Origin of the sequence: Dyella sp. S184, assembly GCF_009766065.1 — a bacterium.
Taxonomy (GTDB): Bacteria; Pseudomonadota; Gammaproteobacteria; order Xanthomonadales; family Rhodanobacteraceae; genus Rhodanobacter.
Genome location: NZ_LMUE01000002.1, coordinates 1275740 through 1333410, shown reverse-complemented (window position 1 = coordinate 1333410; position 57671 = coordinate 1275740). Strand labels below are relative to the sequence as shown.

Annotated in this window: 40 protein-coding genes, 3 tRNA genes and 1 pseudogene (1 of these 44 cut by a window edge); 24 read left to right on the top strand and 20 right to left on the bottom strand. The window is 61.9% G+C overall.

Annotation, left to right across the window (positions count from 1 at the left end; translation table 11 throughout):
• From pstC to rnt, 3 genes are all read right to left on the bottom strand, one after another.
• Positions 1 to 41: the 5' end (the start) of a phosphate ABC transporter permease subunit PstC gene (pstC, locus tag GSQ75_RS05835; protein WP_158753527.1), read on the bottom strand. The gene continues 979 nt to the left of window position 1, outside the view; 41 of the gene's 1020 nt are visible here — the first part of the coding sequence; it begins with the start codon at positions 39 to 41; its stop codon lies beyond the left edge, outside the window.
• Between the two features lie 146 nt (positions 42 to 187).
• Positions 188 to 1219 carry a phosphate ABC transporter substrate-binding protein PstS gene (pstS, locus tag GSQ75_RS05830; protein WP_174236700.1) on the bottom strand — a complete coding sequence of 344 codons (1032 nt, stop codon included), beginning with the start codon at positions 1217 to 1219 and terminating at the stop codon, positions 188 to 190.
• A gap of 167 nt (positions 1220 to 1386) precedes the next feature.
• Entirely contained in the window at positions 1387 to 2049 is a 663-nt protein-coding gene (gene rnt / locus GSQ75_RS05825; RefSeq protein ID WP_158753525.1) for a ribonuclease T, read from the bottom strand.
• Positions 2050 to 2403: 354 nt separating this feature from the next.
• Here rnt and GSQ75_RS05820 point away from each other — a divergent pair, with 354 nt between their 5' ends.
• Positions 2404 to 3750 carry a hypothetical protein gene (locus GSQ75_RS05820; protein ID WP_158753524.1) on the top strand — a complete coding sequence of 449 codons (1347 nt, stop codon included), beginning with the start codon at positions 2404 to 2406 and terminating at the stop codon, positions 3748 to 3750.
• Between the two features lie 211 nt (positions 3751 to 3961).
• Here GSQ75_RS05820 and GSQ75_RS05815 read toward each other — a convergent pair whose 3' ends face one another.
• The 8 genes from GSQ75_RS05815 to GSQ75_RS05780 form a co-directional block, all read right to left on the bottom strand.
• The gene (locus GSQ75_RS05815) at positions 3962 to 5461 is read right to left on the bottom strand and encodes an efflux transporter outer membrane subunit (protein WP_158753523.1); all 1500 of its coding nucleotides are present in this window, start codon (positions 5459 to 5461) and stop codon (positions 3962 to 3964) included.
• Between the two features lie 4 nt (positions 5462 to 5465).
• Positions 5466 to 6671 (bottom strand): efflux RND transporter periplasmic adaptor subunit, encoded by a 1206-nt coding sequence (locus GSQ75_RS05810; RefSeq protein WP_158753522.1) that lies wholly within the window; start codon positions 6669 to 6671, stop codon positions 5466 to 5468.
• On the bottom strand, positions 6661 to 9900 hold the full coding sequence (locus GSQ75_RS05805; RefSeq protein ID WP_158753521.1) for an efflux RND transporter permease subunit: 3240 nt from the start codon (positions 9898 to 9900) through the stop codon (positions 6661 to 6663). The genes GSQ75_RS05810 and GSQ75_RS05805 overlap by 11 nt, the downstream gene beginning before the upstream one ends.
• Positions 9901 to 10187: 287 nt before the next feature.
• Positions 10188 to 11579 carry an ATP-binding protein gene (locus tag GSQ75_RS05800; RefSeq protein WP_158753520.1) on the bottom strand — a complete coding sequence of 464 codons (1392 nt, stop codon included), beginning with the start codon at positions 11577 to 11579 and terminating at the stop codon, positions 10188 to 10190.
• 10 nt (positions 11580 to 11589) lie between these two features.
• Positions 11590 to 12255, bottom strand: coding sequence for a response regulator transcription factor (locus GSQ75_RS05795; RefSeq protein WP_158753519.1), 666 nt, complete (start codon positions 12253 to 12255; stop codon positions 11590 to 11592).
• A gap of 115 nt (positions 12256 to 12370) precedes the next feature.
• Positions 12371 to 12994 carry a high frequency lysogenization protein HflD gene (hflD, locus tag GSQ75_RS05790; protein ID WP_158753518.1) on the bottom strand — a complete coding sequence of 208 codons (624 nt, stop codon included), beginning with the start codon at positions 12992 to 12994 and terminating at the stop codon, positions 12371 to 12373.
• 10 nt (positions 12995 to 13004) lie between these two features.
• Positions 13005 to 14153, bottom strand: coding sequence for a tRNA 2-thiouridine(34) synthase MnmA (mnmA, locus tag GSQ75_RS05785; protein ID WP_158753517.1), 1149 nt, complete (start codon positions 14151 to 14153; stop codon positions 13005 to 13007).
• Entirely contained in the window at positions 14150 to 14635 is a 486-nt protein-coding gene (locus GSQ75_RS05780; protein ID WP_158753516.1) for an NUDIX hydrolase, read from the bottom strand. Before GSQ75_RS05780 ends, mnmA begins: the two co-directional genes overlap by 4 nt.
• A gap of 123 nt (positions 14636 to 14758) precedes the next feature.
• On the opposite strand from GSQ75_RS05780, the gene clpS reads away from it, so the two are divergent.
• On the top strand, positions 14759 to 15085 hold the full coding sequence (gene clpS / locus GSQ75_RS05775) for an ATP-dependent Clp protease adapter ClpS (RefSeq protein ID WP_158753515.1): 327 nt from the start codon (positions 14759 to 14761) through the stop codon (positions 15083 to 15085).
• Between the two features lie 66 nt (positions 15086 to 15151).
• On the top strand, positions 15152 to 17431 hold the full coding sequence (clpA, locus tag GSQ75_RS05770; RefSeq protein ID WP_158753514.1) for an ATP-dependent Clp protease ATP-binding subunit ClpA: 2280 nt from the start codon (positions 15152 to 15154) through the stop codon (positions 17429 to 17431).
• A 131-nt stretch (positions 17432 to 17562) separates the two neighbouring features.
• Here the strand turns inward: clpA and infA are convergent, their stop codons facing one another.
• The gene (gene infA / locus GSQ75_RS05765; RefSeq protein ID WP_007508585.1) at positions 17563 to 17781 is read right to left on the bottom strand and encodes a translation initiation factor IF-1; all 219 of its coding nucleotides are present in this window, start codon (positions 17779 to 17781) and stop codon (positions 17563 to 17565) included.
• Positions 17782 to 17905: 124 nt separating this feature from the next.
• On the bottom strand, positions 17906 to 18181 hold the full coding sequence (locus GSQ75_RS05760; RefSeq protein ID WP_158753928.1) for a polyhydroxyalkanoic acid system family protein: 276 nt from the start codon (positions 18179 to 18181) through the stop codon (positions 17906 to 17908).
• Positions 18182 to 18260: 79 nt separating this feature from the next.
• Between GSQ75_RS05760 and GSQ75_RS05755 the strand changes: the two genes are divergently transcribed.
• From GSQ75_RS05755 to GSQ75_RS05685, 15 genes are all read left to right on the top strand, one after another.
• Positions 18261 to 19028 (top strand): FHA domain-containing protein, encoded by a 768-nt coding sequence (locus GSQ75_RS05755; RefSeq protein ID WP_158753513.1) that lies wholly within the window; start codon positions 18261 to 18263, stop codon positions 19026 to 19028.
• A 78-nt stretch (positions 19029 to 19106) separates the two neighbouring features.
• Entirely contained in the window at positions 19107 to 20192 is a 1086-nt protein-coding gene (gene serC / locus GSQ75_RS05750) for a 3-phosphoserine/phosphohydroxythreonine transaminase (RefSeq protein ID WP_158753512.1), read from the top strand.
• A gap of 89 nt (positions 20193 to 20281) precedes the next feature.
• A complete protein-coding gene (gene pheA / locus GSQ75_RS05745) occupies positions 20282 to 21370 on the top strand; it encodes a prephenate dehydratase (protein ID WP_158753511.1) in 1089 nt (362 codons plus the stop codon).
• Between the two features lie 28 nt (positions 21371 to 21398).
• Complete coding sequence (gene aroA, locus GSQ75_RS05740; RefSeq protein ID WP_254058445.1) at positions 21399 to 22721, top strand: 3-phosphoshikimate 1-carboxyvinyltransferase; 1323 nt, start codon at positions 21399 to 21401, stop codon at positions 22719 to 22721.
• A gap of 62 nt (positions 22722 to 22783) precedes the next feature.
• Entirely contained in the window at positions 22784 to 23563 is a 780-nt protein-coding gene (gene kdsB / locus GSQ75_RS05735) for a 3-deoxy-manno-octulosonate cytidylyltransferase (protein ID WP_158753509.1), read from the top strand.
• 64 nt (positions 23564 to 23627) lie between these two features.
• Entirely contained in the window at positions 23628 to 25454 is a 1827-nt protein-coding gene (uvrC, locus tag GSQ75_RS05730; RefSeq protein ID WP_158753508.1) for an excinuclease ABC subunit UvrC, read from the top strand.
• Between the two features lie 72 nt (positions 25455 to 25526).
• On the top strand, positions 25527 to 26138 hold the full coding sequence (gene pgsA, locus GSQ75_RS05725) for a CDP-diacylglycerol--glycerol-3-phosphate 3-phosphatidyltransferase (protein WP_158753507.1): 612 nt from the start codon (positions 25527 to 25529) through the stop codon (positions 26136 to 26138).
• 57 nt (positions 26139 to 26195) lie between these two features.
• A tRNA-Gly gene (locus GSQ75_RS05720) sits at positions 26196 to 26271 on the top strand.
• A gap of 143 nt (positions 26272 to 26414) precedes the next feature.
• A tRNA-Gly gene (locus GSQ75_RS05715) sits at positions 26415 to 26490 on the top strand.
• An 82-nt stretch (positions 26491 to 26572) separates the two neighbouring features.
• Positions 26573 to 26646, top strand: a tRNA-Cys gene (locus tag GSQ75_RS05710).
• Between the two features lie 235 nt (positions 26647 to 26881).
• The gene (locus GSQ75_RS05705; protein ID WP_158753506.1) at positions 26882 to 27589 is read left to right on the top strand and encodes a DUF3348 domain-containing protein; all 708 of its coding nucleotides are present in this window, start codon (positions 26882 to 26884) and stop codon (positions 27587 to 27589) included.
• A gap of 10 nt (positions 27590 to 27599) precedes the next feature.
• Positions 27600 to 29696, top strand: coding sequence for a DUF802 domain-containing protein (locus GSQ75_RS05700; RefSeq protein ID WP_158753505.1), 2097 nt, complete (start codon positions 27600 to 27602; stop codon positions 29694 to 29696).
• Entirely contained in the window at positions 29693 to 30340 is a 648-nt protein-coding gene (locus GSQ75_RS05695) for an OmpA family protein (RefSeq protein WP_158753504.1), read from the top strand. Before GSQ75_RS05700 ends, GSQ75_RS05695 begins: the two co-directional genes overlap by 4 nt.
• Positions 30333 to 30989, top strand: a complete 657-nt coding sequence (locus GSQ75_RS05690) for a DUF2894 domain-containing protein (RefSeq protein ID WP_158753503.1) — start codon at positions 30333 to 30335, stop codon at positions 30987 to 30989. The genes GSQ75_RS05695 and GSQ75_RS05690 overlap by 8 nt, the downstream gene beginning before the upstream one ends.
• 62 nt (positions 30990 to 31051) lie before the next feature.
• The gene (locus GSQ75_RS05685; protein WP_158753502.1) at positions 31052 to 33298 is read left to right on the top strand and encodes a glycoside hydrolase family 3 protein; all 2247 of its coding nucleotides are present in this window, start codon (positions 31052 to 31054) and stop codon (positions 33296 to 33298) included.
• A 41-nt stretch (positions 33299 to 33339) separates the two neighbouring features.
• On the opposite strand, the gene GSQ75_RS05680 is transcribed toward GSQ75_RS05685, so the two are convergent.
• Together GSQ75_RS05680 and GSQ75_RS05675 are read right to left on the bottom strand one after the other, a co-directional pair.
• Positions 33340 to 34668 carry a DUF2252 domain-containing protein gene (locus tag GSQ75_RS05680; protein WP_256369798.1) on the bottom strand — a complete coding sequence of 443 codons (1329 nt, stop codon included), beginning with the start codon at positions 34666 to 34668 and terminating at the stop codon, positions 33340 to 33342.
• A gap of 274 nt (positions 34669 to 34942) precedes the next feature.
• Positions 34943 to 36838, bottom strand: coding sequence for an alpha/beta fold hydrolase (locus GSQ75_RS05675; RefSeq protein WP_158753500.1), 1896 nt, complete (start codon positions 36836 to 36838; stop codon positions 34943 to 34945).
• A 177-nt stretch (positions 36839 to 37015) separates the two neighbouring features.
• Between GSQ75_RS05675 and GSQ75_RS05670 the strand changes: the two genes are divergently transcribed.
• Positions 37016 to 38050, top strand: a complete 1035-nt coding sequence (locus GSQ75_RS05670) for a DUF4105 domain-containing protein (protein WP_254058443.1) — start codon at positions 37016 to 37018, stop codon at positions 38048 to 38050.
• A 112-nt stretch (positions 38051 to 38162) separates the two neighbouring features.
• Here GSQ75_RS05670 and GSQ75_RS05665 read toward each other — a convergent pair whose 3' ends face one another.
• From GSQ75_RS05665 to GSQ75_RS05655, 3 genes are all read right to left on the bottom strand, one after another.
• On the bottom strand, positions 38163 to 40583 hold the full coding sequence (locus GSQ75_RS05665; RefSeq protein WP_158753499.1) for a TonB-dependent receptor: 2421 nt from the start codon (positions 40581 to 40583) through the stop codon (positions 38163 to 38165).
• A 168-nt stretch (positions 40584 to 40751) separates the two neighbouring features.
• On the bottom strand, positions 40752 to 42347 hold the full coding sequence (locus GSQ75_RS05660; protein ID WP_158753498.1) for a hypothetical protein: 1596 nt from the start codon (positions 42345 to 42347) through the stop codon (positions 40752 to 40754).
• 39 nt (positions 42348 to 42386) lie between these two features.
• Positions 42387 to 42842, bottom strand: coding sequence for a DUF3574 domain-containing protein (locus tag GSQ75_RS05655; RefSeq protein WP_158753497.1), 456 nt, complete (start codon positions 42840 to 42842; stop codon positions 42387 to 42389).
• A 255-nt stretch (positions 42843 to 43097) separates the two neighbouring features.
• Here GSQ75_RS05655 and GSQ75_RS05650 point away from each other — a divergent pair, with 255 nt between their 5' ends.
• The 3 genes from GSQ75_RS05650 (at position 43098) to GSQ75_RS05640 (ending at position 47590) form a co-directional block, all read left to right on the top strand.
• A complete protein-coding gene (locus tag GSQ75_RS05650) occupies positions 43098 to 44759 on the top strand; it encodes a multicopper oxidase domain-containing protein (protein ID WP_158753496.1) in 1662 nt (553 codons plus the stop codon).
• 210 nt (positions 44760 to 44969) lie between these two features.
• The gene (locus tag GSQ75_RS05645; RefSeq protein WP_158753495.1) at positions 44970 to 47024 is read left to right on the top strand and encodes an alkaline phosphatase family protein; all 2055 of its coding nucleotides are present in this window, start codon (positions 44970 to 44972) and stop codon (positions 47022 to 47024) included.
• Positions 47025 to 47110: 86 nt separating this feature from the next.
• A complete protein-coding gene (locus GSQ75_RS05640; RefSeq protein ID WP_158753494.1) occupies positions 47111 to 47590 on the top strand; it encodes a DUF3617 family protein in 480 nt (159 codons plus the stop codon).
• Between the two features lie 281 nt (positions 47591 to 47871).
• Here GSQ75_RS05640 and GSQ75_RS05635 read toward each other — a convergent pair whose 3' ends face one another.
• Both GSQ75_RS05635 and GSQ75_RS05630 read right to left on the bottom strand, forming a co-directional pair.
• Complete coding sequence (locus GSQ75_RS05635; protein WP_158753493.1) at positions 47872 to 48498, bottom strand: response regulator transcription factor; 627 nt, start codon at positions 48496 to 48498, stop codon at positions 47872 to 47874.
• Complete coding sequence (locus tag GSQ75_RS05630) at positions 48495 to 51509, bottom strand: sensor histidine kinase (protein WP_158753492.1); 3015 nt, start codon at positions 51507 to 51509, stop codon at positions 48495 to 48497. The genes GSQ75_RS05635 and GSQ75_RS05630 overlap by 4 nt, the downstream gene beginning before the upstream one ends.
• 342 nt (positions 51510 to 51851) lie before the next feature.
• On the opposite strand from GSQ75_RS05630, the gene GSQ75_RS05625 reads away from it, so the two are divergent.
• Together GSQ75_RS05625 and GSQ75_RS05620 are read left to right on the top strand one after the other, a co-directional pair.
• Positions 51852 to 53804: a protease pro-enzyme activation domain-containing protein gene (locus GSQ75_RS05625; RefSeq protein WP_158753491.1), complete on the top strand. Its 1953-nt coding sequence runs from the start codon at positions 51852 to 51854 to the stop codon at positions 53802 to 53804.
• A gap of 235 nt (positions 53805 to 54039) precedes the next feature.
• Positions 54040 to 57671: pseudogene (locus tag GSQ75_RS05620) on the top strand (hypothetical protein); the annotation flags it as partial.

The following is a 57671-nucleotide window of genomic DNA, read 5'->3' as shown; positions in this document are numbered from 1 at the left end:
TGGATGAGCGAAGGCGCGATGGTGCCGGGTTGAGCTGACATGTGCGATGCAGTCCTCGGTGAAGCGTTCAATACGGCATGCGCTGTAGATGATTCATTTCAGCGGAAAGCCGCCCTCCGGAGAGGACGGCCTCGCACTGGTACGGCTGACTGGGATGGCCTGGTCATCCAGGCCATCCCGGCGTGGCTCAATGTTTGAAATCGGAAGCCCAGTAAGCCTCGATCTTGCTGACCAGGGCAGCCGGCAGCGGCACATAGTCCAGTGCTACGGCATCCGGCTGGCCATGCTCAAGCGACCACTTGAAGAAGTCGAACGCGACCTTGGTGTTGATCGGATTCTTCGGCGTCTTGTACATGATCATCCAGGTAGTGGCGGTGATCGGCCACGCCTTGGCGCCCGGTGCATTGGTCATGATCAGGTTGAAGTCCTTGGCTGAAGCCCAATCCGCGGTGGCGGCTGCGGCAGCGAACGCATCGGCATTCGGCTTGATGAAGTTGCCAGCGGCATTCTTCATGTCGACCCAGGCGATCTTGTTCTTCACGGCGTAGGCGTATTCGACGTAGCCGATCGCGCCCGGAATCTGGTTCACGTACTGCGACACGCCTTCATTGCCCTTGCCGCCCACGCCGGCCGGCCATTCCACGGCGGTGCCGAACTTCACCTTGGCGGCCCACTCCGGGCTGACCTTGGACAGGAAGTTGGTGAAGTTGAACGAAGTGCCCGAACCGTCCGAACGATGCACGACGGTGATCTTGCCGGCCGGAATCTTCAAGCCGGCGTTCAACGCGGCGATCTTCGGATCGTTCCAGTTGTTGATCTTGCCGAGGAAGATGTCGGCCAGGGTGGCGCCGTCCAGCTTGATCTGGTCAGCCTGCACGCCGGCGATGTGGACCACCGGCACGATGCCGCCGACCACGATCGGGAACTGGCCGAGGCCGAGCGTCTGCAGGTCTTCCGCCTTCATCGGGGCGTCGGAGGCGCCGAAGTCGATGGTGCCTTCCTTGATCTGTGCAATACCGGCGCCGGAGCCGACCGACTGGTAGTTGAGGTGGTTGCCGGTCTTCTCGGCATAGGCGGCCGACCACTTGGACATGACCGGATAGACGAAGCTGGAGCCGGCACCGGTGATGTCGGTGGCCTGCGCGGCCATGCCGAAGCTCGAGGTCACAGCAAGCGCAGCAATGGCAGCGATGCGAATCGGAAATTTGCTGGAGTTCAACACGGTAGCTCCTTGGGGAAGTCGGATGAGACCCCGCCATTTCAGGCCCTTGGTGTTGCCATTGGATGTAATCAATGTTTCATTCAGATGACAGCTGTCGACGGATTGTCACAGTAACTTCGTGGAATGCATCCGACTAACCCTGAAACCCCAGCCTGCGCCTCATTTCAGGCGGCATCAAGCCCGCTCCCGCGGGCTTGATCAAGCAGCTCCAGTTGGCGCCAGCGATTGACTACTTCGCAAAAAAGTTCGGCGGTACGTTCCGCGTCATAGACAGCTGAGTGTGCCTCGCGGCTGTCAAACGACAAGCCAGCCGCCAGTACCGCCTTGCTGAGTACGGTCTGTCCATAGGCAAGGCCGCCGAAACTGACCGTGTCGAAGCAGCTGAACGGGTGAAACGGATTGCGCTTGTGGCCGGTGCGACGTACCGCCTGGTTGAGGAATCCCAGGTCGAATGCGGCATTGTGGCCCACCAGGATGGCGCGCTGGCAACCGGCCTCGCGTACCGCCTCGCGCACCACATGGAAGATGTGATCCAGCGCCAGCCGCTCGGCGAGTGCGCCACGCAATGGGTTGTAAGGATCGATGCCGGTAATTTCCAGCGAGCGCGGGTCCAGGTTCGCGCCGGGAAACGGTTCCACGTGCGTCGACACTACCGGTTGCAGGCGCATGCAGCCGTCTGCGTCCATCGTCAACGGGATAGCGGCGATTTCCAGCAGGGCGTCATGTTCGGCATCGAAACCGCCGGTTTCGACATCAACCACGACGGGGAGAAAGCCGCGGAAACGCTCGGCCATGCGCACGGGGGGACGGTAAGAGGAATCAGGCATCGAGCAAGCATAACAGCAGCTTCCAGGCCCTCATGCGCTGGCCCTATCTTCTAATGAGGTGCGTTGCGTGGGTGCTCACCCTTCGGCTCTTTGCTGGGTTAGGGATTTCGTGAGGATTATCTGGGGCTGGCCGACGGCGGCCACACGAACATGGGCTGATCTGGCGCAAGAGTTTTCGTTATGACATGCGCTGCCGCACTGTAATCCGATTGTCATTTGCGATTTACGTGAGTGTCACATTCATCACACAAACTTAATACAAGAGCGGTGCAGCTGAGCCGCCTATGGCTCGTAACAGCCATGGGTAAAGCGCCGTAGAACGACATTCTTGTCCCCGATGCGGAGCTTCAGATCATGCGTAACAAACTCGTCGCCGTAGCCATCGCTGCCGTGCTCGGCACACTCAGTGTCAGCGCGCACGCCGATGACAGCACTATCAATTCCGCCAGTGACCTTTTCACTCAGGGTCATGTGGATGGTGAGCTTCGTCTGTACGACTTCAACCGTAGCTATGACTACGATGTTGCTGCGAAGCCGAGTGCCCGGGCCTTTGGTGGCTCGATCCTGCTCAATGCGCAGACCGCCTCGCTGGATGGCTTCAGTGCCGGCGCGTCGCTGGTCAGCGCGAATGCGTTGGGCTCGCTTGCCGACAATCCGAAGCGGGTCGATACCACGCTGATGGGTGCCAGCGACTCGTTGACGGCGCTGAGCCAGGCGTACCTGCAGTACGCGAACAGCTGGGTCAACGTGAAGGCTGGTTATCAGTATCTGAATACGCCGTGGATGGGCAACAGCGATGGCCGCCTGCTGCCGAACTCGTACGAAGCCCTGAGCGCTGTTTTCACGCCGGTGGCCGGCTGGAACATCATCGGTATCCGTGAACTCAGCTACAAGAGCCGCACGTCCGATGACTATTTCAATGACAACAACTACTACAACAGTGCCTATCAGGGCGACACGCTTTACGGCGGTAACCAGGGCTTGCCGCTGACGGCGAAACAGACCAGCGGCACGTGGGCTTTGGGTAGCACGTACGTCAACGGCGGCCTGAAGGCGCAGGGCTGGTACTACGACTTCCTCGATTTTGCGCGCATGGGCTACGCCGACGGCAGCTATGTCTTCAAAACCGATACGGGCTTCGATCCGGTCATTGGCTTTCAGGGCCTGACCGAGAATGGCGGCGGTTCCGACAATGTGCTGGTGGCAAACAAGCTCAAGATCAACGGCATTGCCGGTACCGACGTGCAGAGCCGTGCCTGGGGCGCCGACCTTGGCGTCGTGATCCCGAACGGCCGCTTCGATGTGTTCTACAACAAGGTAGAGCAGGAGACCGGCTCGGTTATCGGCGACGGTTCGATCATCTCGCCGTTCACCGCCAATTACGCCACGGATCCGCTGTACACCACCTCGATGATTCGTGGTCTGGTGGAAGCTGGCCCGGGTCACGCGTGGAAGGCCAAGATGACCTACGGCTTCTTCGACAACAGTCTGCAGTTGGTTGGTGCTTACGCCAAATACACCACCGATCTGAATGGCAACTTCCACGACACCTACTTTGACATCATCTACAACTTCAGCGGCTTCCTCAAAGGTTTCCAGATCCGCGATCGCTGGGAAAAATCCTCGGGCGGCATCAACAACCTGAATCCGGGCAACCAGTCGTTCACCTACAACCGCGTGATGCTCACCTACAAGTTCTGATCGACGGCGACATATCTGTCATGCCGCTGACCGGAAACAGTCACAGCGGCATGGCAAGCTGAACCCATCGAGACTGAACTTATCTAGAGTTATCGCAAGGGAGTTTGACCCAGGGATGGAAAACGGCGGCCATGGGCCGCCGTTTGCTTTTGCGCTAGATGGAGACAAGCGCGTGGCAGCGAGACCGGCATCAAGCCGGGCCTCCGGTCCGTCAACGCGCCGCGGCCACCGCGTGGCCGTGGGGCGAGTCCTTCATCTGCGCGCTGGTCCAGCCACCGCCCAAGGCACGGATCAGGTCCACACTGGCCTGCAACCGGCGCATGCGCACTTGTTCGGCATTGCGCGCGGCCTGAAGGTAGCTGGTCTGCGCAGTGACGACGTCCAGATAATTGACGATGCCTTCGCTGTAGCGGTTGGTGGCGATCTGTGCAGAATCCTTGGCAGCGTCGGCAGCAGCGTCTTCATCATGGGCTTCGCGACTCAGGTTCGTGAGCAGCGACAGGTTGTCTTCCACCTGCTGAAAGGCATTCAGTACGGTTGCGCGATATTGCCCCGCAGCTTCATCGAATTCGGCCTGCGCTTTGCGTTCCTTGGCTCGCAGCAGGCCACCGTCGAAGAGGTTCAGCGAGGCCAGCGGGCCCAGCGCCCACATGCGGTTGCCGGCGCTCAGCAGGCTGCCATTGCCGGTGTTCTGCCAACCCAGGATCGCGGAAAGGCTGAAATCGGGATAGAAGGCGGCGCGCGCCACGCCGATATCCGCATTCGCGGCAAAAGTGCGACGTTCCGCAGCGGCGATATCCGGCCGACGCTCGAGCAGTGTTGACGGGATGCCCACCGGAATCTCCGGCAGGCCGATCTGGACATCCGATGCGGGCAGGGAAAAGCTGGATGCCGGTTCGCCGACCAGGCTGGCGATGGCATGTTCGGCGAGGGCACGTTGCGCGGTCACCTCGGCGGCCTGGGCCATCGCATCGGACAACTGGGTTTTTGCGCGGGAAACCGACAGGCCGGAGGCAATACCGCCGGCAAAACGGTTCTCGGTCGTCGTCAGCCCTTTGCGGTACTCATCGAGCGAACCATCGATGATATGCGCCTGGATGTCATAGCCGCGCAGAAGTATGTACTGATCAGCAAGCTGCGATTCCAGGCTCAGTTTCGCCGAGGCGAGATCCGCATCGGCGGCCTGGGCCTGCGCGTTGCCGGCGGCGACTTCGTTGCGGATGCGGCCCCACAGATCCAGATCGTAGCCCGCAGAGAGCTGCGCCGTGTTGGCCTCGTATTCATCGGGTTGGTTACTGCCGCGCAAGGGCCGGTTGTTGGACTGGCGGTTATTGGTCGGACTGGCCTCCGCGCCGATTTGGGGGAACAGTTGCGAACGGACTTCGCCCTCATAGGCGGTGGCGATGTCATAGCGCGCCAGCGCGACCGCCAGTGACGGGTTGGCCTGGTCGAGGCGGGTCTCCAACCCATCCAGGGTGGAATCACCGAAGATCTTCCACCAGTCGCCGCGCGACTGCATGTCGCCCGGCGTGGCCTGCGTCCACAGTCCCGAGTGATCCTTGTAGGCCGCCGGGATGGCCATCGCCGGGCGCTGGTACGTCGGCGCCAGTGAACAGCCGGCCAAAGCCAGCATCAGGCAACCGGGCAGGATACGGCGGCAACAGGTCCGCCAGGCGGCCGTGTGGCGGTTGACTGGAGGCTTGCTCAGCATGGAGTCATTCTGCCTTGGGCTGTTCATGCGCGACGTTCTCCTTCGCCATGGCGGCGACATGTACCTGGTCGCCCTGCATCAATGAATCCGGCGGATGATCGATGATCTTGTCCGACGGCAGCAGGCCCTGGTCGATTTCCAGCGCATCGCCCAGATCCATCGCGATATGCACATCGTGCAGCTGCACGCGATCATCCGGTCCGAGTACGGCCACCTGCGGTCCCGCGGCGCGGAAGATCAGCACGGTCGATGGCACCGTGATCATCCGGCTGCTGATCGCAATCGGCAGATGCACTTCCGCATAGTCGCCTGGCAGCAGCGCGGCATCCTGATTCCGTATCTCGAACTGCGCCAGCAGCGAACCCGATGCCTGGTTGACCGAGCCGGATGATCCGATCAGCGTGCCCGTATAGGTCACGCCGGGGTGTTCGAGCACGTTCAAGGTGACCTTCATGCCGGGTTTGATCGACGATGCATAGCCCTGTGGAACGCGCACATAGAGGCGCATCTTGCTGGTATCGGCCACGGTGAACAATGCCGGGCTGTTCTCGCTGGTGGCGGAGATCAGGTCGCCAATGTCCGTATTGCGGCTGGTGACCGTGCCGTTGAACGGCGCAGTGATGTGCTTGAATCCTTCCAGTGCGGCCAGCCGATCGACATCGGCCTGGGCCGAGAGCACATTCGCGGCAGCAACCTCGGCCTGGCCACTCTTTTCATCGGCTTCCTGCTTGGATACCGAGTTGGATGTCAGCAGATGCTGCCAGCGCTTGCTGGTGACTTGTGCCAGCCGTTCGTCCGCCTTGGCGCGAACCAGCTCGGCCTGGGCCTGATCGAATTGCTGATCCAGTTCGGGCGTATCGATGATGCCCAACGTGTCGCCGGCCTTGACCGTGCTGCCTATGTCCTTGCTCCAGCTCTTCAGATAGCCGCTGACGCGGGCATAGATCGGTGCGCTGATCCAGGCCTCGACATGGCCGGGCAGCGTCGTCTGATGTGTGTCCGCCGAGCCCAATGGCGCAGCCAGCTGTACGGTGGGCAGCTCCTGCGCATCGGTCCACTTCGCCAGTCGGTGGTAATCGTAGGCGCGCACAACGAGTCCGATCATCGTCACCAGCACGGCCACGCAGAGGAAGACGATGATGGCGAGTTTGAGACGCGGCGGGCGCTTTCCCGACTCGCCGACGTTATGCGGCGCGGCGTTATGCGACATGGGGATCTTCTCCAAGCATGGGTACGGCGGAAGGTGAGCGTTGCTCATCGTTGGCATGCACGATGCTGAAAATCACCGGCACGAACAGCAGCGTGGCGAACGTGGCGAACAGCAGGCCGCCGATGACGGCACGGCCCAGTGGCGAGTTCTGTTCATGGCTCAGCGCCATCGGCAGCATGCCGATGATCATCGCCAGTGCGGTCATGCAGACCGGGCGGAAACGGGTGAAGCCGGCTTCAAGCGCTGCCTTGATCGGATCGCCATGCACCTCCAGCCGCTCGCGGCAGAAGCTCACCACCAGGATCGAGTTTGCCGTAGCAACGCCCATGCACATGATGGCACCGGTCAGTGCTGGAACCGACAATGTGGTGTGGCTGGCGAACAGCATCCAGACAATGCCGGCCAGCGCCGCGGGCAGGGCGGTGATGATCACGAAGGGATCGAGCCACGACTGGAAGTTCACCACGATCAGCAGGTAGATCATCACCACCGCACCGAGCAGGCCGAACAGCAGTCCGCTGAAAGCCTCGTTCATCGTGCCGACCTGGCCACGCAGGGTCACCATGGTGCCCTTGGGCCGGGTCTTGGCGAAGTCGGCCAGTACCTTGTTCACGCCGGCGGCGACCGCGCCGAGATCGCGGTCCTGCACGGATGCGTAGATATCGAAAACAGGCAGGATGTTGTAATGCGATACCACCGCTGCACTGGGTTCCCGTGTGAAGCTGGCGATACCGCCCAGCATCTGGCTACCCTTGTTGCCGGATGAGGTCACCGGCAACCGCGCCAGGTCGGCCATCGAATCCATCTTGTACTGCGGTGTAGCTGCCACGATGGCGTAGGAAACGCCATTCTTTGGATCCAGCCAGAACGCGGGTGCCACCTGACCACTGCCGGCCAGCGTAGAGACCATGCTGTTGGTGACGTCGCCTTCGGTGATGCCCAGCGCATCGGCGCGGGTCCGATCGACATGCACGTTCAACTGCGGGTAGCTGGTGCTCTGTTGCAGGCGCACGTCGGCAATGCCAGGCACCGCCTTGAGACGCGTCATGATCTGCATTGCATAGGCTTCATTCGCGGCGCTGTTGCGGCCGGCGATCGATACGTCCAGCGGTGCTGGTGCACCGAAGTTAAGGATCTGGCTGGTCATGTCGGCCGGCAGGAACGCAAACTGGCTGCCAGGGAATTCCTTCGGCAGCACGGCGCGCAGTTTCTTCACGAATTCGGCGGTGGGCTGGTGGCCTTCCTTCAGCGCGACCTGGATGTCGCCGTCCTCCGGCCCGATGGTGCCGGTGTTGCTGTAGACCAGGTTGACGCTGCTCAAGGGCAGGCCAATGTTGTCGATCACGCTGTCCAGCTGATTGGGCGGAATCACCTTGCGGATCGCAGCTTCGATGCGATCGAACTCGGCGGCGGTTTCTTCGATGCGGGTGCCCATCGGCGCACGCACATGCAGTGCGATCGAGCCGGCGTCGACATCCGGGAAAAAGTCGCGGCCGAGGAACGGCACCAGCGCGAATGACACCAGCACGAATGCCAGGAAACCGATGATGAAGAGCTTCTGCCGCGCCATCGCTGCGCTGAGAGTGGCGTAGTAAACATCGCGAATCATTGTGAAGCGATGTTCGAAGGCGAGCTGGAAGGCGATCATCTTGCGCACGATTACGTGCCGGGTAGCGTGATGCTGGTCGCCCTCGTGGTGGTTGATGTAAGTGTCCTCGGGGTGATCGCCAACCCCCTTCTCGGTGTCGTGCGGCTTGAGCAGGTACATCGCCATCGTCGGCACCAGCGTGCGCGACAGTACGAACGATGAGGCCATCGCGAAGATCACCGCCAGCGCCATCGGGCGGAACAGGAAGCCGGCGATGCCATTGAGCATGAACATCGGCACGAACACGATGCAGATACACAACAGCGACACGAACGCGGGCGTGACGATCTGCCTGGCGCCATCCATGATCGCCGAGTGCACATCCTTGCCCTGTTCGAGATGCCAGTTGATGTTCTCGATGGTCACCGTGGCATCGTCGACCAGGATACCCACCGCGAGCGCCAGGCCACCAAGTGTCATGATGTTGAGGGTTTGCCCGGTCAACGAGAGCAGAGCGATCGAGGACAGGATCGACAGCGGGATCGAGACCGCGATGATGACGGTGGAGCGCCAGCTACCCAGAAAGACCAAAATCATCACCGAGGTCAGCAACGCCGCGATGATGCCTTCGCGCGCCACCGAGACAATCGCCGATTTCACGAAGACCGACTGGTCGTCGAGCATCGAGATTTTCAGCGACGGCGGCATCGTCTCCTCGATCAGCGGCATCAACTTCTTGACGCCGGCAACCACGGACAGCGTCGATGCGCTGCCGGTTTTCAGGATGGGCATAAGTACTGCACGCTTGCCATCCACGCGCACCACGTTGTTCTGTGGTGGCGAGCCGTCGCGCACATGGGCTACCTCACCGATCGTGATGGTCGCGCCGTCGACCGTCTTGATCGGCAGGTTGTTCAGCGCAGCGAACGCGGTCGGGCTGTTGTTGAGCTTTACGTTGTATTCGTAAGTTCCGATCTTGGCGGTACCGACCGGGACGATCTGGTTTTGCGCGGCCAGTGCACTGGCAACGTCCTGTGCCGACAGCCCCTTGGCATCGAGCGCCTGCGGGTCAAGATCCAGCGTGATCTGGCGCTGCTTGCCGCCGTAAGGCGTCGGGATCGCCACGCCATCCACCGAGGTCAGCACGGTGCGCACATCGTTCTGTGCGATGTCACGGATCTTCGATTCGGACAATGTCTTGCTCGACAGTGCCATCTGCAGCACCGGCACGGTCGAGGCGTTGTAGTTGAGGATCAGTGGTGGCGTGATGCCGGGTGGCATCTGTTTCACCACCGTCTGCGAGATCGAGGTGACTTGCGCGGTCGCGGTGCGGATGTCGGTCCCGGGCTGGAAGAAGATCTTCACCACGCCGGCACCAGGCAGCGACTGCGACTCGATGTGCTCGATGTTGTTGACCGAGGTGGTCAGCGTGCGCTCGTAGTAATAGATGATGCGGCCGGACATCTGGTCCGGTGGCATGCCCTTGTAGGTCCACACCACGCTGATCACCGGGATGCCGATGTTCGGGAAGATGTCGGTGGGGGTACGCAGCGCGGCCAGCGGCCCGGCGATCAGGATGAGCAGCGCCAGCACGATGAAGGTGTAGGGCCGTGACAGCGCCAGGCGAACTAGACCAAGCATGGGTATGTTTCCGGAAGCATCGGTGTGACGGGCACTTAATACGTGACGAAAACGCTTTGCATCATTCCGTCGCGGATGGAGTGCGGGGACGGGGTGCCGGGTCAGGGAAGACTGGGCGCATTCACTCGACAGGTTTGTTTCATAGGGATGACTTGGAACGTTGCTGGGGCAGCATCAAACTGACGCCATGCATGATCGCAAGCCAGCCTTGTGGCAACCTTTTGCCAACCCCGCGAACGCCGGCGCAGTCATGCGGCATTCGGTTTGGACGCAGCCTAAAGTGACGGCTATGCCGTCGCCGCAGCCATATGGATGCGCACCTGCAGCCCATGGCCGAAAGGCGAGGCAAGCAGTTCGATACGGGCGCCATGCAGTTCGATCGCACGCTGGACGATGCTGAGTCCCAGGCCATAGCCACGGGATTCGGTCTCGGTGGCGCGGTGGAAGCGTTCGAAGACCACGTCCCTGCGCTCGGCGGGAATGCCCGGGCCGTCATCGCAGATGCTGATCACCGTCTCATGGTCCACGATATCGATCGATACCTCGACGCGGCCTTCCTGGCCGGTATAGCGCAGGGCATTCTCGATCAGGTTGCGGAACATTGCCGTCAGCGCGGCTTCGTGACCCTGCACCCACAACGCATCCACGTCGTGATTGAGGCTGAATGCGATGTCCTTCTCGGCGATCACGGGGGCCAGTTCTTCGATGACTTCGGTGGCCAGGGCGATTAGGTTGAGGCGTACCCGCTGTTGTGAGGCGGCACCTGCTTCCAGTCGGGCGAGTGCCAGGATCTGCTCGATCCTGCGCGCCAGCCGGGTCAGGCTTTGTTGTGCGCTGTGCAGTGTGAATTCGATCTCAGCGGGGCCCTTGGCGATCAGGGCGTTTTCAATGTGGATCATCGAGGCGGTCAGTGGCGTGCGCAGCTCATGCGCCACGTCGCTGGCGAACCGGTGTTCGCGTTCGATCGTGTCTTCCAGACGCTCGAGCTGCTGGTTCAGCGTCACCACGAGTGGTGTGATCTCGCGTGGCGTGTGATCGACTGCGACCGGCTGACGGCTTCCCGGCGTACGCGTTGCCAGCTGTTCCGTGAGCAAGGCCAGCGGGCGCAAGCCGCGCTTGACGGCCAGGCCCGCCAGCAGCGCGAGCAGCGGCAGGCCGATCAGCAGCGGAAGACTGTGCTCCATGACCAGCGCGCGGGTGATTTCATTGCGGTTGTCATAGCGTTCGCCGATGCGTATGACCAGCCCGGAGTGGTTCTGCAGCGTGAAGGTGCGCCATGCCCGGTCTTCAATCTGGAGGTCATGGAAACCGCGCTCTGCGGTCGTCGGCGCCGGCAGGGCGACAAAATTGGTCGTGGCGGCCAGCAGCTTGCCGCTGGCGCTATAGGCCTGGAAACCCACTTCGGGTTCGTAGTTGCGCTGGTGGACCCGCACCATCACGGCGTTGTGCAGGTTCTCCGCACTCAACGCGATATCCGGCGAGCCCGGCATGGTGGATGACGGCAGGTGTTCGAGCAGCGATCCCACCGTGCGGCCAGCCTGCGCCAAGCGTCCGTCAAGCAGGTAACCCATCTCACGCAGTTCGCGCTGGTAGCTCAACACCCCCAGCGGAATCAGCACGCCTACCTGCACGGCGATGATCAGCCAGGTCAGTCGCGTGCGCAGGCTTGCCGTTCTCATTGGGGTTCGTTCATTTGGGTTCGCGTGGAATCATGTAGCCAATGCCGCGTACGGTACGGATCGCTTCGGGACACAGTTTGCGGCGCAGCCAGTGCACCTGGACCTCGATCGCATTGCGTTCCACCACGGTGTCCAGCCCGTAGACCGAGTTCTCCAGCGCTTCGCGCCGGACGATGTGGCCAGCATGCTCCATCAGGGTCTGCAGCAGCGCGAATTCGCGCCGGGTCAGGCTGATCTGGTTGCCACGGAACTCCACCTCGGCCGAGGCCAGGTTCAGCCGCATGCCGCCGGCTTCGATCAGGTTTTCGGCAAGGCCACGCACGCGCCGCGTGAGCGAACGGATACGTGCCACCAGTTCGCCGACGTGAAAGGGCTTGACCAGGTAGTCGTCGGCGCCGATATCCAGACCGCGGATGCGTGTTTCCAGGGCATCCCGGGCGGTCATCACGAGGATGGGCGTCTTCACGCCATCCCGGCGTGCCTCGAGCAGTACGTCCATGCCGTCCATACCGGGCAGGCCGAGATCAAGCAGCACGAGGTCCGCGGTGGGATCGCGCAATGCGCGCGCGGCCTCCTTGCCGTCACGCAGCCAAGTCACCGCATAGGACTGCTGTACCAGTGCATGCCGGATCGCTTCACCCAGCTGGTTGTCGTCTTCCACAAGCAGTATGTGCACGTCGGTTACCTGCGAGCCACGGCTCTGTTTTTGGGCAATTCCGGCACATTCTGGACAACCAAGCTTGTGAGTACCTTTTCAAGGACGCCCTGGTCGATAGCAGGTCATCCACAAGTCAGCCGTTATCCAGCGTCGCCCCGGTCAGCAGGCCACGCGCCAGCATGCTGCACCGACGCCGGTACAGCAGCAGTTGCCACTGGCGACCACCAACCTGTCGCCACAGCACCGCCGAACGTACCGCAGCCAGCAGGTTGGCGCGTACCTTTTCCACTACAGCAGATTGCTGCAACAGCTGCGGATTGCCGCTGACCATCACCCGCGGTTTCAGCGTGGACAGGGTGGACGCGTACAACTCGGCCAGCCGGCTGGTGACCTGCGCCGAATCCTGGCCGAAATGCTCGACCTGCCGTTGCGCAGCGACAATGCCCTGCTGCAACTTCTCGAGCAGTTCCGGCCGGCTGGTCAGGCTGCGCTCCAGCCGCATCACGGTAACTACCATCCGGGTAACCGACATGTCGCGGTCGCTCTCGTCGAGCTGCGCGATCAGGTTGCGCAGTCCGATCCGCACGTTGGAGATATTGCCGTACACGCCGACGACCGACGGCGCGTCGATGCGGAACACGCTGGCCACGCTGGCTTCCATCGCACCTTCGTCGCAACGCCCCTCGTTGGCCAGTTGCTGCGCTAGTGCACAGGCCTGGAACAGGCCGGCGAGGGAGAGCACGCGCTCTTCATTCATGGAAAAAATTTCAAGCACGGGGTTGCGGTTCTCTTGCAGTAGGTGTCGTGGAAGGAGTGAACGCTGGCAGCAAGCCACCGTAAGGTGCATCGGTGGCGGCGATCACCGCGCCGCCGAGACAGGCATCACCATCATAGAGGACCACGGATTGTCCCGGGGTGACTGCCCGCTGCGGTTCGTCGAAGCACACCTCGAGGCCGTCATCGCGAACGCTGACGACGCAAGCCTGGTCCGACTGGCGATAACGGGTGCGGGCGGTGCAACGGAAGTGGTCGGATGGCGCGGTACCGGCGACCCAGCTGGGTGTTTCGGTCAGCAGCCGCCGGGAATACAGCCAGTGATTCTCGCCGCCCTGGGCGACGTACAGCACATTCGCCGCCACATCCTTGCCGACCACGTACCAAGCCTCACCACTGGCACCATGGCGGCCGCCGATGCCCAGCCCGTTGCGCTGGCCCAGCGTGTAATACATCACGCCCTGGTGCTCCCCGATCAGCTCGCCAGTGGGCGTGCGCATCTCGCCGGAGCGGGCCGGGATGTACTGGGCGAGGAAGCTGCGGAAATCGCGCTCGCCGATGAAGCAGATGCCGGTGGAGTCCTTCTTGGCATGTGTAGGCAGTGCCGCCTCGCGCGCCAGTTCGCGCACGCGGGGCTTCTCGATCTCGCCAAGCGGAAACAGCGTGGCGCCCAGTTGCTGCTGGCCCAGCGCATGCAGGAAATAGCTCTGGTCCTTGGCGGCGTCGACGGCACGCAGCAGGCGATAACGACCTTCGTGAAAATCGACGCGGGCATAGTGGCCGGTGGCGATCTTCTCGGCACCCAGTGCGTGGGCTTCGTCCAGAAAGGTCTTGAACTTGATCTCGCGGTTGCACAGCACGTCGGGATTCGGCGTGCGCCCGACGCGATATTCGGCGAGGAAGTGCTCGAATACACCGTCCCAGTACTCGGCGGCGAAATTGCGTGCGTGGAACGGAATGCCGAGCCGGCCGCAGACGGCTACAGCGTCCTTGCGATCGGCGTCAGTAGTGCACGGGCCGCTGCGCTCGTCTTCCTCCCAGTTCTGCATGAACAGGCCTTCGACCTCATGGCTGGCCTGTTGCAGCAGCAGGGCCGCGACCGAAGAGTCGACGCCGCCGGAGATGCCGAGCATCACCTTCATGCGTTGCCATCCGCGGAGACATAGTCCAAGGTGTCCAGCGGCAGTCGCTGCCCGGCCAGCCACGCATCGATACTGAGCAACACCAGCGGGCTGCGCAGGCGCACACCCAGGGCGGCGATTTCGGCACGGGTCAGCCACAACGCCCGACTTATGCCAGTGTCCAGTGGACGCGCCGGATCATGGCTCATGGCCCGCGCGGCAAAGCTGAAACGGATCACCGCATCGCCATGCTCGGTGCTGCGCCACTGATGCACGCCGATCAGGTGCTGCAGTGCCACCGTCCAACCGGTTTCCTCCAGCGTTTCGCGCACGGCGGCGGCAAGCAGACTTTCACCGTCGTCCAGATGGCCGGCGGGCTGGTTGTAGGCAAGCCTGCCGTTGACCTCTTCCTCGACCATAAGGTAGCGGTCGCCGTCGGCTACCACGCAGGCCACGGTCACATGCGGGCGCCAGATCTCGGTGGTGGATGGGGAATCAGCCATTTAGTGTTCAGCAAGGCACTGGAAAAGCGGCCATTGTGCCATTACCTCATGCGGAGCCATCGCTGCGGTGGTGCATCCCCTGCGGCGTATACTTCGTATCAGAGATCGAATACCCAAGAAACCATGGCCCACGAATCCGAACATGAGCACGACAGCGGCCGCGGACTGGCGCTGGAAACCGCCAAGCCTGAAGTGGCGCGACCACCGCTTTTTCAGGTGCTGCTGCTGAATGATGACTTCACCCCGATGGATTTCGTGGTCGAGGTGCTACGCGGCTTTTTCAACCTGGACCAGGAGCAGGCAGTGCAGGTGATGTTGCATGTACATACGCGCGGCAAGGGCGTATGTGGTGTATTTACCCGCGAGGTAGCCGAAACCAAGGTAACCCATGTAAACGAATATTCACGTTCCCATCAGCACCCATTGTTGTGCACTATGGAAAAGCTCTGAGCGACCCCATTTCGTGCTCATCGCGGCGCTGAAGGCCGCTCAACATTGCAAGCGGAGACGATCCGAATGTTCAGCAAGGATCTTGAAGTCACCATCGGCCATTGCTACAAGCAGGCCCGCGAACAGCGCCATGAGTTCATGACGGTGGAGCACCTGCTGCTGGCACTGACCGAAAACCAGTCGGCGGTGGGCGCCCTGCGCGCCTGCGGCGTGGATCTGCCACGCCTGTCGACCGAACTCGAACGCATCATCACCGAGACCGTGCCGGTGCTGCCGCACGGCGACGAGCGCGATACGCAGCCCACGCTGGGCTTCCAGCGGGTGCTGCAGCGCGCGGTGTACCACGTGCAGTCTTCCGGGCGGAAAGAGGTCACCGGCGCCAATGTGCTGGTGGCGATCTTCGGCGAGAAGGACTCGCACGCTGTGTATTTCATGCACCAGCAGGAAATCACCCGGCTCGACGTGGTCAATTACATCTCGCACGGCATCGCCAAGATCGGCGACGAGCCAGCGGCCGGCGTGTCCGGTGGCAGCGAGCGTGAAGGCGAGGAGGGCGGTGAGCCGAAGGGCAATCCGCTGCACGAGTTCGCCAGCAACCTCAACGAGTTGGCGCTGGAAGGCAAGATCGACCCGCTGATCGGGCGCGCCGACGAGATCGAGCGCACGATCCAGGTGCTGTGCCGCCGGCGCAAGAACAACCCGCTGTATGTCGGCGAAGCCGGCGTGGGCAAGACAGCACTGGCCGAGGGTCTGGCCAAGCGCATCGTCGACGGCGAGGTGCCGGAGGTGCTGGAAAGCGCCACGATCTGGTCGCTGGACCTGGGTGCGCTGGTCGCCGGCACCAAGTACCGCGGCGATTTCGAGAAGCGCCTGAAGGGCGTGATCGCACAGCTGAAGAAGCAGCCGGGCTCGATTCTGTTCATCGACGAGATCCACACCATCATCGGTGCCGGTTCGGCGTCGGGTGGCACCATGGACGCCAGCAACCTGATCAAGCCGATGCTGGCTTCGGGCGAACTGCGCTGCATCGGTTCCACCACATTCCAGGAATACCGTGGCGTGTTCGAGAAGGATCGCGCGCTGGCCCGCCGTTTCCAGAAGATCGACGTGGTCGAGCCGACCGTGGCCGACAGCATCGAGATCCTCAAGGGCTTGCGCTCGCGTTTCGAGGAGCACCATCACGTCGCCTATACCAATGAGGCGCTGAAGGCGGCGGTGGACCTGTCGGTGAAGCACATTCCCGATCGCCTGCTGCCGGACAAGGCGATCGACGTGATCGACGAGGCGGGTGCACGCCAGCGACTGTTGCCGCTGGATCAGCGCACCGGCAAGGTCGATGTGAGCGAGGTCGAATACATCATCGCCAAGATGGCGCGGATTCCGGCCAAGCAGGTGTCTGCGTCGGATCGCGACGTACTGCGCAACCTGGAACGCAACCTCAAGATGGTGGTGTTCGGCCAGGATCCGGCGATCGAGGCGCTGGCCGCGTCGATCAAGATGGCCCGTTCGGGGCTGGCCGATCCGTCCAAGCCGATCGGGTGCTTCCTGCTCGCCGGCCCCACCGGCGTGGGCAAGACCGAAGTGACCAAGCAGCTGGCGATGCAGCTGGGCATCGAGATGATCCGCTTCGACATGTCCGAGTACATGGAAGGTCATTCGGTGTCGCGGCTGGTCGGCGCGCCTCCGGGCTATGTCGGTTTCGACCAGGGTGGCCTGCTGACCGAGGCGGTGACCAAGCATCCGCATGCGGTACTGCTGCTGGACGAGATCGAGAAGGCGCATCCGGATGTGTTCAACATCCTGTTGCAGGTGATGGATCGTGGCGTACTGACCGACACCAACGGCCGCGAGGCGAACTTCAAGAACGTGGTGGTGGTGATGACCACCAACGCGGGCGCGGCGCTGGCTTCACGGCGCAGCATGGGTTTCGTCGAGCAGAGGCACGAGTCGGACGCGATGGAAGTGATTCGCCGCATCTTCACGCCGGAATTCCGCAACCGGCTGGACGCGATCATCCAGTTCAGTGCGCTCGACTTCGAGCACATCCTGCGCGTGGTCGACAAGTTCCTGATCGAGCTTGAAAGCCAGTTGACCGAGAAACAGGTGAGCCTGGACGTGGATGGAGAGGCCCGCCGCTGGCTGGCCGAGCATGGTTTCGATCCGCAGATGGGCGCACGGCCGATGTCGCGGGTGATCCAGGAAAAGGTGAAGCGTGCGCTGGCCGATGAACTGCTGTTCGGCAAGCTGGCCGACGGTGGCAGGGTCCGCCTGAGCGTGCGCGATGGCGAGCTGCGGGTCGACTGCGAGGCTATTGAAAAATTGCCAGCGGTGGTCGAGCCGGGCTGAGCCGTTTCGTGGAATGATGGGCAAAGCAAAGGCGGCGCATTGCGCCGCCTTTCGTTTCCAGCACCTTCGGATCGAATCGCGTCGTATGGAGTCTGTCCCGCTGCGCATCAGCGCATCAGGAATGACCCGCCTTACTTCATGCGATACGTGATACGACCCTTGCTCAGGTCGTACGGGGTCATTTCGATCTTGACCTTGTCGCCGGTGAGGATGCGGATGTAGTGCTTGCGCATGCGGCCGGAAATGTGGGCGATGATCACGTGCCCATTCTCCAATTGCACACGAAACATGGTGTTGGGCAAGGTCTCCTGGACCGTGCCTTCCATTTCGATGACGTCGTCTTTAGCCATGTGTTCCGGGGTTCACGCACAGCCGTCATGGCTGCGTAAGCCGTCGATTATGCCATGGATTGTGGTTCTGGTTAAAGAAACATCAAGCGGCACCCTGGGACCATTCAGCGCGTCCCGGTGACGATCAGGCGAAATGTTCGTCCAGCTTGCGCCGGATCTCCTGCTCGACCATGCCCTTCAGCGGGGAGAACATCAGCCCGAGTTCGGCATTGACCTGGATCGCATCGCTGCTGACGGCGATCGTGCCTTTCACGCCGGGTCGTGAAAAACGCAACGTGTCGCCATCCCATTGTCCGTCCACGCCAAGCTTTTCGTGCATCCGCGCGGCCACCTTGTCGACCACGGCACGGGCCTCGGCAATCGACAGCTGATGCGCGCGGCGGATATCGATTTTTGGCATGACAGGCTCCAGGTAAACGCACATCTTAATGGCATGCGTCTGCATGCTAGAGTTTCGCGGTCTTTCCGGCGGTTGATCCATGCGTATCGAATTCCCCAATGCGGCTCGTGAGGACTTTCACTGGACGCAGGCGCAGTTGCGCATCGGCAGCGCGTCCGACAACGACCTGGTGCTGGCTGCAACCCAGGCTGCGCCCCAGCACCTACGGATCCAGCAGGATCGTCGGGGATGGGTGTTGCAGGTCATGCCGTCGGCCGATCGCATCTACGTCAATGCGCGACCGGTGCGCGAACGTGCGTTGCTGCGCCTGGGTGACGTGGTCAGCGTGGGCGACTGCCGCATGTTGCTGCGCGCCGATCAGGATCCGTCCTTGCGCCCACCGCTCAGCGTGCCCGAGCAGGGGCGCTGCACGGTAGCCTTGCGTGCCGTGGCCGGCCCGCTGTCCGGTCGGGTATTGCCGCTGCAGGGCAGCCTGGAATTGGGACCGCAGGGGAATTGTCCGCTGGAGCTGCCGCAGGGTGACGTCGTCGCCTTGCGCATTTCCTGGCAGGAAGGTCAGCTGTTGCTGGAAACCACCCAGCCATCCGGGCGCCATCCGCTGCGGGTCAATGGCGTCACGGTGCAGAAGCTGGCCTTGCAGCCTGGTGATCAGATCGGCCTGGCGATGCATCGCTTCATCGTCGAAGCACCGGGGATGGAGCCGGAACCTGAGATCGTGATGCCCGAGCCGCCACCGGAGCACCTACCCGAAGAAGCGGCCGGCCCGACGGGTGAAGTCTGGTGGCTGATCGTGACCGCTGCCGTGCTGGCACTAGGCATTGCACTGGTGCTGTTGATCCGCTTCTGAGTCGATCGCCTTTAGTTGACCACTCCATGCTGCGCCGCGCCATAATGCGTGAAACACCACGATGGGATGCAGCGGCAAGTGAGCAGAGTCTGGAATTTCAGCGCCGGTCCGGCGGCGCTGCCACTGGCGGTACTCGAACGCGCCCAGCGCGAATTGCTGGACTGGAACGGCAGCGGTGCCTCGGTGATGGAGCAGTCCCATCGCGGCAAGCGCTTCATCGAGATGGCTGCACAGGCTGAAGCCGATCTGCGCGCTTTGCTGGCGATTCCCACCGACTACGCCGTGCTATTCCTGCAGGGCGGCGCCACCCAGCTGTTCGCGCAGATCCCGATGAATCTCGCCGGTGAGGGCGACTGCGCCGATTACATCGACAGCGGCCACTGGAGTTCGAAAGCGATCAGTGAGGCGGCGCCGTATGTGCGCGCCAACGTGGCCGCCAGCGGCAAGGCCGACGATTACCTGAAGCTGCCATCGCGCGACAGCTGGCAGCTCGATCCGCGGGCCGCCTATGTGCACTACACGCCGAACGAGACGATCCACGGCGTGGAATTCCACGACATTCCCGCGGTGGGTGCGGTGCCGCTCGTGGCCGACATGTCGTCGAATATCCTGTCCGAGCCGCTCGACATCTCGCGCTTCGGGCTGATCTACGCCGGTGCGCAGAAGAACATCGGTCCGTCCGGGCTGGTGGTGATGATCATCCGGTGCGACCTGCTGCAGCGGGCCGGCCGGCCGATGGCGAAGATCTTCCGCTTCGCGGAGCAGGCCGCGAACGACTCGATGCTCAACACGCCGAACACCTGGGGCTGGTACCTGGCCGGGCTGACCTTCCAGTGGCTGAAGGAGCAGGGCGGTGTCGCCGTGATCGGCGAGCGCAATCGCGCCAAGGCTGCATTGCTGTACCAGTCCATCGACGGTTCGGGCGGCTATTACCGCAACCCGATCGATCCATCCGCACGTTCGCGCATGAATGTGCCGTTTACCCTGCACGACAGCGCGCTGGATGCAGCCTTTCTCAAGGAGTCCGAAGCTGCTGGCCTGCTGGCGCTGAAAGGGCACAAGGCGATCGGCGGCATGCGCGCGTCGCTGTACAACGCGGTGCCGCTGGAGGCTGTGCAGGCGCTGACGGCCTTCATGCAGGATTTTGCCGCGCGGCATGGCTGATTGGCCGGAAATGTTGGCCGAAAGCAGCAGTTTTCAGGCATGATGCCAATCCACGATTTGGACTTCTATACATCCAGGCGGCTAAAGGCATGACCGATAAAAAGACACCGCTGAACGAGATGCGCGAGCGCATCGACAGCATCGACCGACAGATCCAGCAGCTGATTTCCGAGCGCGCCAACCACGCGCAGACGGTGGCGAAAGTGAAGGGTTCGGGGCTTTCGGCGATCGACTATTACCGTCCGGAACGCGAAGCCCATGTGCTGCGCATGGTGGTGGACCGCAACGACGGCCCGCTGTCCGATACCGAAATGGTGCGGCTGTTCCGCGAGATCATGTCCTCCTGCCTGGCACAGGAAGATCCGCTGAAGATCGGTTTCCTAGGGCCCGAAGGCACGTTCAGCGAGCAGGCGGTGCGCAAGCATTTCGGCCATGCCGCCTACGGCCTGCCCTTGGGCAGCATCGAGGAAGTGTTCCAGGAAGTCGCTGCCGGCCATGCCGATTTCGGCGTAGTACCGGTGGAGAACTCCGGGCAGGGCATGATCCAGGTCACGCTGGACATGTTCCTCACTTCCGAAGCCACCATCTGCGGCGAAGTGGAGCTGCGCGTGCACCAGTGCCTGCATTCGCAGCTGGGCAAGCTGGAGGACGTCAAGCGTGTCTACGCACATGCGCAGTCGCTGCAGCAGTGCAAGACCTGGTTGCGGATCAACCTGCCTGGCGTCGAATGCATCGCGGTGGGCAGCAATGCCGAGGCCGCGCGGCTGGCACGGCACGCCGATGATGCGGCAGCGATCGCGGGTGAGACGGCCGGCAAAATCTACGGTCTCAAGACCGTGGCGCAGGGCATCGAGGATCGCGCCGACAACACCACGCGCTTCCTGGTGATCGGCCGTTCGCTGTTCCCGCCATCCGGCAACGATCGCACCTCGCTGCTGATCACCGTGAACGACAAGCCAGGCGCGCTCTACGACGTGCTCAGCCCGTTCGCCAAGCACGGCATCAGCCTGAACCGGATCGAGTCGCGGCCGGCACATACTGGCAAGTGGCAGTACGCATTCTTCATCGACGTCTCCGGCCATATCGACGATGACGCGTTGCAAGCTGCAGTACACGATATCGGCGAGTCGGCAGCGACGATACGCGTGCTGGGTTCCTACCCGGTGGCACTGCCCTGATCCACGCGATGGGCATGGAGAATTTCGCTTGAATCATGTCGACCAGAACAGTCTCGACTGGAGCAGTCAACCGGGCCGACCTTTGCGTGGCAGCGTGCGAGTGCCTGGCGACAAGTCGGTATCGCATCGTGCGCTGATGCTGGCCGCCATCGCCGAAGGGGACTCGCGCATCCGCGGCTTCCTCGAGGGCGAAGATACCCGCGCCACCGCGGCCGTGCTGTCACAGCTCGGCGTACGCATCGAGACACCGTCGGCAGGTGAGCGCGTGGTGCACGGCGTTGGCCTGCATGGCCTGCGCGGCTCGTCGCAGCCACTCGATTGTGGCAACGCCGGTACCGGCATGCGCCTGCTGACCGGCTTGCTGGCCGGGCAGGCCTTCGACAGCACTCTGGTCGGCGATGACTCGCTCTCGAAGCGGCCGATGCGCCGGGTGACTGATCCGCTGGCGTCCATGGGCGCGCGCATCGACACGCGCGATGGCTTGCCGCCGTTGCACGTGCATGGCGGCCAGCCATTGCGCGGGATCCATTACGAGCTGCCGGTTGCCAGTGCACAGGTGAAGTCCGCGCTGCTGCTGGCTGGCCTGTACGCCGCGGGCGAGACCCAAATCGTCGAGCCGCATCCGACCCGCGACTACACCGAGCGCATGCTGGCGGCGTTCGGCTGGCCGATCACCTTTTCGCCCGGCCACGCCCGACTCGCCGGTGGCCATGTCCTGCGTGCAACCGATGTCGACGTGCCGGCCGACTTTTCCTCGGCGGCATTCTTCCTGGTCGCCGCCAGCATCGCGCCGGGCTCCGAGTTGCGCCTGCCGGCGGTGGGTCTCAATCCGCGTCGCACCGGCTTGCTGCAGGCACTGCGCCTGATGGGCGCGGACATCACGGTCGAACAGGAACGCGAGGCCGGCGGTGAGCCGGTGGGCGATCTGGTCGTGCGCCATGCGCCGCTGCATGGTGTCGAGTTGCCTGAGGCACTGGTGCCCGACATGATCGACGAGTTTCCCGCGCTGTTCATCGCGGCAGCCGTCGCCGGCGGCCGTACGGTCATCCGCGGTGCTGCCGAATTGCGCGTGAAGGAGTCCGATCGCATTGCCACGATGGCTACGGGCCTGCGTGCGCTTGGCGCCATGATCGAGGAGACCCCGGATGGCGCGATCATCCATGGTGGCCGGCTCGGTGCTGGCACCGTGGAAAGCCATCTCGACCATCGCATCGCGATGAGCTTCGCGGTGGCCGGGCTGGTTGCGACGGGGCCGGTGCAGATCAATGACTGTCGCCACGTTGCCACCTCTTTTCCGGGCTTTCTGGAGCTGGCCAATGGTTGTGGCTTCGCACTGCAGGCTGCCGTCTGAACCGTCCGCTCGCCTGCGTGCAAGGTTGCGGCTAGGCTTGCGCTCTAGTTGAAGGGTTACCCATGTCCAACGCCGTGCCTCCGTTCATCGTCGCCATTCCCGCTCGTTACGGCTCGACCCGCCTGCCGGCCAAGCCGCTGCGGGAGATTGGCGGCGTGCCGATGGTGGTGCGGGTGGCGCAGCGTGCGCTGCAGGCCGGCGCGCGCCAGGTCGTGGTAGCGGTGGACGATCAGCGAATCGCCGATGCACTCGCCGGACAAGAAGGGGTGCAAATCTGCATGACCCGCAACGATCACGCATCAGGCAGCGACCGGCTGGCCGAGTGCGCGGCACACTACGGCTGGGCTGACGACAGCATCGTGGTGAACCTGCAGGGTGACGAGCCATTTGCGCCGGCTGCAGGCATCCGCGCGGTGGCCAAGGCGCTCGCCGGTGACGATGCGCCCATGGCGACCCTGGCTACGCCGATCATTGATGCCGAGGAACTGTTCGATCCGAACGTGGTGAAGCTTGTACGCACGGCGAACGGGCGGGCGCTGTACTTCAGCCGGGCACCGTTGCCATGGGCACGCGATGCATTTGCCATGAATCGGGATGCGTTGCCGTCCGGCTCGCCGTTCCTTCGGCATATCGGCATCTATGCGTACCGTGCCGGATTCCTGGCGCGTTACGCGCGCCTTTCGCGCACGCCGCTGGAACAGACCGAATCGCTGGAGCAGCTGCGTGTGCTCGAACACGGCCATGCGATCGCGGTACGCCTGACCCCCGAGCCGTTCCCGCCGGGCATCGATACCGAGGCCGATCTCGATCGCGCCGAACAGTGGTTGCGTACGCATCATTGAGCCACCACTTCGGGTGGGAATGCCAGCGCCTCCGGCCACTATCCACACCCGCTAGAATGCCCGCATGCAGCCCGCGCAACCGCCACCCTTCGACGGCAAGGCCTTCGTCAGCACGCTCACCTCTTCACCCGGCGTCTATCGTCATTTCGACGCGGCCGGTGAGTTGTTGTATGTCGGCAAGGCCGGCAATCTCAAGAAGCGCGTCGGCAGCTATTTCCTGAAGCCGCGGATGGAGCCGCGCATCGCCGCGATGGTGGCGCAGATCGCCCGTGTCGATATCACCGTGACGCGCACCGAGGGCGAGGCGCTGCTGCTGGAGTCGCAGCTGATCAAGTCGCTGAAGCCGCGCTACAACATTCTTCTGCGCGACGACAAAAGCTACCCATATATTTACCTGTCCGGTGGCGAGGACTATCCACGGCTGGCATTCCATCGCGGCGCCCGCAACTTGCCGGGGCGCTATTTCGGGCCGTATCCGAGTACCTACGCGGTGCGCGAAAGCCTCAGCCTGATGCAGAAGCTGTTCAAGGTGCGCCAGTGTGAGGACAGCTATTTTCGCAACCGCTCGCGGCCGTGCCTGCAGCACCAGATCGGCCGCTGCACTGCGCCGTGCGTGCAGCTGATCAGCACCGAGGATTACCGCAGCGATGTGCGCCACGCCGAGATGTTCCTGGAGGGGCGCAGTAACGCGGTGATCGACGAACTGGCCGAGGCGATGGAACGTGCCAGCAAGTCGCTGCAATTCGAGCGGGCGGCGACCCTGCGCGACCAGGTGGCGGCATTGCGCCAGCTGCAGGCGCAGCATCACGTGCAAGGCGCCAGCGCCGACATGGACGTGATCGCCTGCCGCATCGAGTCGGGCATGGCCTGCATCAGCGTGCTGTTCTTCCGCAATGGCATCAGTCTCGGCACGCGCGATTTCTTTCCGCGCCTGCCACTGGATGCCGAGCCTGCCGACGTGCTGGCCCAATTCATCGCGCAGTATTACCTCGACCGGCCGGTGCCGCGCGAACTGATCCTCTGTGAACCGGTTGCCGACCAGGAGATCCTGGCGGAACTGCTGGCCCAGCAATCCGGTCATGTGGTCGAACTTAAATCCAGCGTGCGCGGCGATCGCGCGCAATTCCTGCAGATGGCCGAGCGCAATGCGCAGGCTTCACTGACCGCCCGTCTGGCGAGCCGGCAGACCCTGGGTGCGCGCTTCGACGACCTGCAGAAAATACTCGAGCTGGCCACATCGCCACGCCGCATCGAATGTTTCGACATCAGCCATACCATGGGTGAGGCGACCGTCGCCTCGTGCGTGGTGTTCGGGCCGGAAGGGCCGGAGAAATCGCACTACCGGCGCTTCAATATCGCCGGCATCACGCCCGGTGATGATTACGCTGCCATGCATCAGGCGCTCACCCGACGCTTTCGCAAGGTCGCCGAAGGCGAGGGCGTGCGCCCGGACATCCTGCTGATCGACGGCGGCAGCGGGCAGGTGGCGCAGGCGCTGGATGTGCTGAAAGAACTTGGTGTCACCGGCATCGAAGTGGTCGGCGTGGCCAAGGGGCCGGGGCGGCGCGCAGGCGAGGAAACGCTGGTCCTGGCTGACTCCGGCCGCGAGCTGCATCCGGGCTCCTCATCACCTGCATTGCACCTGGTTGCCGCCGTACGCGACGAAGCCCACCGCTTCGCCATCAGCGGTCATCGCAAGCGGCGCGAGAAGGCGCGTGAGCGCAGCGTGCTGGAAGAGGTGCAGGGCATCGGCGCACGTCGCCGCTCGGCACTGCTCAAGGCATTTGGTGGCCTCGCCGGCGTGGAGAGCGCAGGGGTCGAGGAACTGATGCAGGTCAAGGGCATCGATCGCGGCTTGGCCGAGCGCATCTATGCCAGCCTGCATGGCTGAACGAATCGGATGTAAATCATTCATTCGTTGCGCGATGGCATGCGACACTGTGGCAACTCTTCGGAACAACTCATGCGTATCAACCTGCCAACCTGGCTGACCCTGTTTCGCGTCGCACTGCTGCCGGTCATGGTGGTGGTTTTCTATGCGCCATTTCGCGGTCACAACATCACCGCGGCAATCGTGTTCGTGCTGGCGGCGTTCACGGATTGGCTGGATGGCTACCTGGCTCGCCGGATGAACCTGACCTCGGCGTTCGGTGCGTTTCTCGATCCGGTCGCCGACAAGCTGATGGTGGCAGTCACGCTCTTCCTGCTGGTGCAGTCGCATCCCAACAGTGGTTGGTCCGGCATCCTGATGGCGGTGACCGCAGCGGTGATCGTCGGGCGCGAGATCAGCGTCTCGGCTCTGCGTGAATGGATGGCTGAAGTCGGCATGAGCGCCACCATCAAGGTCGCCTTCATCGGCAAGCTCAAGACCGTCATGCAGATGGTCGCGCTGGTCGTGTTGATCGTGCAGCACGAGAAGGAAGCCACGGCCCTGCGTCTGTACCACATCGGCGAAGGGTTGCTGGTGATCGCAGGCATCCTGACGATCTGGTCCGGCGTGTACTACCTGCGCGCGGCATGGCCGACCCTGCGCGGCGACATGCCACAGCAACCGCCGGGCGGCAGCGGCACCTGACCAGCGCGGCACGGGCTTGACGATCTGCATTCACGTATTAGAATGCGCGGCTCCAATGCGGGAATAGCTCAGTTGGTAGAGCACGACCTTGCCAAGGTCGGGGTCGCGAGTTCGAGTCTCGTTTCCCGCTCCAGTTTTTCTGCAAAGCCCTGACCTGTTCGGGGCTTTGTTGTTTCAGTGCTTGGGCCGGTTCGCGCGGGCGGCGAATCGGGTCGATAAAAGACGGTCACGGCTATTCACAACCGTCATCGTTCTGTTATCATTCGCTGCTCAGATGCGGGAATAGCTCAGTTGGTAGAGCACGACCTTGCCAAGGTCGGGGTCGCGAGTTCGAGTCTCGTTTCCCGCTCCAGTTTCATGCAAAGCCTCGGCCCACCGGGGTTTTGTTTTTTAAAAGCACCTGCGATCATCATCGTCGCGATGCACTGAGCAATGGCCTGGTGGCAGAGTGGTCATGCAGCGGCCTGCAAAGCCGCGTACGCCGGTTCGATTCCGACCTAGGCCTCCATTGCGATCAAAGACTTAGGCGCCCCCGGGCGCCTTTTTCTTTGCTTTTCCGGGTGGCGAACTGGCACAAGCAACACTGATTGCCGTTGACGTGAGTTTTCAGCGGCGATAAGCGCATAAAACGCGCTCGCTTTCGCTGCACGATCAGACGGCCAAATCGACCGCTTACCCTCTGTTCGACAGACAGCAGCCTCCACCCGGTTAGCGTGTAAAATGGCCGTTTGCCAGCAAGAAATATGGTGCAAGCTCCTCAACGGACGAGTGTCCGTGGCCCGACGTTCATTCGCTTGCTTGCTCGCCTGACGGACGTCGACGTTTCCCCATCCAGACAATCGCTCTCGGACCGGCTGGGCCAATGGCTCGACTGGACTCACGCCGTTGCGCTGTCCACATCGCTTGACGGCAAGCCATCTGCGGTGGGCTTCGACGTGCCGACCTTTGGCAGCGCTGAAGAGAACGAGTGCGCCCGTGTGCGTGCCTCGTTGGTCAGTACCATTGCTGGCGATCGCGCATTCGCCAAGGAGGGTGGCGCGAATGAGGCGGTCGATTACTCGGTGTTTCGTCAGCGCTATCTCGCCATCCAGCGGTCGATGCAGGCGGCCACCGGCAACCTGCGAGGCCGTCTGCGGGACATGCTTGCCCAGAGGACGGCCGACATGGCGCGGCTGGCGGCAGTGGATGCCGTCATGGAGCGTGCACTGAGCCCGCGCGAGCAGACTCTATTGGACCACGTGCCCGCGTTACTTGGGGAACACTTCGAACGGTTGCGTCAGACCGAGCAGAAGGCGTTGGCCGACGCGCAAGTATCGGAGGGCGCCCCGGCGATAGCGCCTGGGGCATGGCTGGATGTGTTTCGCAAGGATGTGCAGAGCGTGCTGCTCGCCGAACTGGACGTTCGTTTTCACCCGGTCGAAGGCCTGCTCGCAGCGCTTCGCACCAACTAACTGGGACGTCATGTTCAGAAATCTTCTAAATCTCGCCGTGTTCTTTATAGGCCTTGCCGCTGTGTGCTGGATCGGTGCCGGCTACATCGGATCCAATCCGCTGGCGACGGCCGTCACGATGTTGATTGGCGCGTGCTACCTGGCAGGCGCACTTGAGCTGCACCGCTACCGGCAAGCCACGTTCTCGCTGACGCGCGTCGTTACGGATTTGTGCGCAGCGCCGACCAGCTTGAGTGACTGGCTCGGCCGCTTGCATCCCAGCCTGCGCAACGCGACACGCCTCCGCATCGAGGGTGAGCGCGCAGCGTTGCCTCTGCCGGCGCTGACGCCGTATCTGGTTGGCTTGCTCGTCTTGCTGGGCATGCTGGGTACGCTGCTGGGCATGATGGCGACTCTTCGCGGCACCGGGATGGCGCTGGAAAGCGCGACAGATCTGCAGGCGATCCGAGGCTCTCTCGCCGCACCGGTCAAGGGTCTGGGGTTTGCGTTCGGTACCTCGATCGCAGGTGTGGCCAGTTCGGCGATGCTCGGGCTGCTTTCTGCGCTTTGCCGGCGCGAGCGGCTGCAGGCGGTGCAGCTGCTGGACGTGAAAATCGCGACGACGTTGCGCATCTATTCGCAAAGCCATCAGCGCGAGGAATCGTTCAAGCTCCTGCAGCAGCAGACCGAATTGATGCCTACCCTGGTCGATCGTCTGCAGATGATGATGGTGACGATCGAACAACAGAGCATGGCCACCAGCGAACGGCAGATGGCCAGGCATGAAACCTTCCACGCGAAGACCGAGGCAACCTATACACGCCTTGCCTCCTCCGTGGAGGCGTCGTTGAAGGAGAGCGTCGCCGAGAGTGCCCTCGCTGTCGGGGCAGCACTGCAACCGGCGATGGAGGCCACGATGGCCGGTCTTGCACGCGAAGCAGCATCGTTCCACGACACCGTTACACACGCCGTGCAGCGTCAGCTGGGGGGACTGTCGACCGGCCTCGAGACGACCACCACGACCATGGCGGCGATCTGGAACGATGCACTGGCGGAGCAGCAGCGATCGAACGAGGCGCTTGTTCAAGACATGCGCAGCTCACTGCAGCGATACACCGAAACCTTCGAGCAACGCTCGGCCGCTCTATTGGAAGGTGTCGCTGCACGCCTCGACGCCACGGCGGGCAACGCGGCGAGCGCGTGGAACAACGCGCTGTCGCGGCAAGAAGCCGTCAACGAGGATCTGGCGGCACGCAATCAGCAAGCGTTGACCGTCGCAGTGACTACGCTCGAGGAGTACGCGACGTCGCTGGTCCGCAGCGTGCACAAGTCGCATGCGGACTTGCAGGCGGTGCTGGAATCGCGGGATCAGGAACGCTTGACGACCTGGACAGATGCGTTTGGTTCGATGAGCGCTGCGTTGAGCAAGCACTGGGAGCAGACGAGCGCGCACACCGCGAGCCGGCAGCAGGAGATCTGCGACACCCTGGCGAAGACCGCGTGCGATATTTCGGCACAGACACAGGCACACGCCAGCAACACGATCGCCGAGATTTCCCGGCTCGTGGAAGCCGCGTCCGAAGCGCCCAAGGCGGCGGCCGAAGTCGTCGCCGAACTGCGCCAGAAACTCTCCGACAGCATGGTCCGCGATACCGCCATGCTGGAGGAACGCAGCCGTCTGATGGCCACGCTCGATACCCTGCTCGATGCCGTGAACCACGCGTCCACCGAGCAACGATTGGCCGTCGATACGCTGGTTGCCACGTCGGCGGATCTGCTGGACCGTGTCAGCATCCGGTTCACCGACCATATCGAGGCCGAAACCGGCAAGCTTGGCGCGGTGGCTGCGCAAGTCACCGGCAGTGCCGTCGAAGTGGCCAGTCTGGGCGAAGTATTCGGCCTGGCCGTACAGACGTTCGGCGAGTCGAACGGCATGTTGATGGAGCACCTGCAGCGCATCGAAACCGCGCTGGACAAATCTCTCTCGCGCAGTGACGAACAGCTGGCCTATTACGTGGCGCAGGCCAGGGAAGTGATCGACCTGAGCATGCTGTCGCAGCAGCAGATCATCGAGGAAATGCAGCAGCTCACCAGCCAACGGGCGCTCGCCGGGGCCGAAATGGCATGAGCGACGAACTTGATGGCGTCGAGGAGTCGACAGCACCGATCTGGGCTGCCTTCGGCGACCTGATGTCGGTGCTGCTGGGTGTGTTCGTGCTGATCCTGGTAGGCGTGATCGGCGTGCAGCTGCAACTCTCGAACAAGCTGGATGAAGCAGTCAAACAGCGACAGACCGAGGCGCAACGCCGAATGACGTTGGAGCAGGCGTTGGCGGTTCCGCTGGCCGCTGGCCGGGTGACGCTCGTCAATGGGCGCATCGGTATTCGCGGCAGTGTGTTGTTCGCGCTGAACTCCGATCAGCTTCAGCCGGAAGGGCGAGAGGTATTGAAGAGTCTGGCGGCCCCGCTTTCCGACTACCTCAAGTCTCGCGACGAAATCCTGATGGTGAGCGGCTTCACTGACGACCGGCAAGTACGCGATGGCAATCGGCAGTTTGCCGACAACTGGGAGTTGTCCGCCGAGCGCGCGTTGACCGTGACCCGTGCCTTGATCGTCGATGGCCTCCCGGCCTCCTCGGTATTTGCTGCCGCGTTCGGTGCCGAGCAGCCGGCGAGTTCGAATGCCGATGACGAGGGGCGGGCGCGGAACCGGCGTGTGGAAATTTCACCCATCCCGAAGCAGCCGACGGCGACCGTGACGCCTCATGAGTAATAGCGAAACACGCGCCCGGGCAATACTCGACGCGTGGCGCGAGCAGGACGCCGATCGCCTGAATCCCCTGCAATTTCATTTCATTGAAGCGCTGGAGCGGCGCGCGACGGGTCACGATGGCGAGGCGCGACGAATTCTGGACGACAGACTGTCCAAGCTTATCGATGCCTACGCCGACGATCTCGAAATCGCGGCATCAAACCCAGGCCATGCCAACAACGCGACAACGTCATGCACACCTGCTCGTGGGGCGCTGGGCGGACTGATCGATCACATCGCCAACTACGCGTCGACGCGCGACGACGATCTCGCCGCGAGTGACGCATCTTCTCAGGTCTCCATTTTTCCAAAATTGGAGGCGCTCGATGAGTTCAGAAAAACCTGGTCCGAGGTCCGCACGAAAAGCCAGGTTCGGCAGTCGCTGGAGCAGGTGCCTGCCAATGCTGGCCCCCTCAACTCGGGCAGCCTCGTACACCGGTCGCTCACCCTCATGCGCGAGCTTTCGCCAGGGTATCTCCAGCAGTTCCTGTCGTACGTCGACACCATGTCGTGGATGGAACAGATGAGCGACGGTGGGGCCCTGGCAGCCAAGGATGGGCCTCGAGCCGTGAGTGCCAGAAAACGTGCTCGGGGTAAACCGCGCGGGTAACGTGAGTGAAGTTGGCCTTCCGACATGGCATCCTTGCGGATGAGCGAATCCGGAGAGCTGCCATGAACTTGCGTTGTCGTCTGGACCATTGCCTGACCCTCGCCTGCGCCATCGGCATGGCGTCGATGGCGGCCACAGCTGCGCAAGCGCCGGAACGACCGTGGATGAATACGTCGCTGTCGCCCGACCAGCGTGCTGAGCTGGTGCTCAAGGCGATGACGCAGGACGAGAAGTTCCGCTTGATCCGTTCCGATTTCGGCGAAGCCAATAACGGCCGGCCCATGCCCGTCGGTGCACTGAATTCGGCCGGGTACGTGCCTGCGATATCGCGGCTGGGTCTGCCAGCCTTGCAGGAGAGCGATGCGGGGCTGGGCATCGCGCGTCCTGATTTGAACGGCAAGGGTGCCACCTCATTGCCTTCGGGACTGGCGACGGCGGCGAGCTTTGACCCGCAGCTGGCGTACGCCGGTGGAGCGATGATAGGTGGCGAGGCGAGGCGCAGGGGTTTCAATGTGCTGCTTGCGGGTGGCCTCGATCTGGAGCGCGATCCTCGCAACGGGCGCAACTTCGAATACGCCGGCGAAGACCCGCTGCTGGCCGGCATTATCGTCGGCCACGCCGTGCAGGGTGTGCAGAGCCAGCAGGTCATCGCCACCGTCAAGCACTTTGCGCTGAATGCGCTGGAAACCGGGCGCCACACGCTCAGCGCGCAGATCGACCCGAAAGCGGCCCATGAATCGGACCTGCTCGCTTTCGAGATCGCCATCGGCATCGGTCATCCTGGTGCGGTGATGTGTGCTTACAACCGCGTCAATGCGGTGTATGCCTGTGAGAACGATTGGCTGCTCAATCAGGTGCTGAAACACGACTGGGCCTATCCGGGCTTCGTGATGTCCGACTGGGGCGCCGTGTACAGCGCGGGAAAGGCAGTGCTGGCCGGGCTGGACCAGGAATCGGCCGGCGAGTCTTTCGACCAGACGGTGTATTTCGACAAACCGCTGCGCGCGGCTGTCGCGTCCGGCGAAGTGCCGCAGGCGCGTATCGACGACATGGTGCGGCGCATCCTGCGCAGCATGTTCGCGGTCGGCGTGATTGATCACCCATCAAAGCAGGGATCGCTCGATTACGCTGCCGATGGTTCGGTGGCACAACGGGCGGAGGAAGCCGGTGCCGTGCTCCTGCGCAACGAGGATGATCTGCTGCCGCTGTCGCCGAGGCTGGCATCCATCGCAGTGATCGGCGGGCACGCTGACCTTGGCGTGCTGAGCGGCGGCGGCTCCTCGGCGGTCACTCCACCCGATGGCAATGCGACCAACGAGCTGCCGCCGCCGCAAGAGTGGCCGGGCCCACGCTTCTATCAACCGTCGCCACCGCTGGCAGCGATCAGCCGCCGTGTGCACGGAAAGGTGCAGTACAACGATGGCCGCGACATCGCGGCGGCGGCGCAGCTGGCTGCTCACTCGGACGTCGCCGTGGTGTTCGTCGAGCAGTGGTCGGCCGAATCGTTCGACTGGCCCCATATGACGGTGCCTGACAACCAGGACGCGCTCGTTGCGGCGGTGGCCAAGGCCAACCCGCACACCATCGTGGTGCTCGAGAACAACGGGCCGTTGAGCATGCCGTGGCTGGGGCAGGTGGGTGCGGTACTCGAGGCCTGGTATCCGGGCGCCCGCGGTGGCGAAGCGATCACGCGGCTGCTGTTTGGCGAGGTGGCGCCCTCAGGTCGTCTGCCGATGAGCTGGCCGCGCGACGAATCGCAGTTGCCACGTCCGCAGATTCCCGGCGCCGGCTTCACCCCGATCGGGCTGATGCCTCAAGGCCAGCCAGCCGACTCGGTCGATTACAACATCGAGGGTGCGGACGTCGGTTATCGCTGGTTCCAGCGTCGTGGCATCGAACCGCTGTTCGCCTTCGGCTATGGGTTGAGCTATACCCACTTCGGCTACGACAAGTTGCAGGTGCAGTGGAAGAGCGGGCGGCTGGTCGCCAGCTTTGACGTGAGCAATCAAGGCAAGCGCGACGGTGTCGATGTGCCGCAGCTTTATGTGACGCTACCGGGAAGTGGGCAGGTGCGTCGTCTCGCCGGCTGGAGCCGCATCGCGCTGAAAGCTGGCGAGACGCGGCATTTGGAGATCACGGCCGATCCGCGCATCCTCGCCAACTATGACGCGACAACGCATTTGTGGCTGCGTTCAGCGGGGCATTACCAGCTGCAGCTGGGGCATTCGTCTTCGTCGTTTGAAGGAAACAGCAGCATCGAGCTGCAGGCGGGTCAGTGCGCGACCAATGCATGCCGCATGTTGCCTTGACCTGAAGAACAGGGGCCGAAGGCGATCGTTACATGCCGCGGTCAACCAATGACGCGTGCCTCGACACGCCCCTGGCGCACGGCACGTACGAGCGCCTGGTGATCACGTTCATTTTGATTGGCGTAGCCAGCAGCGAACGATGCAATGGCATCCGGAAAGGCATCGCCTTTCCCTAGATATGCGCCCAGCATTACCGCGTCGCCGGTTCGCGCATGCGCACGCGCCAAGGCCCGCCCACAGAGCTTTGCATAGTTGCGAAGATTCGTCGGCTTCATGACGGTGGTGTCAGGAGAGATCTTGGCATCGCGAAGTTGGCGAACATAGAACTGGCGTGTACCACCCCGGGTCCACCCAAGAAAAATGTCGCTTGCCGACTGCATCATGCGCTGTCCGACGACCACGCGCTGGCCGTGATGCTTGTAGATACTCGCGCCGGCGTAGGGTTCGATGACCGAGGTTCGCGCCTCCTTGAACTGCAGGAACAACGGGTCCCCCGAGCCGGAGACCATGAGCAGGATGCCGCAATACGTCCCCACACTGCCGACACCCACCACTTTCATCGCCACATCGACAATCTTGAAACGATCCAGCAGAAGCCGCCTTTGCGGCTGAAGCGTGAGGCGATAATGCGCGAAGGCGCGATCGACCACCTTGCGGTTCTTGACCGCGTCGCTTGCATCGTCATGGTAGATGAGCGGTGGTTCATCGCGAATACGTGGAGGCAGGCCATCCGCCACGGCGAATTTCACGAATTCCTTGGTGTGCACCGTATATTCGGTGGCTTTTCTCAGCCGCGATGTCGCGAGCTTCTTCATCGTCGGATCGGCGATTTGATCAATGATCTTGTGGAGATCGAGGTAGTCATACCAGGCTTCGAGCAGCGGCATTTCTCCGTACTCGATCAGGCGATCGCGATAAGCGCTGGTCGCGTACCAGGCAGCATCCCGTCCTACATCCCTGGAAAATCCGTTGGCCTGTGCCGCGATGAAGAAGCTTGCCGCAAGCCGCTTGATATCCCACTCCCATGGGCCAACGCTGGTTTCATCAAAATCATTGATATCGAAAACCAGTCGGCGCTCGGGTGTGGCAAATCCACCGAAGTTCAATAGATGACAATCACCACAGATCTGCAGAGGCACACCCGTTGAGGGTGTATGCGCCAGGTCCCCCGCCATGATGGCTGCGCCACCACGATAGAAAGCGAATGGCGATTCCATCATGCGGCCATAACGTATGGGTACAAGATGGGGAACGCGTCCCTCGGAACTGGCAATCAGTGTGTCAACAGGGTCATGTCGATTCCTCGGAGGTTTCCAACCCGCATGTGACTTGCGCGGACAATCGGATCGCAGGGACCGCGCAAGCTTCAACCGTTCCTCAATCGACTGAATATGCGTCTGCTTTGGTAGATGCGCCTCAACTGTGTTGGATACCTTTTGCCCGCTAGTCGTCCGGCTGCCGGTTCGGGAACGGGCAACTTGCAGGTGGGAGGACGTCGTCATGAGATTCGTCTCCGTCAGGCATCAGCCAATGGATGGCCATATTAGCTGCAGATAAGGCGATGGATTCGAGCCAGTCTGAAAGCAACTCCGCATCAGCTGGCACGGCGGAGTTACAGAATCTTGTCGCATCGGCAATAGCAAGCTATGGCCGCGCTTCGTCGAGCGCCGCTACATGAAGCCTGAGAATTCTGCGCAATTCCAGGATCGCCGCAGGCGTTTCCTGCACGCTGTGCCATGAGGGAACGGCGAGTTCGGAGTCAGCGCCGTCCAGGTGCGAGCTCTTGTAGGGCACCAGGCCGTCGTCGCTGTACTGCAACGGGCCTTTAGATTTGTAGACGCCGACAATCGTGTGATAGCGCACGTGCGGCGAGATCGGCAGGTTCGCGGCGGCGACGATGAAAGGATCGGTATCGCTTAGGTTGTCGATGCCGTTGGGTATGCGCAGGGGCGAACCCGTGTTGGTGTCGTCCTTCAGCAGGTCGGACAGGCTCGCCACTTCCTTCAGCACGCTGAGGGGCAGGCGGACCAGGTTGCCGATCCAGCGTGCCAGCCGGTGCTGGGCGTAAGGCGTGCCGCGATGCGGGGTGGCCAGGAAGACGGCACGGGTCACCTGCGGCATCGGCGTGAACTGCAGATAGGGCGCGAGGCGTTCGTGCAGCATGGCCCGTTTTGCCGGCGACAGATCGGCACGCTCCGGCACGAGGCTCCACAGCTTGTCGCCACTCGATGACACCAGCAGGCGTGCGATGAGGCCACCCATGCTGTGCCCTATCAGCACCATGTTCTGCGACGCGCGTGCGTGGCCGGAGGGGTCGAAGTGCTGCAGCGTCGCATCGAGTGCCTTGCGGATATTGGCGAGATTGACCGCGACTGGCGCGTTGGTGGGGTAATAGATCTCCCACACTTGGTAATTGCGGCGTAGCTCCTCGTCGCCCATGACTTCGTTCGCCACGTTGATCCACGCTTCCGGGCTGCTGCCTAGCCCATGCAGCATGACCACGGTCAGGCGATTGGGATCGTACGGCTGCATCATCAGCACACGCGGTGTCGTGATGCCGCCCTCGCGGCCCAGCAGGGAACGGATCGACTGGCTGGCGAAGCCGGAGCGGGCCAGCCAGATGCCATAGGCGGCGGTGAAGTTCGCACCCAGCGGCACGGTGCGGCCGCCAATCGTGATGGTGTCGTCGCGATAGGGGTCCCGGACCAGCAACTGCACCCGCTTTGCCGACAGCACCTGGTCCAGCGTGTTGCCATCGAAGACCAGCGCACCGGTCATCGACGCGTAGTCGGGCTCTCGCCATGGCACGTCGTCGTTGGGTGCTTCGGGTGGCGTCACGGCGACGAAGTCCGAGCCAAAACCATCGCGCTGGTAGACGTTGCGCAACCCTTTGAAACGCAGGTCGGCTGCGGGAATCAGCTCGGTCGGTACGCGTGCGTTGTCGGCCAGCCGCAGATCAGTCTGCGGGCGCATCACGGCCCAACCGGCCAGCGAGGTCTGCGTCCACTGCGCACCCAACTGCGGCAGCTCCTGGAAGAAGCGGCTCACCGTGCGTTGCACGGCAAAGTTGTAGAACCCGATCACCTGCACCTGACGCAGGGCGAAGGCGCGATCGGCGGGCGATCGCGCGGTATAGAACAGATAGGCATAGGCATAGCGTGCGGACTGCAGGAACGCGTCAAGGGTCCGGTCTTCCATCGCCGTGCCTGCTTTGGCCCGATCGGTCCTGATCGCCTTGCCCAGCCACAGCTCGGCCAGCGCGGACAGTCGCTGTTCGTCATTCAACCCTGGCGAGTGCGCAACGGTATCCGTGCAGGTGGTGAATTCATGCTGGCAACTGTCGACGGTCAGCGCCACCACGTTGAGTGCCTGTACCGTACGATCACTCAACCGGTTGGCGCCGATCACGTCGGCACGCCGTTCGTTGACATAGTCGTGCGTCTTGACGCGACTCACTCCGACCATCGCGCAGGCGTTGAGGCAAAGCAGCACGGCGAGGGCGACGCATCGCGTGATCCGGGCGCGCGTTCCACGTTTCATGCTGCGTCGTGTCCATTCAGCCGGGCGGTTGCCGGATTGTAGCCATGGCGGATCATCACGACGACTCCCACGGTGACCGAAGCCGGCTGCGGGCTCCGGAGCATGCCTCGGCTGTGCGTTGTCTTCGTGCGGCCAAAGCGGCACGCTTGGATCATTGGCTGACCTGGCGGAAACGAGATGGCGAAGAAGCTCTGGATGATCGGCCGGATGGTACTCATCGCGGTGATGGCGCTGGTCACGTTTTGTTCGGGCGCGTGGGGCGCTCTTGCGCTGTGGTACCAATTGCCGGGCAACCTGGCCACCCGCACGATCGGCAGTGCTATCTGGGTGATCGGCGTGATCGCGCTGGTCATCCTTGCGATCAACCGGCGTAGCTGGTTGCCATTTGGCATCTACGTCTTGAGCTATGCCGTTCTGATGTTCTGGTGGGTGAGCATAGCGCCATCCAATAACCGGATCTGGGCCGGCGACACATCCCGCCTGCTCACCGGTAACGTGGAAGGCAGCCAGGTCACCCTGAACAACGTGCGCGACTTCAGCTGGCGCACCGACGACGACTACGATGCCCGCTGGGAAACCCGTCACTACGACCTGGATCACCTGGCCTCGGCCGATGCCGTGTTGTCCTATTGGGGCAGCGCGGCTATCGCGCACGCGATGATCTCCTTTGGCTTCGACGACGGCAGCCACGTGGTCTTTTCGGTGGAGATCCGCAAGAAACGCGGCCAGCAGTACTCGGCCATCGGCGGCTTCTTCAAGCAGTTCGAAACGATCCTGACCGCCGCTGACGAGCGCGACATCATCCGTGTACGCACCAATGTGCGCGGCGAGGACGATTACCTGTATCCCCTGCGCATGGACAGGGCTGCGATGCGCGCGCTGTTCCTCTCCTACGTGCATGCCGCGAACAGGCTGGCCGTCACCCCGGCGTTCTACAACACGATCACGTCAAACTGCACAACCATCGTCTACCGCATGGCCAGACAGATCGATCCCGGGCTGCCTTGGGATGTCCGTTTGTTGCTGACCGGCTATCTGCCGGAATACCTCTACAAGGTGGGCGCGCTGGATCGCCGCGTGCCGATCGCCGAACTGCGTCAACGCGGCCGCATCACCGAACGGGCCAGGAACAGCAAGCCCGGAGACGATTTCTCCCGAGTGATTCGAGTGGGCATCGTTGAGCCAGAGGACGCCCCGGATGCACACCATTGAAGCGCTGCGCATAAAAGCCGCCGCAGGCGATCCAGCACGGCGTTTCGCATCATCAAGCGATAACGCCGCTGGCCCCAGCGGCCTGCCCATGGGGCGATGAAACAAGGATGACTTAGAAAAACGTCGAGCTGATGGTGAGGTACCACTGGCGCGGCGCGCCGACGAAGTAGGTTGGCGCCGAATCGGCGGCGGAAATCGTCGGACTGGCAGGGAGCGCCAGGTAGCGCCGGTTGAACAGGTTGAGTGCGTTGAGCGCGATGGTGGGTGCATGCAGCACGCCGAAGTCGGGAAGTCGGTAGCTGGCGCTGCCGTTCACGGTGACGTTCGATGCCACGCGATCGGTGTTCATGAAGTCTCCGTATTCGCTGCCGGTGAATTTGCCGTTGAGGTTCAAGGTCCACGCATCCTGCGCATAGCGCGCGCCGAGATAGGCCATGTTGCGCGGCGTGCCGGGGAACTGCTTGCCCTTGGTGGCGTAGAACGCGCTATCGGTATCCTCGGTAGCCGGCAGGTCGAGGTCCGATTTCACCCTGGACTGCGTATAGGTGTAGGAGCTGTAGAGGCTGAAGCCGTGCCCGAGGTCGAGGTTGCCTTCCGCATTCAGGCCCGCCATCCGCACCGGGCCGGCGTTGATGTAGTAATTGATGTAGGTGTCAGTATCCAGGCCGACCGCCGTGCGGTTGCTCATGTTGGCCAGGTAGAGATCGGTATGCAGGGTGAGCGGACCGTCGTTGAAACGCCAGCCCAGTTCGTTTGACCAGGCGCTTTCCGGTTCGGGGGCGGGCAGGCCAAGGCGGCTGTTGCCGTACGTCGCGGCGTCTTCCGGCGCGCGGAAGGTACGTGTGATGCTGTAATAGATCTGGTTGTTGTCGTCCGGGCGCCAGGACGCGCCAAGCATCGGCAGGAACTTGTGGTAGCGCTCGTCGCTGTTCTGCGACGACGTCCAGTCTGCCGGATCTGGGTTGTTGGGATAGAGCACGAACTGGTTGTCGCGTTCGGTGTAGAGGTAGCTGACACCGGCGTCGACGGTCCACTGCTCGTTTGGCGTCCAGGCATCCTCCACGAAGACTTTCTTCACCGTGGTGAGGTCGTATTCGGAATAGTTGACCCACGGCAATCCATTGCTATAAGCGAGTAAGTTACGATCACCCCAGACCGATATCGGCACGCCGGTATTCGGATCGACGTAGGAGGCCTTGATGAATTCAAGCTGGCGCGAGCGCTCGTACCACAGGCCCCAGTCGAGCGTATTGTCCAGCCCCAGGTTCAGCGTGAACTTGGCATTGATGCCGGGGCGATATGTAATCGCCTGATAGGTTTCGAGTACGGCGTACTGGCCATCGGCATATAGATTGGACTGCACGACCGGCTGGCCGTTCGCGCCGGGCTGCAGCGGCAGGAATCCAGGGAAGCTGCCATTGCCGTTGCCGAACTGGAAATAGGGAATGACCGAGAGCGACAAGTTGTCGCTGAGCTTGAATTCCCCATCCAGGCTGGCTACCCACGACTTGAACGGATTCTGGTTAAGCCTGTAGTAGCTGGACTGAGCCAGGTACGTCGGGTCGTTGCCGTACAACTGGCTGGCCGGGAAGCCGCCGGTCGGTGTCGGCAACCAGGTGGTGCCGTAGTCGTAGCTGTAGCCGTATTGCGCCGCCTGCGCCTTGGTCAGCGGCATGTAGAAATAGTTTTCCTCGTGGTTGTAATTGAAGTTGGCGGTGAGGCTGTTGTTTTCGTCGATGGTCCAGACCGATTTGGCCTGGATGCGGTCGATGTCGTCCTTGCCGCCTCCGCGCCACTTGTCGTCGGAGTTGCGCGATATCGAGATCCAGCTGCGAACCGGGCCGGTATCGCCGGTATTCAGGCGCAGATACGTGCTGCGCGCGTCATTGCTGCCTATGGTTTGTCCGGCATAGATATTGAAATCATGCGTGGGCGCCTTGGTGGTGAAGCTGATATGCCCACCCACGGCGCCCAGGTCGGGCATGTCGAGATCGGCGGAGCCCTGCGAAACCGTCACCGCCTCGTAGTTGCGTGCCTCGCCGTATTCCGAGGCATAGGGAACGTAATTGCCAACATCGTTGACTGGAACGCCATCAAGAGTGACGCCGATTTCGCTGGCGTTGAAACCGCGGATCGTATAGCTGCTCGAATCGGTGAGGCCAAAGCCGTCGCTGGAGGCGGAGTTGACGCCGGGTGCGCTGTCGATGATCTGGGTGTAGTCCGCGGTGATCGGTAATTGTGCGATCGCCTGCGCGGAGATCGTCGAGACCTGCTTGGGCTGGTCCTGGTTGGCCATCAAGCCGCCAGCGAGTGTTTGGGCATTGACGTTGACGGTGGACAGGGTCGTGCCCTTGCGTGCCTTGTCAGTCGGCACGGTGTTGCCATTGGCTTCCGCCTGGTCGCCTGGCGTCGGGGACGCAGCGGGTGTTGCCGGGTCGGCGGCATAAGCGGCACTGAGGGTTCCTGCACTCAATGCCATGGCCAAGGCCAGCCACAGGGTTTTCTTGTTTTGCCCGCCTGTAAGTACGCTCATGCCTGGTTAGCTCCCGGAATATGTAAAGGCGTTCGACATCATCATGTGTCATGGCGCCATGGACCATTTTTATAGCCGTGTCCTTTTGGCCGTAGAAATAACTCTTTCAGCTATGTAAACAACTACGGATACAAGTAGTGGAGTGCTGTGTTCGCATCGGCGTATCAGCTAGTGCGCCGGCGTCGCGCCCTGCCGCTGCCGTTGCAGCGACAGCAGCAGAAGCACCACGGCGAGCGCGAGATAGGCACCGGCGAACTGCCAGGCGATCGCCTGTGAGACCGGATCGAGTGTCCATGGCAGGTACAAGCCGCCGGCGGGCTCCACCGAGTGGATGATGCCGAACAGGGTGAGCGCGCCGCCCAGCAATATGATCCCTGCGGCGCGACGCAGGCGACCATCGATCATCGCCACCACGAAGCTGGCCCAGATCATCGAGGTGATGATGAAGCCGTTGCCAAGCACGGTGATCACCGCCAGTTCCGAAATGCCTTGCGAGGTATCGTTGAACAGGCTGGCAAAGTGCTCCGGCGCGATATAACCCGGATCGCCCAGCTTGATCGCCAGCATCCGCGCAATGGCGGGGAAGAAGCTGAAAACCACGGCGGCGGCGTAGCGTGCAGGCGTCGCTTCGAAAGCCTGGGTGGTAATGCTGATCGCGACGAATACGAGGATCGGCGCGAGTACCGCGATCGGCAGCCATTGCACCAGGTTGGAAAGATAGCCAAGCATGCCACCGAGGCCGATCACGATACCGGTCAGCAAGGTATAGCCGCTGCGAGCGCCCATCGCCTTGTACGCGGGCTGGCCGATGTACGGCGTTGTCTGCGCCACCCCACCGCAGAATCCGGCCACGAGCGTGGCGAGCGCTTCGACCAGCAGGATGTCGCGGGTCGAATAATCATCGCCCGCTGCACGCGCACTCTCGCTGACGTTGATGCCGCCTACCACCATCAGCAGGCCGAACGGCAGGATCAACGGCAAGTACGGCACCGTGCGCACCAGGCCATTGATCCATTGCAAGGTCGGCCAGGGCAGGGCAAGACGCCACTGCCACGCCGGCGGTGTGTGATAACCATGGCCCAGCCAGCCGAACGGGCCGAGTACCTCATACAGCAGCAAGCCGACGACAAACGCAACCAGGACGCCCGGCAGCCCCCATGGCAGGCGCCCGCGTGCCACCAGCGCGTACAGCACGATGCCAAGGCCGGCGAAACCGACCACCGGCATCTTCAGGATTTCCAGCAAAGGCAGGAATCCCATCAAGACCAGCGCGATGCCGGCGATCGAACCGAGCAGGCCTGCTCGCGGCACATTTCGCTGTACCCATGCGCCGAAGAACGAAAGCACCACTTTCAGTACGCCCATCACCACCAGCGATGCCATGCCCAATTGCCAGGTGGCGATCGCGGCAGCGTGTTCGTTCATACCGCTCTGCTTGTAGTGGACAAAGGCCGGCCCGAGCACCAGCAGCGCCATGCCGATACTGGTAGGCGCATCGAGGCCGAGCGGCATCGCGGTTACATCCTGGCGTCCGCTGCGTTGCGCCAGTCGCCGCGCCATCACGGTATAGGCCACGTTGCCAAGCAGGACGCCGAACGCGGTGCCGGGAAACATTCTCGAGTACACGATGTCGGCGGGGAAGCCGAAGATGCCGATCAGCGCCGTGGCCAGGAAGGCCATGATGGACAGGTTATCCACCACCAGGCCAAGGAAGCCGTTGAGGTCGCCGGCGGCGAACCAGTTACCTCTGGGTTGTGCGTTCAAGCGATGTCCCTGTTCGTGCTGCGGGGCGATGCAGGCGGCTCAGAACGAGACGTCGGCGGGCTGGGTAATGCGCAATACCGACTGATCGCCGGTGCGCTGTTTCCACGCAGCGCGGATCGCCTCCACCTTGGCGCGGTTGTCCGCTGTATCGGGATAGTCGATCACCAGCAGCTTGGAACGCAGGCGCTCCGGCGCTGCCTCCTGCTTGCCTTGCCATTGCCCGTAGACGTCGATGACGCTGAGGCCATCCGGGAAACGCGGCGTCACCTCCTTGTCCAGGAAGCCACGCCAGACAGCCTCGCTTACACCTTGTTGCGGTTGTTCGGCTGGCCCCAATCCAAAGTAGAGCCTGGTGTCCACCCAGTTTTGCGTCTGCCCGGGATGCGCCGTATCACCTTGCAGCGTCGCCACGGCAGACGGTGGGGAAGGCGAGGTCGCGCAGCCGGCGAGATAGACGGCCAGCAGTACGACAGGCAGCAGACGGCAATTTCTCATCAGTCCCCCAGGTTGTTCCGTTTGTTCGGACGTATAGAACGATAGATGGCAAAAGTATTGTCATGAATTTCGCTGCAATGCAACATATGACTGTAATCTCGCTGTGACGGGCAACGTGCCCAGGCCGGTTCAGTTGTAGATGAACGCCCTTCATCATCGAAGCGATAGCCCCTGCGTCTGCCATTGATCTGTCATCTGGACTGTCTAGGGTGGCTTGATGACAAGCGCATTTCGTTTCCAAAGAGGCGCCCGGCCATGACGCTCTCGCGCCGTCGCTTTCTGTGTGGTGCCAGCGGTCTCCTGGGTGCGTACGCCTTCGCCGATGCACTCCACGTGGCATCGGCCGCCACATCGCCCATGGTGATGCCGGCACGCATGGCGATGCCGGTACTGGCAGCACCGAAGGTTCCGCTGATCAATCCCACCTCACTGGCCCGTTTCGTCGATCCGCTGCCGGTGCCGCCGATTGCGCGTCCTGCGGGGCAGCGTGCGCACCCCGCCTATCCTGGCCAGACGCTGCCGTATTACCGGATGGAGATGCGTGCATTCAGCGCACGTCTTCATCGCGACTTGCCGCCAACACCGCTGTGGGGTTACGACGGCCGCTCACCCGGGCCGACCTTCGAAGCAGTGCGGGGGCAACCTCTGCTGGTCGAATGGGTCAATGCATTGCCGACCCGGCACTTTCTGCCGATCGATCACAATATCCATGGCGCCGAGCGCGCCAAGCCGGCCGTGCGCACCGTGACGCATGTCCATGGTGCGCGGGTACCGGCTGGCAGCGATGGCTATCCTGAGGATTGGTACGCTTCCGGTCATTCGGCGCTCTATCACTATCCGAACGGACAGGATGCGGCGACGCTCTGGTACCACGATCACGCGATGGGTATCACCCGGCTCAACATCTATGCCGGCTTGTTCGGCGCGTTCAACGTTCGCGATAGCGATGAGCAGGCGCTGGGCCTGCCGTCGGGAGAGTTCGATCTGCCGCTGATCCTGTGCGATCGGCTGATCGGCAAGGACGGCCAGCTTTACTACCCGGTTTCCGACGACCCGTCGGCGCCGTGGGTCATGCAGTGCAATGGCAACCTCACCCTGTGCAACGGCAAGCTGTTTCCGTATTTCGAAGTCGAGCCGCGGCGCTACCGGCTGCGTCTGATCAATGTGGCGAATACGAGTTTCTTCGATCTGTCGTTGTCGCACAGCCAGCCCTTCCAGCAGATCGGCAGCGATCAGGGCCTGTTGTCCGCACCGCTTGAGCGCACGCGCATCGAGCTGTATCCGGCCGAGCGTGCCGATGTGGTGGTCGACTTCTCCGCCCTCGCAGGACTGTCCGTGCAGTTACGCCAGCACGGCGAGGGCATCCTGGAATTTCGCGTAGGCGCGCGCGCAAGCGAGCGCAGTAATCGCGAGGCGTCGGCGTTACCGGCCAGCCTGCGTCCGGTCACACGCATCGACCCGGCCAGCGCAGTGCGTGATCGCGTGTTGACGCTGGAAGAAATGGATGATGCCGGCGGCAATGCGATGACGATGCTGCTCGACGGCAAGCGCTGGTCCGATCCGATCACGGAAAATCCACGGCAGCACAGCACCGAGACCTGGAGCTTCGTCAACCTCACCGGCGATGCACATCCGATCCATCTGCATCTGGTGCGCTTCCAGGTGATCGATCGGCGGCCGTTCGACCTGTTCGCATGGAACGCGAGCCGCACGCTCAAGTACACCGGACCCGCACAGCTGCCGCCGCCACACGAAGCAGGCTGGAAGGATACCGTGCGCGCCGATGCGGGCATGGTCACGCGCATCGCGATGCGTTTCGATGGCGAGCCGGGACGCTACGTGTGGCACTGCCACTTCCTCGAGCATGAGGACAACGAAATGATGCGCCCGTATCAGTTGCTGCCGGCGAAGGTCTGAGGTCGAAGCATTTTGTGATCGGACGCACGAGATTGCGCGCTGTCGCATCACTGTCATCGCGCGCTCACGCACTGTCGCGTTGGTGCCAACGTAGCGTCATCTGCGCGGACCAGACTGCCGGCAGCCTGCTGGACCCAGTCGCCTGCAGGCCAAGAATCAGGGGGAACACTCGATTGCAGCCTTCAGCTGATTTCTGCAGGAGATCCAGTCATGTCAAAGCATTCAGGTAATACGCCAGGTAATAAGCGAATCAGATCGTTCGCCATAGGCGTGCTCGCTGCCGGACTTGCCGGCGTCGTGAGCGCACAGAGCACCACACCCCCCGACAAGGACGCCACCTTCCGTCAGAACGTGCCGACTTCCGGCACCAGCAATCGCACCACTCTGCCCGGTGGCATCGTGGTGCTTCACACCCCCGGCAGCGGTGAGGATCGCAGCGACCAGACGCGTACGCCGATCAAGCACGTCATCCTGCTGATCGGTGAGAACCGCACGTTCGACCACGTCTTTGCCACCTATACGCCGCCAGCGGGTCAGAGCGTGCACAACCTGCTGTCGGAAGGCATCGTCAACGCCGACGGCACGCCAGGCCCGAATGTCGCCGCGGCACAGCAGTGGCAGGCATCGAATACCGGTGCCTACTCGAATGCGCCCACGCACACCTCGCCGTTCACGCAACTGCCGGCAATGAACACCGGTGGCGCACCGACCCAGCCGTATCTCTCCTCGGTAGCGGAAGCGGAAGCCATCGAACCGGCATTGCCGACGGATGACTACGTCGAACTCACCGAGGGTGGCACCGGCCTACCCAATGACGTCGTCGATACACGTTTTCCCACGCAATTGCCGAACGCGCCGGTCGATATGAATGCATCGATCAGCTACAACGATTATGCCAATAGCCCGGTGCACCGCTTCTTCCAGATGTGGCAGCAACTCGACTGCAGTACGCAGGCGGCTACATCGAAGAATCCGAGCGGTTGCCGCAACGATCTGTTCCCGTGGGTCGAGACGACCATCGGTGCCGGCAACAACGGTGTGGCGCAACCTGCCGGTTTCACGAATGAGTCCACTGGCGAGGGTTCCACCTCGATGCAGTTCCTCAACATCGCGAAGGGCGATGCGCCGTATTTCGCACAGCTGGCCAGCACCTACGCGTTGAGCGACAACTTCCATCAGTCGGTGATGGGCGGCACCGGTGCCAACCACATCATGCTGGGCTTCGGCAGCCCGATCTATTACGCCGATGCCAATGGCAATCCGGCTGTACCACCAGCCAATCAGATCGAGAATCCCAACGCACAGTCCGGCACCAACAACTGGTACGTGCAGGATGGTTACAGTGGCGGTTCCTACGTCAACTGTGCCGACGACACTCAGCCAGGTGTGGCATCGGTGAAGGGATACCTGCGTTCGTTGCCATACCGCACTTTCCGCGGCACGGATTGCAAGCAGGGCGCTTATTACCTGGTGAACAACTACAACCCGGGCTACCTCGGCGATGGCACGCCTGCACCGCTGGGTACGGACCAGTACACCGTGCCGCCCACGACGCAGGACAACCTTGCGCTATTGCTGAACCGTCATCATGTCAGCTGGAAGTACTACGGCGAGGGGTTTGCCAACGGTACGGAAGACGGTGAGGCGGGTACCTTCTGCAATATCTGCGACCCGTTCCTGTATTCCACGCAGGTCATGACCAATCCGGCACTGCGTGCGAACAACCAGGACATCAACAACCTTTATTCCGATATCCAGAACAACACGCTGCCGGCCGTTTCGATTGCCAAGCCGGATGGACTTCTGGACGGCCACCCATCCTCGTCCAAGCTCGAGCTGTTCGAGGGCTACGTGCAGAAAATCGTCCAGATGGCCCAAGCCAACCCGCAGGTGTGGAACGACACCGTCATCATGGTGACGTTCGACGAGGGTGGTGGCTATTACGATTCGGGCTATGTGCAACCGATCGACTTCTTCGGCGACGGCACGCGCATCCCGCTGCTGGTGGTCTCGCGGTACTCGCAAGGCGGCCATGTAGTGCACACCTACTACGACCATGTCTCCTTCGACAAATTCGTCGAGGCCAACTGGGGCCTGGGCGAGACGATCTCGCCGCGTAGCCGCGACAACCTGCCCAATCCGATCGCACGATCGAGCGACCCCTATGTACCGGTCAATTCGCCGGCGATCGGCAACCTGATGGACATGTTCGATTTCAACCAAGCTGGCTCCTCGAACGAGGGCACGGCTGCTGTGCAGGACTGATCAACGCGTAAAGGTGCCCTGCCTGCATCAGCAGGCAGGGCATTCGCGTATCTGTGCCAGTCCATTCCACGGAGAAAGCCCAAGCAATGAACCATTCAATCAAGAATGCCTGGTGTCTGTGCCGTAGTTCTGCGGTTCGCCTTGGCCTTGGCCTCTTACTAATCGTCATGGCCGGGTTCGGCAGCTCGACAAGCCATGCCGACCCCGCCGATTTCCAGGCGATGCCGGGGTTATGGAAGATCACGGTACGCAAGCTCGATCATGGCAAATCCAGTCCGCCGTCGATCCTGTGGCATTGCATCGACGAAGGCGCAGACCCGTGGGTCGCGTTCGCGAATTTTTCCGTTCCGGGAGATTCACAGTGCCAGCGCAGCGACATGCATCGCAGCAGTACGGCATTGGCGTGGACCCTGAGTTGCTCTGATCATCCACCGGCGCATGGTCGCGGTCGCGTGGATTTCGATTCAGCGGAACATTACACCGCCAGTATCGTGCTGCAGGATCGTGGAGAGGTCGTACGTGTCGAAGGCAAGCGCCATGCCGCCTGTACCAGCGCCAACGATTGATCATGCGTACAAGCCTGCTATTCGTGCCAACTGGGGTTATGGCAATAAGGAGCAAGGTATGGCGCCCAGGGCTGGCATCGAACCCGCATACCCGTGAGGGATCGTGAGATTTTAATGCTTCTCTTTGAGTGGATTGAGTCACGCGGAAAGGGATACGTTTTGTGCCAGTGAAAGGACTGCCACGCGAGTCGCGTGCAACCGATTCTTCAGGCGACTTCGCAACATGAGCCCGACAGCCTGGCAGAGAGTCAGTGGTCAGAGGGGGTAGGTGCATGCTCCATTTAATGCACCAAGCCAAGCTTCTGACTCAGAGCAACCGCTTTGCTCCTGGAGGGAACGCCCAGCTTGCCGAGGATGTTTCCAACGTGGAATTTTGCCGTGTCTTCAGTGACCCCCATTTCCTTGGCAATCTGAAGATTGCTATGTCCGCGGGCCAGCCACTGCAGTACTTCCAATTCGCGAGCGGTCAGGTCGGGGTGACTTGAAATCTCGTCAGCCATTCGCCCCACCGTGGGCGACATGTACCGACCGCCGCGGTGCACCGTGCGAATGGCGCTAAGAAGTTCATCGGAAGGTGCGTTCTTGAACAAGTAAGCACGCGCACCCGCGTGCAGCGCCTTCCCAATCTCACTGCCGCCGGCATTCGCCGTAAGGACGATGAACTGCGCGGTGGATGACTTCGTGTGCAAGACCGAAATCAATTCGATGCCGCCCATATCCGGAAGCGACAAGTCCACCAGGGTGATATCCGGCTGGCGTAGCATGAACAGCTCAATGGCCTCCGCCGCGTTTGCAGCCTCACCAACCAGCTCCAAATCCTCCTGGTAAGCAACGATCGCGCAAAGTCCGGCCCGCACAACGGGATGATCGTCTACTACCAGCACTTTGATTTCAGGTTGCACATTCATGGATCAATTCTCGCAGTGGGGTTGCCGCTCAGCCGGCGCCAGAAATTGGCCACCTTGCCCAGGCGAGGGATGAAGAGCATTACTCGCGTGCCACTGCCGATCTGACTCGTCACTGCAAGCCTTGCTCCCAGGCAGTTCGCACGATGGCGCATATTCCTTAACCCATAACCCCGTGCGGGCACATGCACGTCTACCAGCTGGGAGAAACCTCCACCGTCATCTGACACAGCGAGGCTCAAGGCGTCGTCGTCGAACGTCAGGCTGACCGAAATCGTGTGCGCCTCACCATGTTGTATGGCATTGGATATCGCCTCCTGCGCAATCATGACCACATGATGCTTTGCCTCAGGCTGCATGTCCCACGCCGTCCCTGTCGACTGGATGTCCAACTCCTCCACGCGTCCATGTGCAAGCTGTCGGGCCATGGATGAGAGCGATTCGGACAGGTTCTTCTGATCAAGCACTGGCGGGCTAAGGTTCCAGACGGAGTAGCGCGCGTCATCCAGACTACTTTTGGCAAGATCGCGCGCCGAGATCAAGTGGATCGAAGTCATGGTCGGCGCACGCGTCATGCTGATGAGCGCTGCCTCCGTCTGAAAAAGTATGCCGCTCAGGCTTTGCGCCAGGCTGTCGTGAATTTCGCGGGCGATGCGCTGGCGCTCTTCCAGGACCGCGGCGCGCGCATGCAGGAAGCTGACGCGCAGTCGGTAGGCGCCCCACAACAGAGAGATTCCCGCGAGGACACACAACAGTCGAAACCAAACGGTCTGGTAAAACTGGGGGCGCAGATCGAATGCAAGAGCGGCTTCCTGCGTGCTCCATTGTCCCGTCTCGATTCTGGCAGCCACGTGGAACGTGTAGTGCCCTGGTGAGAGATTTGTGTAGAGCGCAACGCGTTGGGGTCCGCCCGGGATCCATTGTTCGTCGAAACCATCCAGCCGGTAGCGAAATTGCGTGCGCTCCGGTGAAGAAAGGTTCGGGGCCGTGTATCGGATTTCCAGCCGACGCGTTCCAGGCTGCAGCCGGACGGGGGAGGCGAGATCAATGTGCATCTCGTCGGCGATCATCTGTTCAATGCGTGTGGTTGGTGCTTGATCGTTGAGTTTCAGTCGCGACGGATCGACCACGACAACACCGCTTTCTGTTGGAAACCAGAGTCGCCCATCATGCGCGCGCCAGACATTGGGTTGCGTGCCGCCGCTCAGGGAACTGCTCTTCATGCCATCGGCTTTGCCGAAGACTTCGGGCGTGACGGTTCCACGAGAACCTGCGGCAACGGCGTCCAGATCCTGGCGGGTGATGCGGAAAATACCTTTGTCCGACCCAATCCACAGGTTATTGGCGGTGTCTTCTACAATGCCGTAGACCGTATCGCTCTGTAGCCCCTGGTGGGTGGTGTACTGCGTGAAGTGGCCGTCTTCCAGTCGAAATAATCCTTGTCCGAAAGTGCCGATCCAAAGAATGCTTTTGCTGTCGAAATACAGCGAGACTACCCAAGCGTTGGATGGGCCATTCAACATTGGATAGCTCGCAATGTGGCCGTCCTTGATGTTATTGAGTCCGTTGTCGCCACCTGTCCAGATGGTGCCATCGGGACCTTGTGCGAGAGCATAGAGCGCGTTGCTGAGCAGCCCCGTCGACGTGGTGTAGTGACCGGCGGCCTTGCCATCAACACAGCGAGCCAACCCGCCGCCAAGCGTCGCCACCCAGAGTTGATGGCCGCTGCCTTCGAGGATGGCTGTCATCAAATAAGGAGGAATGTCAGCGCACCCTGCAGGGGAGGGCATCAGCGAGCCATGAATCATCTGCATCAATGTTTTGGAAGTACCTACCAGAAGATTCGATGAGTGATCTACCCACAACGACCACGGGTCGAGCATCTTGTCTGCAGTCTTGTAGACGCGTATTTCGCCCCCGTGCAGCTGATGGAGGCCGTCAGGACCTGTCGTCCAGATGTCGCCCTTGCTGTCCTCGATGACTGAATAGGCTTCATTGTCGGAAAGACCTTCTGCTTTTGCGAACGTCGTAAAACTTCCGTCCCGGAAGCGCTCCAGACCGCTCAATGTGCCTACCCAAAGGTTGCCATCGTGATCTTCGTACACATGGGCTACCGCATCGCTTGCCAGCCCATCTCTCGTTGTGAATTGACTAAGTTGGGCTCCGCTGACTCTCAGAAGCCCTTCGGTGCCGCTGGCCAGCCAGTAGTTTCCGTCGTGGTCCCGGATCACATCACGAACGTTACTGCCGACTACACCCGGGATAGGCCATGGCACGAAACGGCCGTCGGCAAAACGTACGAACTCCGAGTTTTGGGTCTTGACGAGCAACGTGCCGTCGGCAACGAGACGTAGTGCGGCCACGTCCTTGTTAGGCAAGCCGTCCTGAACGGAATAGGCTTGCATCTTGCCGTTGGCCAGGCGATTCAGTCCCCCAGAGGAGCCGATCCACACGGCCCGGTCCTTATCGACAATAAGGCTCCTGACCGGATCACCCGATAATCCGTTGGCCGTTGTGTAAGCCTTGATCAACACTCCGTTTTTGAAGTGCTTCAAACCGCCATAGCCGCCTATCCAGAGGCTGCCATCAGGGTCGGGGGCAAGAACCGATCCACCACGCGGATCGACGGCGTTCACGTGGGAAAAGAGCCCGTCGTGAAATGACGCGACACCGCCGGTCGTAGTAGCTATCCACAGCGTGCCTTGGTTGTCTTCCACAAGATCCGAAATGTAGTCGCGGTGAAGTGACGGGGTGTTTGTGTGATCAAAGGTCGTAAAGCTGACGCCGTCAAACCGGGCGAGACCCGCTTGCGTACCCACCCACAGATAACCGTCCCTGGTTTCCAGGATTTTGGTGATGCCATTCTGGGGAAGGCCGTCCTCGACGCGCCACGTTGAGTGCACGTATTGGGTGATGGCTTTTGCAGGATCGAGTGCTCTCGCAGGTTGCAATGCAAACATCAGGCAAAGCAGTCCGAGCGTCAGTGGCGCTAAACGCCTGGATAGCCATTCCATAGTTAGTCCTGCACCGGTACGCACCGCAATCCTCGTATGGTTTCGTTCACGACATCATCACAACAGTCAACTCTCGCCCAATCTGCAGGAGTTCGACAAAGCAGACCGAAAGGGCAGTAACGGCGATGCACCTCTGAGTGAGGATCTCGCGGACGTGATGGGCTGCATCACAGGCTACAGCGATGTGCCGAACCGCAACCTACTCCTTCGAGTAGGTACATACCTACTCCTATTACGGTTTCGAGTCACCGCGAACCGTCCGATCATTGGTCGAGTGCGGGGCGAGGTTAGCCGTCAAGGCCCGCAGCTAGTCGAGAGTAGGCGACAGCTTGAAGTATCGCGGTGTCGCCGCTGCTCACCTTTGAGATAGCAGCACACCTGACACGCCATGGCTTTAACAGAACCTATCTTGCTTCCGCAAACCACCAACCCAGTGTGGATCAAATGAAACCAACGACGCTTCGTAACTCTCCCGTGCCTGCGCTGGCCATGACGATTTCGCTTGCGCTCGCTGCCACCACCATCATGTCGGCGCGAGCCAGCGATATCCCTGCTGGCTTGGGTATCGCGGTTGCGCGTAGTACCGCGCTGCACCCAGGTGATGTTTTCACGGGCGTGCTGCCGCACACACAGCCGATGCATATTGTGGTCGCGCTCAAGGTGCAGAACCGCGATCAGCTCAACAGCCTCGTCGCCGCGCACCAGATGCTGAAGCCAGAAGAATTCTCGGCGAACTATGCGCCAACGGTGTCGCAGGGCCATGCGGTCGCGACGTATCTGCGACAGATGGGCTTCACCAACGTGGTGATCGCGCCCAATCGCCTTCTGGTATCGGCGGATGGTACGGCCGATAACGCGCAGGCCGCATTCCAGACCTCGTTCTCGCGGGTACAGACGCAAGACGGTCGCGTAGCGTTTGCGAACAACAGCGACGCGCACGTTCCTGCTAATTTGCAGGGCAGCGTCCTGTCAGTGATCGGCCTGCAGAATGTTTACCACGCGCACGCGTTCGCGCTACGGGCGGCCAGTGGCGGCGCGGCGACCATCACCGGCCATAACCCGACGCAGTTTTCGTCGATCTACGGTGGCACTGGCGTGCCGACCGCCGCGGGCGTCACTGTTGGCATCATTACCGTGGGTGACATGAGCTCAGCTCTTGCTGACCTGACTACTTTCACGACCAACAACAAACTGGCGCCGGTCACTACCCAGGTGATCTATACCGGCGCAGATCCCGGCACAACCACTGGTGCGGCCGAATGGAGCCTCGATAGCCAGGATATCGACGGCGCGGGCGGTGGTGCGGTCGGTCAGATCATCTTCTATGCCACACCGTCTTTTTCAGACGCCGATTTGCTTGCCGACTTCAACACGGCGGTGACGGACAACGTCGCCAAGATCATCAACGTGTCGATCGGCGGATGCGAAACCGACGAGAAGCTCGACGGCACGGCCGCCGCGTCGGATCAGATCTTCCAGATCGCGGACGCGCAAGGCCAGACGTTCTCGATCGCAACCGGCGACTCGGGTTCCAACGAATGCGCGGGCGAAGCCGAAGCTGGTGCCAGCTGGCCCGCCGACTCACCGTATGTCGTCGCCGTTAGCGGCACCACACTCACCGCCTCGACGACGACGTGGAGCAACGAAACCGTCTGGAACCTTTCTGGTGGCAGCCCGAGTAACTTCGAGCCGATGCCGAGCTGGCAGAAAGCCTTCGGTGTTCCCGGCACCACGCGCGGCCTGCCCGATGTCGCCTTCGACGGCGACCCAAACTCCGGCTCGATCATTTACGTCTATGGAACACTCCAGCAGTATGGCGGCACCAGCCTCGCGGCGCCGATCTTCTCGGCCGAGTGGGCACGCGTGATCGCGAGCAAGGGGACCGCCGTCGGCTTTGCCGCCCCGCAGCTGTACCTGTTGCCGAAGCCCGTCTTCCATGACATCACCGTAGGCAACAACGGTGGCGAGACCGCCAAGGTGGGTTACGACTTCGCCAGCGGTCGCGGCAGCATGATCCTCAGCACCTTGGCGGCTGCGGCCGGCAAGCCCAACCCGCTGGTCGCCAACTTCAGCGAGACCAGCAGCGGTCTGATCGCCAAATTCACGGACCTTTCCACCGACAGCCTCGACACGATCACCTCGCATGCGTGGAACTTCGGTGACGGCGGCGGCACCTCTACCGCCACGAATCCGAGCCACCTCTATGTCAAGGCAGGCACCTTTAGCGTCACAGAGACGGTGAGCGATAGCGCCGGTTATTCCGCTCTGGAGACCTCGAACGTGACGATCAAGTAGCCACGATCGCGGTTCGTCGCCACGACGGCGGCGAATCGCGGATCCGACTGCGGGATGACCGACATTGACCTCGAACTGACCCACGCGGAATACGCGAGTGGGTTCGAGGCCGTTTCCTGAAACATGGCTTTTCGTACGAGATGTCCAAAGACAAAACACATGGCGATTCCGGACACCGGGGCACGCCATCACCGATGACACGACTTGGGGGTTTCATTTCATGATGGGGTTGGACATGCACACACATACAAATGGCCGTCTGAACAAGACGCACCTCACCCCGACCCTCCCGGTCGCGCCCGTCACCCGCGCCATCCGCGCGGCTTTGGCCATCTCGGCCACCCTGCTGGCGTTGGGCGGCTGTGGCACGGCGATCGCGCAGGGCAACTGCACCTTCACAACACCGACCTCGGTGTCGTGCGAGGGCGTTTTCACAAATACCTTGCCTGACCCTTCCCTCTTCACCCCCGTCACGGATCTCACCCTGGTGCTGGGCGACAGCACGAACAGCGTGCCGACCAGTGTGACTCCCGCTGCGGGCCTGATGGGGATCGATGCCAACTGGGGTGGCAGCGTGGGCGTGACCAGCTACGCGGACATCACGACCGGGGGCGCCACCGGCATCTTTGCCGACAGCGCGACCACGGCAACGGTGAACAATCAGGGCAGCATCACTACCAACGTCACGGCCGCCGGTGCCAAGGCGATGGACGTCAATGCGTACGGCGACGTGAGCGTGGTCAACAACGGCCCGATCAACGCCTACAGCACCGGCGTCTACGACGTGACGGCAGTCAATGCCTACTCGTCCAACGGAAATGTCTCGGTCGACAACCAGGCGGCTGGCACGATCACCGCCACCGCGCAGGATGGCAACGCCGTCGCGGTCAATGCTTACGCCACGATCGGTGCGGTCACCATCACCAATGAAGGCACGATCAGCGCCAGCTCGGTCTATGGCATCACCGTGGGTGTCCTTGCTCAGGCCGTCGGCGGCAGCGTCAGCGTGACCAACACCGGCAGCATCACGGCGACGTCCACCAACTATCAGGCCGTCGGCATCCTGGCCACCTCCAACACGGGTTACGCCACGGTCACCAACTCCGGCACTGTGACGGCGGCCGGCGGCCAGGAAGAGACGATCGGCATCACGGCGTACGGTGCCATGGGTGCGACGGTCCAAAACTATGGCCACGTCACCGCCACGTCGACTTATGGCGAGGCCATCGGTGTGGAGGCCCAGGCTTATAGAGGCGGTGCCAGTGTCACCAACAGCGGCACGATCATAAGCTCCAGTAGTAGCCCATACCAAGCCGCGATCGGTGTGTTGGCTTCTTCCATCAACGGTCCAGCTACGATCACCAACAACGGCTATGTTCGTGCGAACAACGCGCCCGGTTTGGCGGTCGGTCTGGAGACGTACTCCGAGCACGGCAACAGCAGCATCATCAATTCAGGCTATGTGCTCGCGGCCTCCGCGGTGGGTAGCGCGACCGGTCTCCTGGCCAATAGCGTCTACGGGGATGTCAGTGTTACCAATAATGTCGGGGCCTACATTCGTGCGGTCGCCACGACGGGTGTCTCGGTCGCCTACGGTGCAGGCTCCTACGGCATCGGCATCTCGGCCGAATCCACCCATGGCAATGTCAGCGTTAGCAATGCCGGTACTGTCTATGGGGCATCTCTCCATGGGGTGGGCATAGGCATTCGCGCGCAGGCGGGTGGCAACGTCTCCGTCAACAATGCCGCTTACTCGTATATCAGTGCCTTCGGTGCCATTTACGGGAGCGGGATTGGCATTGATGCGAGTTCGACAGCTGGATCGGTGGCGATCGTCAACAGCGGCCGCATTCGCGCTTTTGCGATTGATGACCAAGGGACCACTCAAGACATTAGCCACGTGGCCGGCATCGAAGCCCAGGGTGTCACGGGTGTTACGGTGGCAAATATGGGCAGCGGCTACATCATCGCGCACGGCCCATGGTATGCCAACGGTATCTATACGTTATCAGATGGCGGATCAACGATCACCAATAGCCAGGGCGGAAGAATTCTTGTCTCTGGCGTAGTGGCTAAAGGCATCTATGCGATAGAAACGGCTCCGTCGTCGGCGAGTTACGGCCTCGGCGCCATTACCGTCAACAATGCCGGCAGCATCGCGGTCACCCAGACAGGCTACTTTGAGGCTTTCAGCGGACCTCGCTTTCTTCAATATGGTACGGGCATCAGTGTATTGTCTTCCTTCGGCGGCGCCATTTCGGTCACGAATTCGGGGAGCATCGGGGTCGATACGACGCAAGGCGGAGCGGGCATCAGGGCGTACGGATTTCTCGGTCAGGTGTCGGAGACTAATTCCGGCAGCATCGCCCTCAGCGGCAGCGGTGTTCACAGTCGACTGTTCGGCGAATACGGGAAGTCAGCCTACGGGAGCGTCAATCTCGTCAACGCCGGTGACATCACGATCACCACGCTCCCCGTCCTGGGGAGCTACACCGTTTATTCCGGGACCGACATTAGCTCTGGCATGCAGGGCCTTGCGGGACGCGAGGGGAGTCCCAATGCCCCCGGCGGCGGCGGTGCCATTCTTCTGAACACGGGTCACATAACGGTCAGCTCCAATTTCAGCTATGGCATGGAAGCGCTCTCCGAATATGAGACGGCGATGGCTACCAACGCCGGCGATATCACGCTGAATGGCTTCAGCTCCGTAGGCATCTCGGTGAGTGCCGGCAATACCATTGCACCCGACACAGGCCTCGGCGCCATCGCCGACAACAGCGGCGCCATCTCCGCTACGGGCACCAATATCGCCATTGGCTTGCGCGCTTATTCCCGCGGCAATTCGGTGGGGAGTGTGCCTTTTGAGATCATCAACTCGGGCGATATCACGGCTACGGCCCAGGTCAGAGCACAAGGCGTGAATGCAGTCGTACAAAACGCCGACACGTTGATGATCGACAACAGCGGCTCGATCTACGCCAACGCGCCCATCAATACTCGGCAGTCTCAATATCAAGGGGCCCGCGGTAGCGCCGCAGGAATCCATACCTCCACCTATGCTGGAGACTCCACCGTGACCAACTCCGGCAGCATCACGGCGGTGACACAGGAGAATAGCCAGGCCCCTGGCTCGGCGTCTGGTGTCTTCTTGGATAACGGGTATAGCAATGCCTATCATCCGATCTATGGCAATACCGTGCTTAGTAATACCGGTTCGATCAATGCCTCACTGATATCCAGTAACGCGTCGCACGCCGCCAGGTCGGGTTACGTCGGTCCGATTTATTTTGGCCCCTCCAACACCTCCACGGGCATCCTTGCCGCGAACACGTATGGCGATGTGACCATCACCAATGCCGGTACAATCAACGCCAGCGCTCGGTCTGACCACTATGCGGGTGGCGGCACCGACAACGGTATCACCGTGGCCAACGGCATCTCGGCCGTCAGTTTTGTCGGCGACTTCAAAAACTACTACGGCAACGCCTTTACGGCCGGCAATATCGCGGTGACGAACAGTGCCGCTGGCACGATCGCGGCCACCGCCGAGTCCAGCGATGCTTCCGGCGACACGGCGATGGCCAGCGGTATCTCTGCACATGTCTCGGTCGGTAGTTACGGCTCCTCGCTCGTGAGCGCTGGCCACGGCATTACGATCAACAATGCAGGCATCGTGTCGGCGACGGCGCTGATTGCCAACGATCCGACTGGCTTGGCCAATGCCACCGGCATTTCCGCGATCAACGGCTCGCCCGCCGGCTTCGTCAATGTGCGCAACACCGGTGGGATTTACGCCACCGCCACATCGCCCGGCATGGCGACCGCCACGGGTATCTCCACGACCGCCAACGACATTACCGTCGCCCT

Bases quoted from the DNA above. Each gene is read 5' to 3' on its own strand.
- pheA (WP_158753511.1), top strand. From the start codon at position 20,282: ATGACCGATAAAAAGACACCGCTGAACGAGATGCGCGAGCGCATCGAC.
- GSQ75_RS05665 (WP_158753499.1), bottom strand. From the start codon at position 40,583: ATGAGCGTACTTACAGGCGGGCAAAACAAGAAAACCCTGTGGCTGGCC.
- GSQ75_RS05655 (WP_158753497.1), bottom strand. From the start codon at position 42,842: ATGAGAAATTGCCGTCTGCTGCCTGTCGTACTGCTGGCCGTCTATCTC.
- rnt (WP_158753525.1), bottom strand. From the start codon at position 2,049: ATGCCTGATTCCTCTTACCGTCCCCCCGTGCGCATGGCCGAGCGTTTC.
- infA (WP_007508585.1), bottom strand. From the start codon at position 17,781: ATGGCTAAAGACGACGTCATCGAAATGGAAGGCACGGTCCAGGAGACC.
- GSQ75_RS05705 (WP_158753506.1), top strand. From the start codon at position 26,882: ATGGTGCAAGCTCCTCAACGGACGAGTGTCCGTGGCCCGACGTTCATT.
- clpS (WP_158753515.1), top strand. From the start codon at position 14,759: ATGGCCCACGAATCCGAACATGAGCACGACAGCGGCCGCGGACTGGCG.
- GSQ75_RS05650 (WP_158753496.1), top strand. From the start codon at position 43,098: ATGACGCTCTCGCGCCGTCGCTTTCTGTGTGGTGCCAGCGGTCTCCTG.
- GSQ75_RS05630 (WP_158753492.1), bottom strand. From the start codon at position 51,509: ATGGAATGGCTATCCAGGCGTTTAGCGCCACTGACGCTCGGACTGCTT.
- GSQ75_RS05670 (WP_254058443.1), top strand. From the start codon at position 37,016: ATGGCGAAGAAGCTCTGGATGATCGGCCGGATGGTACTCATCGCGGTG.
- GSQ75_RS05695 (WP_158753504.1), top strand. From the start codon at position 29,693: ATGAGCGACGAACTTGATGGCGTCGAGGAGTCGACAGCACCGATCTGG.
- GSQ75_RS05815 (WP_158753523.1), bottom strand. From the start codon at position 5,461: ATGCTGAGCAAGCCTCCAGTCAACCGCCACACGGCCGCCTGGCGGACC.
- GSQ75_RS05820 (WP_158753524.1), top strand. From the start codon at position 2,404: ATGCGTAACAAACTCGTCGCCGTAGCCATCGCTGCCGTGCTCGGCACA.
- GSQ75_RS05635 (WP_158753493.1), bottom strand. From the start codon at position 48,498: ATGAATGTGCAACCTGAAATCAAAGTGCTGGTAGTAGACGATCATCCC.
- kdsB (WP_158753509.1), top strand. From the start codon at position 22,784: ATGTCCAACGCCGTGCCTCCGTTCATCGTCGCCATTCCCGCTCGTTAC.
- uvrC (WP_158753508.1), top strand. From the start codon at position 23,628: ATGCAGCCCGCGCAACCGCCACCCTTCGACGGCAAGGCCTTCGTCAGC.
- GSQ75_RS05755 (WP_158753513.1), top strand. From the start codon at position 18,261: ATGCGTATCGAATTCCCCAATGCGGCTCGTGAGGACTTTCACTGGACG.
- GSQ75_RS05700 (WP_158753505.1), top strand. From the start codon at position 27,600: ATGTTCAGAAATCTTCTAAATCTCGCCGTGTTCTTTATAGGCCTTGCC.
- GSQ75_RS05810 (WP_158753522.1), bottom strand. From the start codon at position 6,671: ATGTCGCATAACGCCGCGCCGCATAACGTCGGCGAGTCGGGAAAGCGC.
- GSQ75_RS05685 (WP_158753502.1), top strand. From the start codon at position 31,052: ATGAACTTGCGTTGTCGTCTGGACCATTGCCTGACCCTCGCCTGCGCC.
- GSQ75_RS05805 (WP_158753521.1), bottom strand. From the start codon at position 9,900: ATGCTTGGTCTAGTTCGCCTGGCGCTGTCACGGCCCTACACCTTCATC.
- GSQ75_RS05780 (WP_158753516.1), bottom strand. From the start codon at position 14,635: ATGGCTGATTCCCCATCCACCACCGAGATCTGGCGCCCGCATGTGACC.
- GSQ75_RS05640 (WP_158753494.1), top strand. From the start codon at position 47,111: ATGAACCATTCAATCAAGAATGCCTGGTGTCTGTGCCGTAGTTCTGCG.
- GSQ75_RS05800 (WP_158753520.1), bottom strand. From the start codon at position 11,579: ATGAGAACGGCAAGCCTGCGCACGCGACTGACCTGGCTGATCATCGCC.
- GSQ75_RS05760 (WP_158753928.1), bottom strand. From the start codon at position 18,181: ATGCCAAAAATCGATATCCGCCGCGCGCATCAGCTGTCGATTGCCGAG.
- GSQ75_RS05675 (WP_158753500.1), bottom strand. From the start codon at position 36,838: ATGAAACGTGGAACGCGCGCCCGGATCACGCGATGCGTCGCCCTCGCC.
- GSQ75_RS05690 (WP_158753503.1), top strand. From the start codon at position 30,333: ATGAGTAATAGCGAAACACGCGCCCGGGCAATACTCGACGCGTGGCGC.
- pgsA (WP_158753507.1), top strand. From the start codon at position 25,527: ATGCGTATCAACCTGCCAACCTGGCTGACCCTGTTTCGCGTCGCACTG.
- clpA (WP_158753514.1), top strand. From the start codon at position 15,152: ATGTTCAGCAAGGATCTTGAAGTCACCATCGGCCATTGCTACAAGCAG.
- mnmA (WP_158753517.1), bottom strand. From the start codon at position 14,153: ATGAAGGTGATGCTCGGCATCTCCGGCGGCGTCGACTCTTCGGTCGCG.
- GSQ75_RS05645 (WP_158753495.1), top strand. From the start codon at position 44,970: ATGTCAAAGCATTCAGGTAATACGCCAGGTAATAAGCGAATCAGATCG.
- hflD (WP_158753518.1), bottom strand. From the start codon at position 12,994: ATGAATGAAGAGCGCGTGCTCTCCCTCGCCGGCCTGTTCCAGGCCTGT.